Source organism: Petrocella sp. FN5 (assembly GCF_029210395.1).
Classification (GTDB): Bacteria; Bacillota; Clostridia; order Lachnospirales; family Vallitaleaceae; genus Petrocella.
Window position 1 is genome coordinate 1 of record NZ_JARGDP010000009.1, and the last position, 57,671, is coordinate 57,671.

Here is a 57,671-nt window from a genome sequence, read left to right on the forward strand (position 1 = left end):
CCCTAATCGATAAAAGCTTGCCAACAAACATAGAATTCGATATGATAGTAAATAGGATAAAAATCAGAATGGACAAGAAAAGGTGGATAATCAAATGGAGCAGACCATGGAAAATCTAATAATACCCAATGGCTATAAAACAGATTTGGATATTAAGGAAACAGAAAAAGCGATTAAACTAATTAAAGACTTTTTTGAAAGAGATTTAGCAAGAAAATTAAAACTGTCAAGGGTATCCGCACCCTTATTTGTTAGACCCGAAACAGGTATGAATGATAATCTAAATGGGGTGGAACGACCGGTTGCCTTTGAAGTAAAGGCGATAGGAGATAAAGAAGTGGAGATAGTCCATTCTCTTGCAAAGTGGAAGAGAATGGCGTTGAAGCGTTATAGATTTGAAGCGGGTGAAGGTTTATACACAGATATGAATGCGATACGCAGAGATGAGGAAACAGACAATTTGCATTCAATCTATGTGGATCAATGGGATTGGGAAAAAATCATCCATAAAGAAGATCGAAATGAATCTACCTTAAGAGATACCGTCAACAACATTTACAAAATATTCAAAGATACAGAAGCACTCATTGCTAGGCACTATCCGAGCATTGAAGAATTTTTGCCGGATGAAATAACGTTTATGACCACCCAAGAACTGGAAGACCTATTCCCTGACTTAACACCTAAGGAAAGAGAAGACAGGATTACCAAGGAAAAAAAGGCTGTATTTTTAATGCAAATTGGTCATACACTTAGTTCAGGAGAACGCCATGATGGTCGAGCTCCAGACTATGATGATTGGACGTTAAACGGAGATATTCTTTTTTGGTATCCCTTATTAGAACGTGCTTTTGAATTGTCTTCAATGGGTATTAGGGTGGATGAAGAAGCCCTTAATCGTCAACTCGAACTATCCGGTTGTGAAGACCGAAGAAAATACCCCTTCCATCAAGCACTGTTAAATAGCGAACTGCCATATACAATGGGTGGTGGTATAGGTCAATCAAGGCTTTGTATGTTTTTTTTACGAAAGGCCCATATTGGAGAGGTTCAATCCTCTATATGGCCGGACGCAATGCTTGAATTATGTGGGAGTAACAACATTATGTTACTATAAGAGCATCATATATTGGAGGTCAGTCATGGCATATCAACGCATTTATTTTAAGGACAAGATGCAAGAAGGGTTTTATGATCTTACAGAAGATGCAGGTCAGAATTTTCATGAAATGTTTGAGCCGGAGTTGACACCCAAAGAGATGTTAGCCCTTGGTGTCTTTGGTGGTAAATATATGACGGACTGTAAGGATGAATTTCCAAAATCATGGTTTGAAGGTGCAAAACTATCACCACAGAAGAAAGACATCCGTCTGAATTATTTCAAAGTAGATGCATCCTTACCCTTACAGGCATGGCAAGATAAAGGTTGGATTCATCCGGGAGACCCTAGGGGTTGGTTTCAATGGTATTGTAGATATTATCTTGGTAGACGCTTACCTGAAGAAGATCTAAGACAGATTAAGCGATGGAAAGCCATGAGACGCCATATCGGTGCCATTAGAAAAAATTGTCAGCCTCTAGACCTTAACTGTAGAAAAAAGCAAAGACAGGCCTTGTTGCACTGGGCATATGACAGCCGGAAGATATGACCCTATGTCATGACATAGTGAGGCGTTGTTGCATTGACACTTGTATTTTATAGGCTTAGACTGAAGTAAAGATACTGTAATCAATAAAGGAGGACAACCATGAATCTAGCCAAATACATTGACCACACGATATTAAAGCCGGACGCAAGACGGGATGAAGTCGAAAGAATATGTGAAGAAGCCAAAGAATACGGCTTTGCTTCTGTCTGTGTGAATTTAGTACATACTAAGTTTGTGAGTGAAGCATTAAAAGATAGTGAAGTTAAAACTTGTACAGTAGTAGGATTTCCCCTCGGTGCGGTATTACCTGAGGTAAAAGCATATGAAACAGAGAAAGCCCTTGAAAAAGGATCGGATGAGATTGACATGGTGATTAATATTGGTGCTTTGAAAGATCAAGATTATGAGCTGGTTGAAAGAGACATAAAAGCAGTGGTAACAGCTGCAAAAGGTGCACTTGTAAAGGTGATTTTTGAAACCTGTCTATTAACCTCAGATGAGATTGTAAAAGCTTGTGAACTATCTATGGCAGCAGGTGCAGATTTTGTTAAAACAAGTACCGGTTTTAGTTCGGGTGGTGCAAAGGTTGAAGATGTAGCATTGATGAAAAAGACCATCGGCAACGATGGAAAAGTGAAAGCATCTGGTGGTATTCGTGATTATGAGCAAGCGACTAAGATGATTGAAGCCGGTGCAGAACGCATAGGTGCATCTGCCGGCATCGCAATTGTCAAGCATGAAACAACCAAAGGAACAGGTTATTAAAGTATGTTAATAAAAACGGACATCTTTTATCAAAAGGGTGTCCGTTTTTTTATTTAAAAATAATCATGACCTTTTTTTACATCATTCCTAGATTGTATTATCATCTTGAAGAATGCGGCAGAGTGCATCCAATAGAAGATCATTATCTTCTTTACACAAGATACAAAACCTTAAAAATTTATTGGATAAGAATGGAAAACTTGAAGCATCGCGTATCATGAGATTCTTTTTGATGAGCTTTTCAAATACTTCAAAACTGTTATGTGCACTTAAAAGTTTTATTAATATGAAATTTGCGGTTGCAGGATAAACTTTAACCATGGGCCATTGACCTAAAACATTTAAAATTCGTTGGCGTTCAGTTGAGATCAAATGCCTGCTCTTATCGATATAAGCAAGGTCTTGAACCATAAGTTCTCCAGCATAGGCAGCCAAGGAGTTGATGGTCCAGGGATTTTTCAAATCATTAATTTTATGAATAAGGGCTTTGTTTCCACTGATACCGTATCCAAGTCTTAAGCCGGGAGCAGCATAGAATTTAGATACACCACGAATGATAAAAAGGTTCTGGTAAAAGGGTGTTAGTGATACAGCAGAGATTTCATTTACATCTTCAGCAAATTCTACATAGGTTTCATCAATAACAACATCTACATCTTGCTCTAGACAGAAATCCAATATTTCTCTCATTTCTTTTTTGAAAATGGACGTTGACGTAGGGTTGTTAGGGTTACAGATGACCAATAAGTCTGTTTGCTCAGATAGGTGTTGCTTTAGATTTTCAATGTTAATTCTAAAATCATCTTCCTCAAGAAGAGGAAAGTATCTGGATTTCCCATTGTTAATAAATATTTCTCGTTCATATTCAGAATAGGTAGGTCCAATGATTAAAGCATTCTGAGGGTGTAGTACTTTGATAAATAGAGATATTAATTCTGTGGAACCATTACCAACCAGAATATCTTCATAGGGAGCACCTATGTATTTCCCTAATGTTTTTCGAAGGTCTAAATAGTCTCGGTCAGGATAAGCTGCAATCAAATGAATTTGTCTTGCCAGTTCTTCTTGTATGGTGGCTGAGAGCCCTAAAGGGTTCACGTTACCACTGAAATTAATAATATCGGTTGGGATTAAATGGTAATGGGCGGCGATTTTTTCTAAATCACTACCATGAAAGTGCTGTTGGATGTTTGCCATGGAGATAACCTCCCTATAATTGTACATTAGATGCTTGGTTAGATTAATTATACACAGATATAAAAAGTTTGCAAGATATCTATTCGTTTCTATGCGTTGTTTGCTACCTTAAGGAATGATATAATAAGTATACCTTAAAACCACGCTCATGGATATATTGTAAGTGCAAGATCAAGGAGAATTTTATAATGGATTGTGATTTTGAAAAACGAATTGAGGCAGATTATGAGTTATTGTTACCAAGGCCGGTATACTCTGCCGAACATATAAATATAGCCATTGAAGAAGGTGAAGTATATGGTAGCAAAATCTTTATGGAAAACTTAGGTGAAGGTTATTTTTTTGCGTATGTAAAAGCATATGGAAAAGGTATACGTATAGAGCACCAACAGGTTGAAGGAAATAAAACAGATTTGGCTTATGAAGTAGATGCTAAGGCATATAAACTTGGCGAAGAAATTGATGGTTTTTTATTATTTACTTACCAGGGCGGGGAGAAGAAGATTACAATAAAGGGGAAAATCATTCAAACAACCACGCATTCGAATCAATGGATTGAACCCAATAATAAAAAATTAAAAGCTCAACTTCTACCTCAAAAAAAAACCTATCAGATTGTCATGAATAAAAAATCATATAGCACTCAGGAAAAGGCTAGAATTCTTATTTACAATCATGAAATATACCCCATAACTGTTAAAGTAATAAAGAAAGACAAAGACTTAATGGTTGAAGATGCCTTTATAGCAGTTGAAGAAATGAACCATCTAGATGTTCATTTGAAAACATCTTTTTTTTCCAAGCTAAGGTATGGTTATTACAAGAGGTATTTTCCGATTATTGAGAAACATGTAACATTGGAAATACATACAGAACTTGGATACGAACATATTGAATGTAAATTAACCTTTACCAAATTCAAGATTTTACAGGTTGACACGAAAATAACTTCCGAAACGGAGTTCAAACAATCTCTCATAGAGATTCATAAGCTATACAGATCTTATCTCTTGAATCATGAAAAGCATCTTATAAATAAAACGTTGGTTGTACTTAAGCAAGCCATAGCCTATCATATGACGGATATGAATCTTAAACTTTTTTATATTTTGTTATTAATTGATTTAGATGAGGTGGATGAAGTCAACAATCAGCTCATAGCACTTTCAAAATATAAGCATTATTATCAAGAGCTTGACTCGGAAAACTATAGTGAGTTGATGACTACACTCTATAGCTGGTTAAAGGGTGATGATGTAAGTGATATCGTAAAAAAATGGCCTATGACACCGATGAAGCAACTGTTTCGTATGCATCTTTTTAATCCGACGCGTCTTACTTTTCATGACTTTGAAAAGTTATACATAGAAGGCATTAGAAGCCCATTTCTTTATGCGGAAGCAACGGTTCTACTAAATGAAAAACCGATGGTTCCATTGGGATCATCAAAGTTCTATAGATCCTTGCTAAGATGGGCATTAACAAAAAATATGCTATCGGATAAATGGATTGACCTTATTGAGAACAGATATTATCAAGTCATTCAGACGGAAGTGTTAGACAGTAATCTATGTTATAGGTTATACACAATGCGATTTTCTACGAATCTAAAAAAATTGTTTTGTACAACGTTGATTCGTGAAAAAAGAATTGATTCAGAAGCGCATGCGATTTATGCTGCAGTATTAAAGGATAATATTTTTATAAAAGATTTAATGACATATTATATCAAATCTGCCTTTTATAATCGTTTAAACATTGAAGTTGAGAATCTGACTTTGATGACCGTATATCAGAATCTAACCCATGATGAAATGGCATATTGCTTAAAACAATATAGTCAGAAAGCACGTCCAAATGATAATTACTATGGTATGTATAGAAGGTTGTATTATGACTTTTTACCTACATGTATGCATGGGGATATGAACAAGGATGAGAGTGTGCTTATTCTAAAAGAAATAGAATATCTTTTAGAGAGACAACAATGGATTGAATTAAAAGCATTGATTTCCAATAATGGTCTAAAGCAATTGGTTATAATAGACGAAAAAATCATTAAAGATCTATTGGAACATGGTATTGATGGTCTGGATTTTATATGGCTAGAGCACCAATTAGAATTAAAGATAATAATCCGACTGATTTCAGATGAGCACTATAAAGTATATGTCAATTTATTATTAAACCAAGAGCGCTTTAAAGACCTTATGATGCTGGAACAGGAAGGTTTACTCAATCGTGATGACGGCCAAATTCTTATCGCTATCCTAAAGCGACTACGTGAAAAAAATTCAGAATATGCTCATGATTTAGCCTATAGAATGAACAAGGTGAAAATCAATCATCCTGTGGTTCTAAAAACCATTGCAGAAACATACGAAGACTGCTTAGGTCAAATGTTGGATTTTTTAGATCAAATGCAAGCAATAGGCGTTTCATCAAAAGCCTATATGGAGCGTGTCTTATATAAAGGCATGATAACGCGCTTGCATCATGAACGGGTGTATGAAGCTTATTTGAATTACAGAAAAATGTTTTATGATGAAATCGTATACGAAGCCTTAGATCGATATTATGCTGCACGTATCTTAATTGAAGAAACTTACGGCACTTACAGACTTATTAAAGTGTTTGAAGAAGATATTTACAATTGTAGACATTCCTTTCCGATTGGGTTGGCGCTACTTAAATTATACGATCACTATGGTAAAAAAAACGAGGTAATTTCTAATAATCTTATCAAAAACGCTGTAAAGAATGGTATAATATTTCCGTGGTTTGCCAATTTAGCCATTCCATATTTAGAAACAAGTCGATTTAGAAAAGGCACTTTTTTTTCTTATAATTGTAGATCAAAGATGGATGTGACCATGCATTATAGAGCAGACGGACAAGAGACATATCAGGTCCTTAAAATGAAGCATGTTGCTTTTGGTCTTTTTATCGGTTATATTATTACTTTTTACTTGGACCACGTAGACTATTATTTTGTTGAGTCTTCTAAGGACGGAAAAAAAGATATAACGGAAAGCCATCAGTTTGTTCAGTCTCAATTTCTTGAACCACAAAATGAATGGAATGGGTTCGATGTTATTAATACAATTAAGATGAGTCAAATTATGAAAGATGATGAAAGTTTGGATAAAATCGTGAGGCATCATATAGGGATTAGAAAAACCATCCGAGATACGATGGAAATACTGTGAGGGATAAAAAATGGGGACATTAACATTAGAATTTGAAAAAGGACTATTTTTAGGTATCGATTTTGGTACAACCAACACTGTGGTTAGCGTCTATGATTATGATGAAGACAATGTTTATACAATACCTATCGATGGCCAACTTATATTTCCAACCGCTATACAATTTGAAATGGATTTGGAAGTAGCCGGAAAACTCAACAGCATTTTTGGTATCCAAGCAAAAGAATCAGCCATTATCTATCCGGAAAGCACGGTTTTATCAGTGAAAAGGCTATTAGAAAAAGATCAACCTATAAAGGTGATAGTAGAAGAGACCACTTATGATTTCAAGCCGGAAGATATTGTAGCTCAGATACTAAGCTATATCAAGATCAAGGCAAATGATTATATCCATGAAGAGAAACATGTTAGTGGCGAATTTAGCGGTTGTGTTATTACGGTACCGGCCAACTCGACGGACAAGCAGAAAAATAAGATGCGTTATGCAGCTATGGTTGCGGGCTTTATGGAAGAAAACATATTTTTAAGGCTTGAACCGGCTGCAGCTGCCATAAGTTATGCACAAATAGCTACGAAAAATAGTCATGTTTTAGTTTATGATTTTGGAGGCGGAACATTTGATGCATGTCTTTTGAATTTAAGATCCATACAAGATGAAGAGCCGGAGATATCTATTACAAGCACACACGGAGACAATCATTTAGGTGGAGATGATTTAGATCGTTTAATGATGGATATGGTTTATGATGCTTTTTTAGAGACAACAGGGCATAAAATTAACTTATTTGATTTATCAAAAGAGGATGGTGTATCAAACCAACAGAAGAAAATGGCTTTAGTCCGTATAAAACAAGTAGCCAATCATGCAAAAGAACAGCTATCTAAGACAACTTCCACCAAAATAGTCCTAGCACCCTTGCTACAGGAACCGGAGTTGATTAACATCAGCCTTGAAATAAGCCGTGAGACTTATTACAATCATAGAAGAAAGCATCAGTTGGATGAAAGCCCAGAGGACTTCAAACAAATGGAAGGGTTTTCTCTTAAAGACTTAGTTGCAAGAACGATGAACTGTGTAGATGGATGCCTAGAAGCAGCAGGGCTTACACCTCAGGACGTGGATGAAGTGTTCCTTGTTGGGGGAAGTTCAGCCATTGTTGAGGTAGTAGAACAGATTACAAACAAGTTCGAGAAGGTACCATATAAAGCAATGATTAGTCCTGCTCTTAGTATTTCTCAAGGAGCGGCTTATTATTGCAATATGATTATGTTACCGTCTATTAAAGGCCCCAAAGTACTAGAAAAGACAGTTCATCCATTGGGATTAGAAATAGCCGGACGTCGTTTTATGGAGATTATTGCGGCAAACATGCCTATTCCTGAAGAAGGTCTTGAGATTGAAGGGGAAGAGTTACTTTACACCAACTATGATGATATTACCAGTATGGCCATTGTTGTCTATGAAGATACATTAGTCGATGGTGGGAAACGACTGAAATTTGTAACAGAAAAAGGTATGAAAAGGTTGGGAGCCACGACACTAAAGGGCATTCCCAAAGCGCCAAGAGGTGAAGAAAAGGTGAAGGTTGTTTTTAGAGTTAATCGAAATCATCTAATGACAGTTATAGCTACAAGTACAAGTACAACAGGTGTAGAAACTATTTTGGCTGTCGACCAATTATATTAATCATCGGAGGCAAACATGAATCGTATTGTAAAAGAAAATGAGATAGAAAAGATTGTACTTGAATATAGGGTCAAAATGCATGCAATTGAAGATTCAACTTGTAATCTTATTAAATGCCAGATTGAGAATATCTCATCAAGGATGCTCTTGGTAATAAATCAGAATCTAAAAAACAAAGATGAATCAAAAAGTTTTGAAAGTTTATATTATTTGATGAAAGACACCAAAAGCATATATGAAAAATGTATTCGTTTTATAGGCGATCATGAAATTCGATTAGAAAACAAGCAATTGGTGGACATCGTCACCGGGATTAAAGAAATGGCAGAAAATGCTGTATTTAATTTAGAAAATGGCAAGGACAATCCGATTGCCTATGAACGTATGGTAATCATAAGTGGTGGTATTCTTAAGATCAAAGAAGCCTACCGTAAGAAAATGGACATGCTTCATGAGACATGTGCAATTGATAGCCACATAACCAAAGTAGAACTGTTAGATTATATCCGAATTTATGTATTATCGTTTTTTGAAGCTATGGATGAACCGGTAAAAAAAATCATAAAAAATATTCTTGGTGATTTATGGGATAGTATAGAGAAAAATAAGTATATAGGGCTTTTAGTAGAGCAGAAAAAGGTTATGGAAGCCCTTATGATGGTTAAGGTGGATGACTTTAAAGGCGCGTTGAAGCGTCAAGAAGTGGATTTTCTTGAGGCACTAACGAGTATCATACAGGATGGTTATGAGCAGATTTTGATGAAAGAAGATCAGTTAAGCAGAACCTGCCAAATTGAAGAACATGAAATCGATTTGTTATCAGATGAGGGCATTAAGCAAGCAATAGAAAAAAACATGTCCATCTATAAAGACAATTTGAATACAATGTTAAAATATGTGGATGAGAACCATCAAAATAGTCATGAAGCTTTTATTCATTTGATGTACGATGAACTATACAAAACACATAGAAGCCTGTTGATGAAAATAAAAAAAGAATCCACAAACTATCAAATTCTAAGTTGTCATATACTGGAAATATTTGATCAATTAGTGGTCGGCCTCCAGAATCTGAACTTGAAATATAAAACAACAGAAGGTCAAAAAATTGGAGATGCCATTTGTGATACAATATATATGAAATACGATACGTTAAAGGAAAAAGATACAGAATATCAGCTGGTCAAGAAAGATGTCAGTATCATAGAGGACAAAAAGCTCCACGATATGAGGATGTTGATTGGAGAAAAAGCTGAAGGATTATTAGAAGAGGCTATAGATGGTTTGACGGAAGGTTTGTTAGATATTCAGACCCATTATCTAAAGGAAATGGCTCTAATTGAAGAAAAGGTTCATAAACAAAATATAGTCTATCTCAAAAACGACATATTGTTTGAACTAAGAACATATGAAGAGTTGATGCGCCATTCACTAAAAAAACTTATGGATTTGGAAGGTGACCATGTAAAGGCATTATCTTTACTGTTAATAGAAACTCAACGTGCTCTTATGAATGCACTGGATAGGGTACATATAAGAGTTATTGAACCCCATGAGCATAATCAATTTGATGGGAAAATACATGAGGCTATTTTAGCAGAATCATTAGAAGGGTTTGAAAAAGGGAGCATTATCAAGTGCCAGAGTGTTGGGTATCAATCAAAATCCGACGTTCTTCTTAGAGCCATGGTCATTGCAGCCAAATAGCAAGGAGGCAATTAATGAAGCGCATTAGAATTCATGAAAACCATTATTATGTTGGTGTTGATTTTGGGCATCATACAGTAAGCATGAGTGCGTTAGAACATCGGACAAAAAAACCGGTTATGTTGGATAGGACAGGTGGATATGGACAAATCTATGTCCCGGCCAAGATGGTATATTTAGTCAAGGAGGCGACATGGCTCATTGGTGAAGAGGCCGTAATGATGCATACAAGTCAAGATACGATATTTTTAAAGGACCTATTATCAGCCTTTTATGAGAGAAAAATATTTCATATAGAAAGTGTTAATTACGAGTCTGAAACTTTAATTGCCATTTATATCAGTGAACTGCTTAAGCATTTAGAAAACATTAATCCTAATAGTATGATTAAAGGCTTGACCATAACCTTACCGGATAGAGTTGATTATAGGGCACATTTAATATTGAAAGAAGCTGTAACCCTATACTTAGAAAAATCAAATAAAGGATTGAGTAAGTTACAGATCCATGTAATCTCTAACTCCGAAGCGATGCTCGCTTTCTTAGAAGGTTATAGTCTAATTGAAAGAAAACAATGCTACTTTATGGATTTCGGTCATGAAGCCTTTAGAGTCTATGATGTCCACCTAGGGAAAAATACAACCATCCGTCTCATCATTGAGTCAAAAGCCTTATCTGGTTATGCTATATTAGAAGAAATAGAAAAATTAATAAGTACAGCTTATTTAAATTATAATAATAGACAAAATTTGGATGAAGAAGAGATTAGACAGATTCAAGATATGTGTAAAACATATTATTCATATATTCTAAAAGCTTATCAAGGCAAGAATGATGTAAAAATAACCTACAAATTTGCACACCCACCTTTTCAGGCCAAGATATATGTATCTGAACTAACGAAGGCTTTTGAACCCATTGAGTCAGTATTTGAAAAACAGTTAGACAAGCTTAATACATTAGAGGATGATTATGAGGTTGTGGTCATGGGAAACGGATTCAGAAACCTATGGCCAAAGTATCACCTTCAGGAAAAAAGAATAAGTATCTTGGTTGAAGATTTGGACGCGGCATCAAAAGGGGCTTCATTATGGTCCTTAAAGCCTTATAGAAATCAAAAAGTGAATTATATTGGACGTTTAAAGAAAGACTATGGTGTTATGGTTCAAGAGGGTGAAGCAGAGCGTTTCTTGATAATTGCACAATCAGGTAGCCACTATGCTTCAGATTTTACACCGGTGGGGCTTATTATGGTTAAGGATAAAGACTTAAATCTTAAGGTATGCACAAAGGATGCTAAGGACAAAATTGAGGAAGTTACTGCTATGGAGTTAAAGCCTCAAAATAGTGAAGCAATATTTAGAGTCACATTAAAAATAGAATTTGATCATGAGATGCACTTGGTGCCGACGGTCTTTTATGACGAATTATAGACGAGGTGTTATATGAACTGGGAACATTACAAAGAACAGATAAAAATCAAGGGTGAATTAGAAGAAGATTGGTATATAATTGGTATCGACCTTGGCACAACAAACTCTGTTGCCAGTTATTGGAACAGTAGAACAGGTAAACCTGAGCCAATTGATGTTAGTAATGGATTCGGCAAGATACCGATGCCTTCAGTGGTTCAATACCGACAGGAAGAAGACCATGAAGGAGAATGGGTTATTGGTGAAGAAGCCCTTCAAACCTTCAGAATTTATCCTGAAACAACCATTATGTCCATAAAAAGGAAGATGGGTTCGAAAGATAAAATAAAGCTTAACAACCGAGATTATTTACCGGAAGAAATAGCAGCCATGATTTTGAAAGCACTGATTGACCATGTCAGAGGACTGAACCCTAAAATGATTTTGGCAGGTGTTGTGGTATCTGTGCCTTATGATTTTGATGACGCAGCAAAAAAGGCAACCATACGAGCTTGTCAACTGGCAGGTTTAAGTGACGGTCTTATTGGTTTAATGGAAGAACCGAAAGCCGGTACATTAGCTTATAACTTTAGGCATGATTTAAGCAAAGACGAAAACGTGATGGTGTTTGATTTTGGTGGCGGCACTTTGGATATAACCGTCTTTAATGTGGCCGAAAAAGAAGACGAAGCCATCCATCTTAAGGTTATAAGTGAAGGCGGTGAAGCCTATCATGGTGGTGACCATATTGATGCGTTGCTTTATCAACAGATGGTCAAATGGATGGAAGAAAAAACAGGACAGACAAGAGAGATGATGACGGTTGAAAGTGTAGCAGAGCTGACACAAAGAGCGAGGGAGACGAAGGAACGTCTTTCAGGTGTTATAAACTATAGAGTACCATATACTTTTTGTGTACCCCCCTTTGTACAAAACTTATCTAGAGACGCATTTGAAGATATTATTCGCCCTTTTATACAAAAGACAAAAGCATTGGTGCTTCAGACGTTAAAGGAAGGGTATAATGGACCTATTAGCCCAGATGAAATAAATAGAGTTATACTAGAAGGTGGATCATCCCAAATGCCATGGGTAAAAAGAATGCTTGGTGAAATATTTGATGACTCAGATAAGATATATGTATCTGAACAACCGGCCCTAGATATATCTATGGGGGCAACTTATTATGCCGCTATGAAGCTTGGTCTTCTAAAACATAGAGATTTACATACTTCAGATCGACAAGTTCATTTTGAAATACCGGTACCCCATGACATTGGTTTTGAGATAGATTATGAAGATAAAAAAGATTTCTATTCAATGATAAAAAGAGGTACCCCCTATGCATTAGCAAAAAAAACCATGAGATTCACCTTATCAGGCAATAATGATGAAGATATGACCAGCATAGACCTGAAAATTCTAGAAAGAATTAAGAAAGAGGATCAGCTGGAAAGTTGCAAACTTATTGGAGATGTCAGAATACTAGGTCTACCCAAACGCCCTAAAGGTAAAACCCGACTAGAAGTGACATTATCTATTGATGAAATGAGTGGCACAGTGAATGGTCAGGTTAAAGATATGGGTTACAGTGGTGAATACGTGGCAAGTGAATTTAACCGTAAGTTTTCTCCAAGCCGCAATGAGATGCAGATCATACAAGCAAACTAAAAGGAGCAGTGATATGGGATTTTTAGGAATAGATCTTGGTACGACAAATTCAGTTGCCGTTATATATGATGACAAAAAAGATGCCTTAAATATCGTCAAAATCGATGGTATAGAAGAGGTACTGGCCTCTGCGGTGTGTATCTTGGATGATGAGATTATTGTTGGGAATGAGGCGAAAAATAGTGCCATTATATACCCGGAAGAGACAATTCTATCAATAAAACGACAGATGGGAGAATCTTACACCATAAAAATTGGGGAAAGGAACTATCAACCGGAAGACATAAGTGCCATACTTTTAAAGCACTTAAAAGAAGCGGCCCAGTTGCAAAGTGGTGAAACTTATGATGAGGTAGTTATCACCCATCCGGCTTATTTTACTGACAGACAAATATATGCTACTAAGAAAGCAGGAGAACTGGCTGGATTTAAACAGGTACACTTATTGTCAGAACCTCTGGCATCGGCTATTGAATATGGTTATAAACAAGGTTATGCTCAAACATTATTAGTTTATGACTTAGGTGGAGGGACCTTTGATGCATGTGTACTGAAAGTAGTTAAAGATTTGAATGGCCATGAAACCTTTCAAGAGTTGGCGGATGTAGGAGATATGCATTTAGGTGGTGATGATTTTGATCAGATTCTTGTAGATTATATGGTCGAACAGTTTAGAGTGATGACGGATATTCGGATTCAGGACATTGAAGCGCGTGAATCTGCAAGGGTACTTCATAAGCTTAGGCAAGAAGCAGAGTTACTGAAGAAAAAATTATCCAGTACCAATAAAGCCAGCGTAAAGATTTACCCACTTATGGTACATGAAGGCATGCCTATGAATCTGTCACTAGAGGTGACGAAAGATGAATTTGAAGCACTTATACGACCGATGATCGATAAGAGTAAGGATATTATTAGTGAAGCTTTGAAAAGGGCGCAGCAAACGCCGGATGATATTTCCAAAGTCATACTTGTGGGTGGTTCTACCCTTGTACCGATGGTGAAAAGGATGGTAGCAGGTTTTATTAAAGAGCCATATCGAGCTACAGATCCAGCGAAAAGTGTTGCCATGGGTGCGGCAATGTATAATTATCTGATTCATTTGCCAAACAGCCAAGTAAAAGTTGGGCAGATTACAAGACAAAACTTTGGGACAGAAGCCATCACCAACATAGCTACGAATGAAAAATCATTAATCCCAATTATTCCTATGGGCAGCACCATTCCTATTGAAGTGACTGAAGAAGGTTTTAGTGCCACCTCTGGTGCTAGTACCCTTAGAGTGGACATATTTCAGTGGGAAGAAGGTCATGAAGAAGAAAAAAAATATACTGGCTCTTTAATGTTAGAAGGAATTAGCGAAGAAGCGCGTATTTCAGTAAGGTATACCATTAATAGTGACAATATATTTGAGGTTACAGTAAGAGATAAGAGCACCGAAAAGGAAATATCAGGCGAGTTTGACCGAAAGAAAACGATGCCTATATTGCCGGACGTAGAAAAACATACAAGTGGAGAGGGTGAAGGTCTTAATATTGTTTTTCTTATGGATACCACAGGCAGTATGGATACCTATATTGAAGGAGTAAAAGAAAAAGCCATCGCTTTTTCTAATATCCTAGAAGCAAAAAAAATAGATTATAATTTAGGCCTTATTGGTTTTGGGGATTTATTAGAAAAAGAAAAGCCAAAAGTCTACAAGTGGACAAAAGACATACATAAATTTCAAAAAAAAATAACAAAAATACCAAGAACATGTGGTGGAGACATACCCGAGTCTTCGATGGATGCACTAGAAACAGGGATAGACTTATTGAATAAACTAAAAGAGGGTAAAAATTACAAGAACATATTCATCTTGATTACCGATGCGCCACCTCATGTACCGACAATGCGTGGTAAGACAGTGGAAGACGTTGTGAATGCACTAATATCCCAAAAAATAACCACATATGTCGTAGCAAAAAAAGACTATAAAAGTCTTGAGGCATACGAACCCCTTACACGCACAGGAGGTCGTTATTACTCAATGCAGGATGATTTTATGGATATATTGGATGCAATAGCGTACGCCATAGCGGATTTAGTTAAAACAACTTAATGCGATATGAGAAAAACTAAAGGTTTGATAAAAGATGTATAAAAGTATAAGCCCCATTGGAGTGGAGCATGGTTTCGTCATTCATATGATTTCAAAAAACGTCTATAGTTTTGAGGGGTTTTGTTATTGGATGTATCATCATGTAGAAGCATTTACGGACATCATAGAAGATAGAAAATTCATCAATTGGTTAAAAAAAGACCTCGGTTTGACAAGACTTGCCAATGAAATAAAGTATCTGTATGAGAATAATCATAATATCGAAGAAATCATGGTAGGTATACTTAAGCTGTGTTCATATACTAAGATGTTTGATGATTATGACTTTTTAATGCGATTGAGAGACCACTTAGAGAGACCAAAGCATCTGCAGTACAAGCAAAAAGCAGATAGGTTCTTTAAGATGGGGTATTATAAGGATGCTTTAAAATGGTATAAATCAGCTCAAAAAATACACTTTAATCCCTTAGTAGAAAACAATATGGCAGTTGTTTATATGATTTTTGAAGAGTTTGAAATGGCAAAAAAATCTCTTGAAAAATCCCTTCAATCGAATGGACATATTACCACATATCTAAATAAAGTCAAATACCATACAATGCTAGGTCAATATCCTGAAGGGCTTGAGGTATTAGATGAGATTGTAAATACCTTTGAAGATCCATTGATTTGGTACTATTATGGTCAAATCTATGAGCAACTCAAGCAATACATGGAAGCCCTATCTGCATATGAACGTGCATACGAGTTATCCCATTCTTCTGATATCCTTAAAGATATGGTTAGGATAGATTTAGAACTTGGCAATTTTGACCGGGTAAATTGGAGGATAAAAGAACAATGTAGTGAAACATTGCTTAAGTTATATATTAAGGCTCAACGAGAGAAAAGATTAGAAAATTGGTCTGAGTATATTATGTTAATGGACGAAGTTGTACGGTTGTCAGAATACAATAAAAATTATGTTCTAGAACTGGCTCATTATTATAAGGATTGTCAACAGATTATAAAAGCCATAGGACTTATTAATATGATAAACAAAAAGGAACGGTACCATGAAGAAGTACTATATACCCAAGCAAGTATAATTAAGCAAACAGGCAATTATGAAGGTTTTGATAACCAAATCGATGAGATTATTAATCAGTGGAAAAAAGAAGTGCGTAGCAACACAATCGACTAAAGGAGAAAACATGGAAAAATTAAAAGTTTTGTATACACCTTTTTTGAAGCTGTTTGACCAAATCAGATTGTATATAAACAAAAAAAACCATATTGAAGAAAGTGTTGTTGGCGGTATTGATATTGATCTTGAACAACTATATGAAGATCCGGAAATAGCAAAAAAACTACAACAACGTTATATTAAAACAATAGAAGACATTGAAATGCTTAAAGAAAAATATAAAGCAGTCATCAATGAAATCACAGCCATGCAACGGATTGAACTAATGTCGAATAGAGGAAAAGCAGAACTTGAAAAACTTTGCAAAGTGTATTCGGAGACATTAGTGAAAAAAGGTGAGTTCAAGGATAAAATAAAAGGACAAGGCTATCGAACAGTTGATTATCTAGAGCAATATGAAGATCAAATGGACAAAATAATCGAAATGATGAAAGGGCATGAAAAAAATCAGAGCATGGTAAAACAAGATTTGGCCTACTTGGAATCTGAAAAAAGTGAACTGATTTATCAAAGCAATCGGTTAAAAAGTGCCTACAAATTTGTAAAAAATGCATTTATTGTTGTTGCCATTCTAACAGCTATAGCAGCTTTCATTCTATCCATCATTTATTTTATTAATAGAAGGCCGATTCTTCTTGAGGCAATGATAAGTATGGTCGTCATTATTGCAGCTACGGTATGGGTTTATGTATTTAGACGCTATTTGGTCTATGAATTAAGTAAGAATCAAAAAATGATGAAACGAACCGTCGAACTGACAAATAAGACGAAAATCAAATTCATCAATAATCAGAGTGTCATTGATTATCAATGTAAAAAATATAAAATCGACAGCAGTGAAATGTTAGAACTACGCTGGGAAAACTATAAAAACCATATGCATGCTGAAAGACAGTATAAGAATATTAGCAACAGCATAGCCGCAATGATGACGGATATTGAAGACCTATTAGAAAAAAACAATATTATAGAAGTGGACTTTATTTTGGACCACATGGATTATTTTGCCTCTGAGAAGGGTAGGAAAATACTATTAGAAAAGCACGTAGCAAAAAAAGATGAACTATACCATAATCTACAAAAAGCAGAAAGAGAAAGTGGTATGATGAACCTTGTTCTGACCAATTATAAAAGTCATGTCAGTCATGAAAACAATAAAGATAAGAAAAATTGACTTGACAAACACCAGAACCTATTATACGATTATTTCAATCGAAAACAATACATGCAATGAAAAAGAGGAGTATGTTGGATAGAGATCCCTTAGAGAAGAGAGTCCTAGGCTGAAAGACTCTTGGATAATCCCAACAGAAGGTAGCTTTAGAGCAGTTGTACTGAAAAAAGTAGGTACAAACGTTTGGTCACGTTATCGACCCATAAGTGCCTAGTTAAGCTAGGAATTAAGGTGGTACCACGGTCTGATCGTCCTTTGTTAAGAGACGATAGGCTTTTTTTTTGCACTTAGGTGTAGCGGCTAAGAAGGAGTGGGTAATGGAGATTTTTGGAATTATGTTAGCATCAGTTGGACTTATTCTATTGGTAAGCTCAAGATCAATATATAGAAGTGGTGTCAAAACAATAAAAAATTATGAAGACCAACCAAAAGACAATAAATCATATCTAATGCTTATTGGAAGTGGCATGCTCGTACTAAAAATCGTCGGTGGCCTAATGTTGCTACTAGGTGCCTTAATTCTAATCGCATCATTTATTTAGGAAACGGATGTCAATATATAGGCATAGATTATTGGAGGAATAAAAATGGCAAGAGAACTAGAAAAAACCTATGACCCCAAAAAAGTAGAAGAAAGAATCTATCAGGACTGGATGGATAAAAAGTATTTTCATGCAGAAGTCAATCCTCAAAAAGAACCGTTTACAATTGTGATACCACCACCGAATATTACCGGACAGTTACATATGGGTCATGCCCTAGATAATACGATACAGGATATTATCATCCGTTGGAAACGAATGCAAGGGTACGAAGCACTATGGCAGCCAGGAACGGATCACGCGGCTATTGCTACGGAAGTGAAGATTGTAAAAGCATTGGCGGAGCAAGGTATCGACAAAGATACACTAGGGCGTGAAGGCTTTATGGAGCACGCATGGAAATGGAAAGAAGAGTATGGTGGTATCATAGTATCACAGTTAAAAAAACTTGGAACTTCATGTGACTGGGAAAGAGAAAGATTTACTTTGGATGAAGGGTGTTCGGATGCTGTACTCGATGTGTTTGTTAAATACTATGAAAAAGGTTATATTTACAAAGGCGCTAAAATAATTAATTGGTGCCCTGTTTGTCAAACCACCATATCTGAAGCTGAAGTTGAGCATGAAGAAATGCAAGGTCATTTTTGGCATATAAAATATCCGATTGTAGGTGAAGACGGTTTTGTAGAAATAGCAACCACTCGACCGGAAACTTTACTTGGAGATACAGCGGTTGCGGTTCATCCGGATGATGAACGGTATGAGCATCTCATTGGTAAAAATGTCATGTTACCAATCGTAAACCGAGAGATTCCAATTATTGCAGATACTTATGTGGACAAAGACTTTGGAACGGGTTGTGTCAAGATTACACCGGCACATGATCCTAATGACTTTGAAGTGGGTGAACGGCATAATTTAGAGAAGCTTAATGTCATGCATGATGACGGCACCATCAATGAACAGGGTGGAAAATATTCAGGTATGAATCGTTATGAGGCCAGAAAAGCTATCGTTAAGGACTTAAAAGAGAAGGGCTATTTAATCAAAGTAGAGGATCATACCCACAATGTTGGGCTTCATGACCGATGTAATACAGTTGTTGAACCACTCATTAAGTCACAATGGTTTCTTAAAATGGATGAGCTATCAAAACCGGCTATAGAAGCTTATAGATCTGGTGAGTTAAAGTTTGTACCCGAACGCTATGGAAAAGTTTATATGAATTGGCTTGAGAACATACACGATTGGTGTATATCTAGACAACTGTGGTGGGGACATCGTATACCTGCTTATTATTGTGATGACTGTGGTGCAACGACCATAAGTAAAAAGCATCCAACGGTTTGTAGTCATTGTCAATCCAATCATATTCGACAAGATGAAGATAGCTTGGATACTTGGTTTAGTTCTGCACTCTGGCCATTTTCTACCTTAGGTTGGCCGGAAAAAACACCGGAGCTGGAATATTTTTATCCAACCAGTGTGCTTGTAACCGGTTATGATATTATTTTCTTTTGGGTTATTAGAATGGTGTTTTCAGGTCTTGAATTTACAGGGAAATTACCCTTTGATACGGTGGTTATGCATGGGTTAGTTAGAGATTCAGAAGGCCGGAAGATGAGTAAAAGTCTTGGAAATGGAATTGACCCTCTTGAAGTTATTGAATCCTATGGTGCAGATGCTTTAAGATTAACATTAATTTCCGGAAACGCACCGGGTAATGATATGCGCTATTATCAAGAACGTGTTGAAGCCAATAGAAATTTTGGTAATAAGATATGGAATGCGTCTAGGTTCATTATGATGAATTTAGATGAAAAGAAAGTAGAAACACCTTCAGTAGAAGACTTAACACCGGCGGACCGATGGATTTTATCTAAAGTCAATACATTGATCAAAGATGTAACGGAGACATTAGATAAGTATGATTTGGGAATAGCGGTTTCAAAGCTTTATGACTTTGTATGGGAAGAGTTTTGTGATTGGTACATAGAAATGGTTAAGCCTAGATTGTATAATGATGAAGATATCACCAAAAACAGCGCATTATGGACATTAAAGACAGTATTAATTGACTGCTTGAAGCTATTGCATCCATTTATGCCTTTTATAACAGAAGAGATCTTTTTAACCCTTCAAGATAAAGAGCCATCGATTATGATATCCAGTTGGCCTGTATTTAAGAAAGAATGGCATTTTGAGAAAGAAGAAACAGATATCAGTATGATAAAAGAAGCGGTTAGAGGTATTCGTAACTTAAGGGCAAACATGAATGTACCACCATCAAAGAAAGCCAAAGTTTTTGTGGTCTCTGAAGATCCAGCGGTTGTACAGACTTTTGAGGATGGACGTGTCTTTTTTGCAACCCTAGGTTATGCCAGTGAAGTTTTAATACAACATCATAAAATGGATATTGATGAGGACGCTGTATCCGTGATTATTCCAAATGCTACAATCTATATGCCTTTTAGTGAACTTGTGGATATTGAGAAAGAGATTGAACGTCTCGAAAATGAAGTCACTAAGCTAGAAAAGGAATTATCAAGAGTGGCAGGTAAACTAAGTAATAAAGGGTTTGTAGCTAAGGCACCTGAAAAAGTCATAACAGAGGAGCGAGAAAAGCAGTCAAAGTATGAGCAGATGTTAGCACAGACCAAAGAACGCCTTAAAAGTTTAAAGCAATAACTTGACAGAGCTAAAAAAATGCGTTATGATTATAAAAATTATATTCTAAAAAGACCTTGAAGAGGAGCAGTAGATATTCGGAAGCATCAGAGAGTTGTTGGTAGGTGCGAAACAACAGTGTATGGATATTGAACTAGCCTTGGAGTCACATGTTGAAGTAACAGTAGGCATTGTCGGGTTCGACCGTTATATCGATAAGGATATGTTAGTATCTTAATGAGTGCATTCTTTAAGAATGAATCAGAGTGGTAACGCGGAAGTCACCTTTCGTCTCTATACAAAAGAGACGAGAGGTTTTTTTATTCTCCAGGAAAGTCTATGCATTAACGATTATGGAAGTCTTTCCTGCCGGAACAATTTGCTTTGCAAAGCGAGGCGTAGCCACCTTTCTTCTTAATTAAGCGTGTATTTTCTGAAAAAATCTAAGAAAAGCTTAAACGCAGAAACAAAACAGGAGGGATTACCTATGAAAAAAAGTTATATGAAGTATAAAAAATACCCGACAATGGATTTGCATGACCGCACGTGGCCATCAAAAACAATGGAACAAGCACCAGTTTGGTGTAGTGTCGACCTTAGAGATGGTAACCAAGCACTACCCATACCTATGGGTATTGAAGCGAAATTAGAATTCTTCAACTTAATAAAAGCAATGGGATACAAGGAAATTGAAATCGGATTCCCTTCTGCTTCTGATACGGAATATAACTTTCTTAGAACACTGATTGAAGAAGGTTATATAACAGATGATATTAAAGTGCAGGTGTTGGTTCAAGCACGAGAACACTTGATAGCAAAAACATTTGAAGCCCTAAAAGGTGCAAAAAAGGCAATTGTACATGTTTATAACTCTACATCTACCCAACAAAGAGATGTAGTTTTTGGCAAAAGCAAAGATGAAATCAAAGCAATGGCCATACAAGGTGCAAAATGGTTGCAAATTTATGCAGCAAAATATCCGGAAACAGAGTTTACTTTTGAGTACTCACCGGAGAGTTTTACCGGAACAGAAATGGAGTATGCTTTAGAAGTGTCGAACGCGGTTATAGACGTCTGGCAGCCCACACCAGAAAATAAAATGATTCTTAATTTACCGGCAACGGTAGAAATGAGTACACCTAATGTTTATGCCGATCAGGTTGAATGGTTTAGCAGACAGATCAATCGTCGTGACAGCGTATTAATAAGTTTACACACCCATAATGATAGAGGAACAGGTATAGCAGCAACTGAGCTTGGTTTACTGGCAGGTGCTGATCGGGTGGAAGGCACCTTGTTTGGTAATGGAGAAAGAACAGGTAATGTTGACATACTAACTTTAGCCTTGAATCTTTTCACTCAGGGTGTGGATCCCGGCGTTAAAATAGATGAGGTTAACAAAGTAGTTGAAGTCTATGAGCGATGTACAGGAATGCGCGTGCATCAACGTCATCCATACGCAGGTGAATTGGTTTATACAGCATTCTCTGGGTCTCACCAAGATGCAATAAGAAAAGGATTAAAAGCCAACGAAAAAGATAGTAGGTTCTGGAACGTGCCTTATCTTCCTATTGATCCTGCAGACATAGGCCGCCAATATGAGCCGATTATCCGTATCAACAGTCAGTCCGGTAAAGGTGGTGTAGCTTATATTCTTGAAGAAGCCTTTGGCTACAAATTACCCAAAGGTATGCACCCTGAGATCAGTCTTCCGGTACAGAAGATGACAGATCAGACAGGTAAGGAATTAACAGCTTTAGAAATTAAAGAAATACTTTTTGATGAATTTATTAATGTGGAAGGTCACTTCCAATTAGAATCATTTAAAAGTACTTATCAAGAAGAAAATGATCAAGTGGTTATAATTGAAGCTAAGTTGATTCAAAAGGGAGAAGAAAAAACCATAAAAGGTCAAGGGAATGGTCCAATATCAGCTTTTATTCATGGATTGCAAAAAGAAGGTCATATGAATTATGAACTAATATCCTATGATGAACATGCAATTGGTATAGGTGAAAATGCTGAAGCAATCGCTTATATTCAGTTAAAGAATCATAAAGGTGTTTCAGCGTTTGGTCTCGGCATAGATCGAAATACCAGTAAAGCATCTATTAAAGCGATTATCAGCAGTATTAATAGATTGAATCGATAGCCTTAAGAAACCGGCTATGTTATACTGTAGAGGAAGAGGTTTATAAGTGCATTGAGTGGCCAGTTAACAGAAAGGACGATTAAATGGCGGGTAAATGCTGTGACAAGTGGAAAAAAAATAATAAGTATTGTAAAAACTGTCCTCTACGTATGACGTTAAAAGAGGAAAACATTCCAAAAGTTAAGAAAGTAAAAAGGCAAGAGAAAATAGATTCGATAGAGGCAGAAAAAAATAGTAAAGATAAAAAAGTAGAAAAGAAAAAGATTAAGAAGAAAAGTAAAAAGAACAAAAAAAGTAAAAAAAAATGAGCAAGAAAAAAGGTTGATTATACCCATCAACCTTTTTTGCTGTTTAGAAAAATCTTATTGTTGATCCATTATGTCCTTATAACTGTAAAGCGGTGCATTTAATGTTAGAATTTCATCGTTACGAATAATACCAACTTCAAGCGTGTCACCAACTTGAGCTTTTTCAAGAATATCAAAAAGAACTTGTACATTCTGGACTTTTTTACCATTAAGACTATAGATGATATCACCAGACTGGATTCCAGCTTCCTGGGCACCACTGAAAGGGATGACATCGGTAATATAAACTCCAAAACGCATGCCTGTACTGTTGTAGATGTCGGTAGTAATATCCATAACTTGAACACCTAGAAAAGCTCGGTCATCAGCTAATTGATAAGCGATATCCCCACCGGAACGACTTTCTAGAACTATATCGATGGTCTCTTTTGCTTGATTAATGGGAATGGCAAAACCAATTCCCTCAACACCGGTATCTACGTACTTAGCACTGTTAATACCAATAACTTCACCCCTGCCATTTAGTAGGGCACCACCACTGTTACCTGGGTTAATGGCTGCATCCGTTTGGATAAGATTAACATAAGAGGTGTTTCTGTTAATATATATTTCTCGGTTGAGAGCACTGATGATACCTGCGGTTACTGTAGAAGCGTATTCGGGACCCAAAGGATTACCGATGGCCACAGCCAACTCACCAATCTGAATGGTTTCTGAATCTCCAAAAGGCGCCAGAACAATCTGATCCATCTTACCTTTTAATAGTTTTGTATCAATTGAAAGCACGGCTAAGTCATTGTTTGAGTCATAACCTAATACTCGAGCTACAACTGTTGTACCTTCATGAAAAATAACTTCAATTTCATTTGAACCTTCTATAACATGATAATTGGTGACAATGAATAATTCTTCACCTTCCATTTTGAAGGTAATACCTGAACCTGTGCCACCATAAAACCCATTAGAGTTTCCAAAAATACCGCCGGGGGTTTGTTCGGAATAGCTGGATATGGTAACGATAGCAGGACTAACAGCACTGGCAATAGCAGAAATATCTGATGTAGCCTTATTGTCAGAAACTGTTGGCTGTATTTGCACGGTTGAAGGCTGATCAACCACGTTTTGAGTGGTTGTGTTAAGAATACCATTTGCCAATCGATCACCATAGATAAGTGCGGATAAGTAGCCGGCACCAAAAGTTAAGCCACTAACAAAAGTGAGTATAAGTATATAAGCTGTAAGCCTTACATACCACTTTCTTGTATGCTTATGATAACGTAAATGATTTGCTATTGTTTGCTCATGTTCAAAATGAGTTTGGTTGGATGTATTGTTGTCCATAAAATCACTCCTTAAATATTTTACCATTTTTCATTCTAGCCATACTATGATTATATAGGGGCAATATGGATTTAATGTGTAAAATAGATGTCAAAACACGGTCATAAAAATGAATAAATTGTAAACAATCAAATAATCATATCAAGGTAGAGGTGACGAATATGATATAATCAGAAAAATGGTTAAGGTGTCAAACATAGTTAATGAAAGATCTAGATGAATAGGAGCATTTTATATGACATTTGAAGATATTGTAGATGAAATAGTGAAAACACCAAGATTCAGAAAACAACCCGAATTTATTGTTATTAAGACTTTAATACAAAAAATCGGGTATATGAATAACATACCTGTTGTACATGTAGCCGGTACCAATGGTAAAGGTTCGGTTGTGATGATGATGGCTTCTATCTTTGAATCGGCAGGTTACAAAGTAGGCACTTTCACATCCCCACATTTAGTGGACATACGAGAACGCATTTGCATTAATCATCAAATGATGTCAAAAGAAGCATTTATAGAGATTTATGGGGTCCTTAATAAATTTATGAAAGAAATGGCACTTGAAGGGTATGAAGAGGCTTCTTTTTTTGAAATCATATTGGCCATGGCTTTAATGTACTTCAAAAAGGAAAAACCGGACATTTTATTGCTCGAAGCAGGGATCGGTGGACGCTTAGATACAACCAATGCACTTGAGAATAAAATATTGACTATAATTACGAATATCAGCATGGATCATACTCAAATACTTGGTGAAACCTTAGAGAAGATTGCATTTGAAAAATCCGGCATTATGCGACTAAACACACCGATTGTATTCTATAATAGTACAAAAGAGGTCAATGATATAATAAAGAAAGTGGCAAAAGAAAAACAGGCCCCATATTTTGAAGTTCTTCCATTTGACGCTAAAATCATAAAGCGAAATCAAGAAAGCATTGATTTTTCCTTGAGGAACAAGTATTATGAATATGAAACCTTACATATGAACACGAGTGGAGACTATCAGATTGAGAACGTAAAAATAGCAATCACCGCGATACATATTTTACAACAACATTTTAACCTATCTAAAGAACATATTAAAGAGGGTATTGGCAATTTCAAATGGTTAGGGCGCATGACTTATATTACACCGAGTATTTTATTAGAAGGCGCCCATAATAAGGAAGGCATCGAAGCTTTTGTAAAGCATATTGGTACAAATGAAGGGCATAAAGCTATTGATTTGGTTTTTATATGTATGAACGATAAGCAAGACGATGAGATGATAGAAGCACTATGTAATATAAAAAGGCTTAGATCCGTTTATATTCCAAGAAATAAATATATAAAAGCTCAGAATGAAGCGCGGCTCATGGAACGTTTTAAACAATATGGATTTGATCACGTGTATCCTATAGAAGAATTAAAGGACTTTATTTTAAGAAGAAAAGATAATAAAGGAGATCAACTTTTGTGTTGTGTGGGCTCTTTGTATCTTGTAGGTGATATTATAAAAATAATAGAGGAGGGCTAGAAGATGATTAATTTTGATGAAGAGATAAAAAAATACCAACCGTGTCTGGAGATTGAAGATGCTGAAGAAGTAATTAATGCCTATGATTCAAAGGACATATCCGATATTCTTAGTGAATTAATACTAGAGCTTAAAAACAGGCAATAAGAGGGGGTAAACAATGGCGAAAATATGTCCTAACTGTGGTGAGCTACTTGATACCCAAGGATTTTGTAAACATTGTCATGTGGCGATTGAAATTTATGAAAAAATTAGTATTGAATCAAAAAAACTATATAATTTGGGATTGAAAAAAGTTGAAATCCGAGATTTAAGTGGCGCGATTGACCTATTAAATAAAAGCATAAAATTTGATAAAAAGAATATCAACGCTAGAAACTTATTGGGCCTTGTTTATCTTGAAATAGGTGAACCAATTATGGCCTTTAAGCAATGGGTCGTTAGCAAGAACATGAAGCCAATAGATAATGAAGCAATAACCTATATGGACCAGATACAAAACAATCAGGTACATTTGGATAAGTTAAATAATGCTATTAAAAAATATAACCAGGCATTGGTATTTGTTAATCAAAACAGTATCGATTTAGCCATTATACAATTACGTGCGGTCATTGGTCTGAATCCGAACTTTACGAAAGCCTATTGTTTATTGGCTTTATGCCTTATCCATGAAAACCAAATGGATAAAGCTAAGCGTAAACTGCAGAAGGTTCTGACGATTGACCATAATCATTATACGGCTAAGAAGTACATGACATGGATTCAATCGGAAGGACATCCGGTTGAGGCATTTGAAGAAGAAAAGGAAAAAGAACCGGGCTATTTTGGACTGCCATCACTTGGTCATAGTGCAAAAGTATCCATGAACAACAGTATGTTTCAATTTGCAGCGGTATTAGTGGGTGTTGGGATTGGTTTAGCTGTTATGGCCTTTTTGATTGTACCAAGCATGGTGAATAGCCAAAAAAATAAAAACATAGAAGCGCTTAATCAGGTGAATGCCCTTGAAACCAATCAAAGTATTTTAGAAGAACAAGTTAAAAGTATGGAACAGAGTATTCAACAGGCAGATACCGAAATAGATACATTATCGACAAACTTAGAACAAAACCAAAACCAATTATTACAAAGTGAGAAATTGCTTATGGCTTTAAGTCTTTATGAAGATAATAACGCCGTTGAAGCAGCGCGCTTACTAGAAGAAGTTGACCCGAGTGCATTAAGTGAAAGTGCCTTGGCTACATATGAAAAACATGCAGTAAAAATATTTCCTGAAGTAGCCCTTAATGCATATAATCAAGGTTATAGAGATTATAGGAACGGTAGATTTGAAGAAGCGATAACGAATCTGAAACTGGCATATAGCTATGAGAAAGACGATTATTATTCGGATGAAGCATTGTATTATTTAGCAAGGAGCTATCAAAGATTAAATCAGAATGATTTGGCGATTAGTACCTATCAGAAGATGTTAGATACCTATCCAAATGCTAATTTTAGAAGTGACGCAACGTATTTTTTAAATGCTTTGACCAATAATTAGATTAGACCAATTGGTTAAATGAATTCTATGAAAAAACGGATAAGTGGGAATAAAATGCATGTGACATTAGAATTGAGTTTGGAGGCAATACTATGATTAGAGGTATTGGCGTTGCAGAAGGAGTTACCATAGGCAAAGCCTTTGTTAAGCGTGAAGTAGAGATGAAGGTTGTATATAGAAAAGTCGAGAACCCTCAACTCGAACTTGAACGTTTCAATACTGCTGTCGATAAGTGTCGAATTGAACTAGAAAGGCGTTATAATAAAACCCTAAATATTTTAGGACAAGAAGAGGCTGAAGTTTATAAAAGACATTTAAGTGTTTATGATGGCTCCATACTATTGGGTCAAGTTCGAAAAGAAATACAAGAGCAAAAAATCAATGCAGATTATATTCTTAATGAAGTCAAAAAAAAATATGCAGCGATGTTTGATAAGGTTGCTGATGATTTTTTGAAAAAAAAATCGGAATCTATAAAATATATTGCACAACAAATTATTAAAGATCTTATTGGTGAAGAAAACAAAAGCCTAAGTGATTTAACGGAACCGGTTATTATTTTTGCCAATGAATTGGATGGCAATGACATCGTTCATTTAGATAAGAATCGAGTGCTTGCCATAGTATGTGAACAAGGGGGTAAAACTTCTTATGGTGCACTTATATCCAATAATTTCAAAATACCAGCTGTTCTAGGAGCAAAAGGCATTATGTCCCTTGTAAAAGATGGCGATGAAGTTATAGTAGATGGACAAAAAGGTGAAGTATTCATTAATCCTGACAAGGAAATGATTGACTTCTATTTTAAAAAGGTGAATAAAGAAAAAGAACTGGAAGATATCTTTTTAAGTTTTACAAAACAAAAAACACTAACAGAAGATGGTCATCCTTTTGAGATTGCTACAGAAACTGAAAACAATAGCGCTTTATTAATGTCTAAAGAAAAAGGTGCTGAAAGTATAGGCTTATTCAAAACAGAATATATATTTCTAGGACAGACATCCATGCCGGATGAGTTGGTTCAACTAGAAGCCTATCGTGAAGCCGTTATGTTAGCTGAAAATACGACAATTATATTTCGAATGATGGACTGTTCATCTAACCATGATATGCCCTTTATATATTTTCATGAAGAAAGAAACCCTTTGCTAGGTTATAGATCCTTACGCATCACCCTTACAGAGCGAATACTCTTCATAACACAGATTAAAGCCTTACTTAGGGCCAGTGCATATGGAAAAATGAAAATACTATTACCTATGGTTACAAAGATGGAAGAACTACTAGATGCAAAGATGGCTATTGAGGAAGCCAAAGTCGAGTTGGATGCACGTCACGAGTTATATGACAACAACATAGAAATAGGTATGATGGTAGAAATACCTGCAGCAGCGATGATGATTGAAGTATTTGCAAGAGAAGTGGATTTTCTTGTTATAGGTTCATCGGAACTCATCCAACTCATGACAGCGGTTGATCGGTCAAATGAAGATCTGTATGAGCTTTTTGACATGTATCACCCAGGATTGCTCCGTACAATCCGACAAGTGGTTATTGGGGCACATAGAGAAGGCACATGGATTAGCATTGTTGGTGATATGGCGAACAATGAAATACTGCTCCCCTTTATGATTGCAATTGGTGTAGATCAGATATGCGTAAACCCAAGTATGGTTCCTAAAGTTAGGTGGTTAGCGAGTAAGACCAACAAAGCCATATGGGAAAATGAAATCGATTATTTGCTATCTTTAAGTTCCGGTAATGAAATTAAAGAGTATTTGGAAAAACGTTATTATGAAAATTATGTTTGGTCATAAAAAGCAAATCGAGGTAAAGCCTCTTTGTTCTTGACGAAATTTGTAAAGTATTATATAGTATATTTGAGTTAGGATATTGTTAAAAATTATGGTAGGATAAGATAAAGGCTATGATCGAAAGAGTAGTCGTATCAAGAATCACAGAGAGAATGGAATGAAGCTGAGAGTCCATTTGTTTTATTGATTGATGAAGTGCATTCGTGAGCTTTTCAAGTGAAGTAGTAGTAGCTTGATGCGGGTATCGACCGTTATATCGATATCAAGTGGAAGCAAAGCTTCAACAAGAGTGGAACCGCGGATGAACCGTCTCTTATTTTACTAAGAGGCGTTTTTTATTTATTAAGATAGGACAACTTTGGTTAAAGGGTCAAAAATAAGTTTCACTATATTCACAAACATTATGTAGTTTGATACCTAAACCAACTTTTTAATAAATAAAAAGTAGATTGAGGAGGTAATTTGATGAACATTATTAAGTATATAAAAGAAGAGATTGAGGTCATTAAAGATAGAGACCCAGCAATCAAAAAAACATCTGAGGTTTTTTTGTATCCTAGTTTTCATGCCATTTTGAGATACCGATTTTCTCACTGGCTGTTTCTGAGAAAATACTATTTTTTTGCCCGGTGGGTTTCTCAACGTGCAACTCGGAAAACAGGTATAGAGATTCATCCGGGTGCAGTTATTGGCTCGGGACTGTTCATTGATCACGGCCATGGGGTAGTTATAGGTGAAACGACGATTATTGGAAATAATGTGACCCTGTATCAAGGGGTAACACTTGGTGGTACGGGTAAAGAACACGGTAAGCGTCATCCAACCATTGGAGATAATGTTATGATCAGTGCAGGTGCAAAAGTGTTGGGATCATTTACGGTAGGGGAAGATTCAAAAATAGGTGCTGGTTCGGTTGTTTTAAGTGAGGTGCCTGCTAATTCGACTGTTGTAGGAATTCCAGGAAGAGTTGTTAAGAGAAACGACAAAAAAATAACTCATCCTCAAGAAACGTTGGATCAAATACATTTTCCTGATCCGGTTCGTCATGAGATATGCCGACTTCAGATTAGAATAGAAAACTTGGAAAAGGGTAAAGGCGGTCTAACCCTAGACGCTCTAAATGCCTTAGAAGAAGAAAGATGTAGAAACTGTCCAGATCATATGGAAGAAGAACTATGAGGTGATGCGTAATGAAGCTATATAACACACTAACACGAAAAAAAGAAACATTTGTGCCAGTTGAGCCTGGAAAAGTTAAGATGTATGTTTGTGGACCGACGGTGTACAATCATATTCATATTGGCAATGCCAGACCATTTATTGTTTTTGATGTTGTTAGACGCTATTTTGAATATAAAGGATTTGATGTGACCTATGTTCAGAATTATACGGATGTAGACGATAAGATTATTAATAAGGCCAAGGAAGAAGGATTAACTTCAGAAGCGGTTGCAGAAAAATACATTCAAGAGGTTGAGCATGATGCAAAAGGTCTAGGTATTCATAAAGCAACCCACACACCAAAAGCAACAGAAGAAGTGCCACATATGGTAGATATGATTCAAGTATTGCTGGATAAAAAGTTTGCTTATGAAGTAGGTGGTACAGTCTTTTTTGCAACTAGAAACTTCAAAGAATATGGCAAACTATCCAAGAAAAATCCAGATGATCTTGAAGCAGGTTCTCGGGTTGCGGTGGATGAAGCTAAAATCAATCCAATGGATTTTGTTTTGTGGAAGCCCAAAAAAGAAGGTGAACCATCCTGGCCATCACCATGGGGAGATGGAAGACCGGGTTGGCATCTAGAATGCTCAGTTATGGCAAAACGTTATCTTGGAGACACGATAGACATTCATTGTGGTGGTACGGATCTCATTTTCCCCCATCATGAAAATGAGATTGCCCAAAGTGAAGCAGCAAACGGCAAACCCTTTGCCAAGTACTGGCTTCATAATGGTTTTATTAATGTCGATAACAAAAAAATGTCCAAATCCTTAGGTAATTTTTTTACGGTCAGGGAGATTACGGAAGAGTTCCCTTATGAAGTGATACGATTTTTCATGTTAAGTGCCCATTATAGAAGTCCAATTAACTTTAGTCGTGAGTTGATGGAAGCAGCATCCAATAGTTTGCAACGTATTCAAACAGGAGCAAAAAATCTTATATATCTTCATGAACACAGTGCACTTGAAAGCATGACAGAAACAGAAAATACGGACTTAAAACGTTTAGAAAGCTTTAAAGATAAGTTCGAAAAAGCCATGGATGATGATTTCAATACAGCAGATGCCGTTTCTGCTATTTTCGAGTTGATTCGTTTTGCCAATACGCATGTCACCGTATCTTCGTCCAAAGCCTTTATTCAGAAAGTTTCTGATGCATTACAGGCCTTGTGTGATGTTATTGGTATTGACTTAGAAACAGAAGAGGACATATTGGATTCTGATATTGAAGCGCTGATTCAAAAACGCCAAGAAGCGAGAAAGAACAAAGATTTTGCTCTATCAGATAAAATAAGAGATGACTTAATGAAAAAAGGTATTATAATTGAAGATACAAGAGAAGGTGTAAAATTCAGAAGGGTATAGGGTGAATGTAGTGAATGATTTTCTAACATTTCTAGAAAAAGAGTTGTCCTTGGATGAAATGAAAGTCCATACATATTCACCACTGGCTTTAGCATATATAGGTGACTCCATTTATGACTTGATTATTCGAACCTATATCATTAGCAAAGGAAGTAAAGCAGTTGGTAAAATGCATAAGGAAGCCAGTATCTATGTTAATGCTAAGACTCAGGCTAAGATTTATCATACCATTAAAGATACATTAACAGACGAAGAGATGAGTGTGATGAAAAGAGGTAGAAACGCTAAGTCGGGTTCTAAACCGAAAAACACAGACTTGATTACATACAAACATGCAACAGGTTTTGAAACACTTATAGGCTATTTATATGTTACTAAACAGCTTGAGCGTCTTGTGGCACTTATAGCCACCGGGCTAAAGACAACCCAATTAACCCAATCAAACAATATTTCGGAAACCATAGAAAATGAGATGCCCTATATTGACTAGGCTATCCTAAAGCCGTTCAGAAAGAAGGATTAGATGAAACAGAATAATCAGAATAATAAAAGAAGAAATCAGGACAACCAAGAACCAGAAGAAATCAACGAATTAATCGTATTTGGGCGTAACGCTGTCATAGAGGGCATGAAATCAGGTAGAAGCGTGGATAAGCTTCTGATGATTGAGTCAGGTCATCAAGAAGGCAGTGCCCAAAAAATATTGGGATTAGCCAAAGATATGAATATTCTTGTACAATATGTTGCAAGAGAAAAACTAGATCAATTAAGCAACCAAGGCAAACATCAGGGTGTGTTGGCTTTTATGGCTGCTCATGATTATGTAGAATTGGAAGTCCTATTTGAAAAAGCTAAGAAAAGAGAAGAAGCGCCATTTTTTATTATTTTAGACGGTATTGAAGATCCACATAATCTGGGTGCAATCATTCGTACGGCTAATATTACAGGTGCTCATGGTATTATTATACCAAAAAATAGAGCGGTCTCATTAACAGCAACAGTAGCAAAAACTTCAGCCGGCGCCATTGAATATACACCGGTCTGCAAAGTGGTTAACCTTGTAAGAACCATTGAAGACCTTAAGAGTAAAGGAATCTGGGTAGCCGGATCGGATATGAAAGGCACAAGTATGTATGATGTGGATTTTAAGGGACCTATGGCGCTTGTTATTGGTAGCGAAGGCAAAGGTCTTAGCCGACTAGTAAAGGAAAAATGTGACTTCATTGCCAGTATACCTATGAAGGGCAATGTTGACTCTCTAAATGCCAGTGTTGCAGCAGGGGTTTTAATGTATGAGGCACTAAGACAAAGAAACACATAGGAAAATAGGGCTTAACAATGCTGTAGAAATCTGATATACTAAAATCCTAAAATTACTCCTAGAGAGGCGGTCCTAACTTGGCTAAAGAAGTACTTCTCGTCGATGGGTATAATATTATCCATGCATGGCCAGAACTTAAGATAATGGCGATGGAGGATCATCTTGACAATGCAAGAACACGTCTGCTAGAGATTCTAAGTGATTACCAAGGCTATAAAAAGAATGAAATCATAGTGGTTTTTGATGCTTATAAGGCGAAAAACACAGTCAGAAGTATTGATGCATATCATAACATTCATGTTATTTATACAAAAGAGCATGAGACAGCTGACCATTATATTGAAAAAGTAGCTACAGAGTATGCTAGAGATTATCAGATTAGAGTTGCGACTTCCGATGCCCTTGAGCAAACTATAATTATGGCAAGAGGCGCAGCGAGGATGTCAGCAAGAGAACTTCTAATTGATATTAAAGCGACCAAAAAAGAATACAAGTCGGATTATTTGGAAAAGCCTACTGGAACAACAAACCGACTAGAAGGTCATTTAAATAAAGAAACTTTAGAATGGATGGAAAAATTTCGTCGTCAAAGATAGGGGTTGTCTTAAATAGAACGAGTTATAGCATTTGAAGAATTAACCATTTATACAGATGAAGAAATCGTTGTACTTATTAGAGAAGGTCATGATTACGCATTGGACTATCTGATGAACAAATATAAAAAGCTGGTGGAAAAAAAATCAAAATCCTATTTTTTAATGGGGGCAGGCAGAGACGACTTAATACAAGAAGGCATGATTGGATTATTCAAAGCTATTAGAGACTATAGAAACGATACGGCATCATCCTTTTTCTCCTTTGCAGACCTTTGCATTACACGGCAAATCATCACCGCAGTAAAAGCAGCTACAAGGCAAAAACATATGCCTTTAAATTCCTATATTTCATTAAATAAACCTGTATTTGAAGAAGATAATGATAAAACGGTTCTAATGGATCTTATGCCTTCAAAGCAGATTGTCGACCCGGAAGAACTGATTATTGATAAAGAGAATATTCATATTATTGAAGATGAGTTGGCAGATAGACTAAGTGATTTTGAGAAAGATGTTTTGGAATATTATGTTGAAGGTATTGGTTATGTAGAAATAGCTGAGATTTTGGAAAAGCCGGTAAAATCTATAGACAATGCCCTTCAGCGCATTAAGAAAAAACTGGAAACCATAATGAAAGAAAAAAAATAAGAATTCTTATTGACAAGTGATAAGATATGGTTATAATAGAGAAAGTGGCCTAAATAAGAAGGCTGATTATAATCATATTCATGCTGGTATAGCTCAGTAGGTAGAGCGCATCCATGGTAAGGATGAGGTCACGAGTTCGAATCTCGTTACTAGCTTAAAAAGAATCTCATTTGGGGTTCTTTTTCTATTTCGACTCTAAGAAAGAGACGTACCACTTTTCAAACATTCCAATCGCGTGTATAATTAGAGCAGGTGATTTTATGGAGAGAATATACCCGGCTCAAGCAGCTGGGAACCTGGTAGATATGATGTTATAATAAAGACTAGGTATAACAAGGCTATATAAAAGTATTACCACCATAGGAAAAGAAAGTTATAAAAGTGACTAAAGTCATTAAAGAAATGACTTTAGACAATAGTATTGCCCCACGGAATATGGGATAATAGATTTGTGGAGAGATTGTAAAATAATTATCAATCTTGTGGGAGGCATTATGATCTATACAGAATTTATACTTTATGGTGCGATATTCTATGGCGTCCTGTTATTGCTGATTGTAATCAACAGCATGATACATATACTTAATATTGAAAAATACAATAGTAGAAAAAATCATTTGGCGGTTTTGTGGATTGGTAGTCCACGAACTCAATTACTAATGATTTTTATGATTATTACCAGTCTCATTACAATACATAACTATTATCAAGTGAAGAGTTTTAAGGATGTAATTGCCTCAGAGCATACGGCCAGTATTTTTTCGCTAAAGGTAAGTAAAGGTCAGCATGAAGCTTATTGGATTAAAGATCCGGTTGTCATTCACGATATTGTAACAACACTTGAGGAGACCATGTATATGCCCTCTTTTAAGGAATCAACCACCATTACAAAAAGTCCGACACTTGGTGGTGCTATCACTGTGGAGTTTTTAGCAATGGAGATGTTAGATTCTATAACCATAAGTAACAAAGGCATTATATATAATAATAGAACGGGACAAGCTTATGGTGTTTCGAGTCTGAATCTTTTTGAGTGTATACATAGTAGTGTTGATTTTGGTATACAAAGTGAAATCGAAAAAAAGAATAGATTATTTTAAGAATTGGTTAATAGTTTTAAAACTAAATGGTTGAGCTTAGAAAATTTTGTGTTGATCTTTTAACCAATACAGGAATCCAAAAGTAACAGTCGATGATAAATATCATGGATCGTTACTTTTTTCTTGTCCGTGATTTGACACTAGGGTCTTTCCTTGTTAGAATTGGAAAGACGTCTAAAGAGACTTCATGCTTTCCAATTCTTAACAGCTATAGTATAATAGGAATGCTACAGAGAATGATTACACTAAGAAAAAATCAACAATGGTTAAATAATAAATGGCTAAGGAGTCCGTCTATGAGTGAAAACAATGCATTGAATTTTGTTGACAGATTGGTATTTGAGGATAAAGAAAACAGAAAAATAGACAAAGTCGTTACCAGATTTCCCCCAGAGCCAAATGGCTACTTGCATATTGGGAGTGCTTATGCTATTAATATCAGCTATGGTATTGCAAAAAAATATGGTGGTCAATTTAATTTGAGATTTGATGATACCAATCCAATGAAAGAGGATATGGAATATGTTCATGCTATTATAGAAGATATGGAATGGCTTGGTTGCGATTATGGCAACGCGGCTTTCTTTGGTTCAGACTATTCAAAGCAAATCTATGATTATGCCATTGATCTAATAAAAAATGAAAAAGCCTATGTTTGTGATTTGAACATGGAAGAAATGCGTGCCTATCGTGGCACATTGACAGAACCAGGAAAGAATAGTCCCTATAGGGAGCGTTCAACGGAAGAGAACTTAAAGCTGTTTGAAGATATGCGACAGGGTTTGGTGGACGAAGGTGTGCGTGTCCTAAGGGCTAAAATAGACATGGAAAATCCAAATCTTATCCTTAGAGACCCGGTTATTTATCGTGTATTGAAGGAAAAACACTATAGAACCGGAAATGAATGGTGCATTTATCCTATGTATGATTTTGCCCATCCAATTCAAGACTATATTGAAGGGGTTACTCATTCCTTATGCTCAAATGAGTTCATTAATCATAGACCATTGTATGATTGGGTGCTAAGTGCCCTTGATTTGAAAGGCGTATTACCACGGCAAATTGAGTTTGGAAGATTAAACCTTACGGGTGTGGTGACATCGAAACGCTACCTGAAGCAATTGGTTGATAGTGGTATATTGGATGGTTGGGATGATCCTAGGTTACCTACTATTAAAGGTCTTAGGCGTCGTGGCGTCACAAAGGAAGCTATATTTGACTTCTTGAATGAAATTGGTGTGCCGAAAACATCAACAACTGTAGACTACAAAATGTTGGAACACTTTGTTCGACAAGACTTGAAAGAAAAAGTAAAATGTTTAATGATGGTACAAAATCCTTTAAAAGTTGTCATTACAAATCTTGAAGAAATGGAATATGTGGATGTTGATAATCATTTCTCTAATCCGGATTTTGGTTCACGAAAGTTGCCATTTACAAAAGAGCTTTTTATTGAAGGGGAAGATTTTTGTGAACAGCCGTCAAAGAAATTCAAGAGGTTATCTCCGGGAGAAGAAGTCAGGTTAAGGTCGGCATATTTCATAAAATGTAATGAAGTCATTAAAGATGATAAGGGCGAAGTAGTAGAACTTCGATGTACTTATGATCCTGCAACCAAAAGTGGGTCCGGCTTTAATGAAAGAAAGCCAAAGGGCACCATTCACTGGTTAAGTGCCTTAGATGCTACAAGATGTACGGTTAGAATTTATGAAGATTTATTTTTGGATGAACCAAGTGATGATAAGCTTATTGAATCTATTAATATGAGTTCAAAAAAAATATATGAAGATGCACTGGTTGAAAGCTCAATTAAAGATTTTATTAATCAAGGAGAAAAACGCTTTCAGTTTATTCGAAATGGGTATTATGTTGTTGACAAACATCTAACAACAAATGAGCAATTGGTTATGAATCAAATTGTTTCATTAAAGAGCAGTTTTTAATTTATCAAAAGTAAAAAGGTACAGTTTTGGAGCAACCATGAATAGATCAATAAGGAGTACACAATGGAGTCGATATTTTCAGATTTAGGAACCTTTGGATTAAATAGTAATCAACCCTTGGATTTTCATGGAAAAGCGAAAGATGAAAAACCGGTAAAAAAAGAAATACAGGCAAAGAAGACAAAACAGCTGGTATTTGATAGAAAAGTCAAATGTCCGGTTTGTGACCATGAATTCTTATCAAAAACGGTGAAATCAAGCATCAATAGGTTTGAGAGAACCAGCCTGACACTACGCCCCATTTATTCAAAAATCGATCCATTGATTTATGATGTTATTCAATGCAATTCATGTGGTTATGCAGCTTTAAATACTACCTATAACAAAATTTCCGAGCGTCAAATCAAGACCATAAAAGAACAAATATCATCCAAGTTCATACCTAAGGAAGAGCCTAAGGATTATGATTATAAAACGGCATTGATTAACAATAAGCTTGCTCTATATAATGCCATCGTTATGGGATCTAGAAGTGTCAACAAAGCTTATCTTTGTCTTAGAATTTCGTGGATTATTGACGGATACTTGGAAACAATTGAAGAAGACAAAAAAGAGTCATTAACGCTTGAGCGCCTTAATTTTATAAAAAATGCTTACACCGGTTTTCTTGAAGCTTATGAGACCATCAGCTTTCCAGTTTTTGGTATGAATCAACCGACGTACTATTACTTATTAGGTGTTTTGGCTTTTGAATTAGGCGACTATAGTCATTCAAAACGCTGGCTATCAAAAGTAATGGTCGGAGAAGATAGCCAACAGAGGTTAAAAGACAAAGCACGAGATGTTAAAGATTTGGTTAATCAAAAAATAAAAGAAGAAAAAGAAGGCCAGTCTAGTGAAGGAAAGCCATAAAAAGACCGATGAGAATCAGTTGAACAATGGCAAAAAAAGGAATACCGACATAAAATCTAGGCTTTTTGACTTTGTGGCGAAAGAGCTTCATGCCAAGTAAAGAGCCAAATGGTCCCAACATAGATAAGCTCAATAATTTTTTCTCGGAAATACGCCATTCATTATTTACGGCCTTTATTTTATCAATGCCGTAAAGCGCAAAGGTAAAGCAATTAATTACTGCAATGGTGATTAGTAGGAAGTTGTCAATCAAAGTGGTTGCTCCTCTCAGTAAATCTAAATTGATTATAGCGAATTCATATAAAAAAAGCAAACACTACGATATTATGAAAATGAGACTTACGGTGAAGTAATCACATTAAGTCTCATTTTTATTGTTTTATTGATATGGATAGTATGTTAAAATAATAGTAACAGGTAAAGATGCTTTAGTTAGGGGGGTAAGCTTTGAGTGATAAGAAGAAAAAAATATCAAAAAAGGTGTATTTAAAAAAACTTGAAGAACTTCAAGTGGAATTAGTAAAACTGCAAGAATGGGTAAAAGCAAAAGGACTTAGGGTTGTTGTAGTTTTTGAAGGCAGAGATGCCGCAGGAAAAGGTGGTGTCATTAAACGCATTACTGAGAAGCTTAATCCTCGTGTTTGTAGAGTAGTAGCCCTTGGGATACCTACTGAAAAAGAAAAGTCTCAATGGTATTTTCAAAGATATGTACCTCACCTTCCTGCAGCTGGAGAAATAGTACTTTTTGACCGTAGTTGGTATAATAGAGCCGGAGTGGAGCGTGTCATGGGCTTTTGTACAGAAGAAGAATATCAGGAGTTCTTAAGAAGTGCCCCTGAATATGAAAAAATGTTAGTGCGCTCAGGTATTATATTAATTAAATACTGGTTTTCAGTCAGTGATGATGAACAGGAAAATAGATTCCAAGATCGCATCAATGACCCTACAAAACGGTGGAAGATTAGTCCTATGGATGTAGAATCCAGGAAGTTTTGGGTGGAGTATTCTAGGGCAAAAGATACGATGTTTGCTTATACAGACATTAAGCAGGCACCTTGGTATGTGGTAGATGCAGATATTAAAAAACATGCACGTATCAATTGTATATCGCATTTATTAAGCAAAATTGAATATCAAGATTTGACGCCAGAAAAAATCAAGTTACCGGAAAGACAAAAAGAGACCAATTACATACGACCACCATTTGAGGAACAGACATTGGTGCCGGATGTTGCCAAAACTTTAATTAAAGACAAATCATAAAGTTATATATTAGAAAAGTGGCTTTGCCACTTTTTTTCTTTACCATATTGTTTTGGCGCCTTAACCATACCATAACTTAAAAAACAACAAAAAAACCTTGTCAAGGGGTACTGAAATCATTATAATAATGGAAATTGAACAATTAATAAATGAATGTGTTAAAATGACTTTAATCAAACGTTCAAGTTTATGAGGAAATGAGGAATAAAAAATGAGTTTTAATTTTGTACAGGAAATACCTTCATCAAATGAAATTATAGAATTGTTACCTTTGTCTGAAAAGGGGCATAAAATAAAAACTGAAAGGGACCGAATCATTAAAAATATATTCGAAGGAAAAGATTCACGTTTCATTTTAATTATAGGCCCTTGTTCAGCGGACAATGAAACAGCTGTTATTGATTATGTAAAACGTTTAAGCCATATTCAAAAAGAGGTAGAAGACAAGATTGTCATCATTCCGAGGATATATACCAACAAGCCCAGAACCACAGGAGAGGGTTATAAAGGCATGGTCCATCAACCGGATGCCAATAAGGAATCTAATATGGTAGAAGGCATTAAAGCCATCAGGAAACTGCATATTAGAGCTATAGAAGAAGCAGGTTTATCTTGTGCAGATGAGATGCTGTATCCGGACAATTATGCCTATCTTGAAGACTTATTAAGCTATGTTGCTATAGGTGCTAGATCAGTAGAAAATCAACAACACCGTTTGACCATTAGCGGACTGGAAATTCCGTCAGGCATGAAGAACCCAACCAGCGGTGATTTATCGGTCATGTTAAACGCCATTAAAGCAGGTCAGATAGAGCATACCTTTATTTATAGAGGATGGGAAGTAGCAACATCTGGGAATCCCCTTACCCATTCTATCATGCGTGGTTATGTTGACCAATATGGCAGAAGTTTTCCTAACTATCATTATGAGGATATTCGTCATCTGATCAAGTTGTATGAAGAAAGAGAGCTACAACATCCTAGTGTGATTATAGACTTAAATCATGCCAATTCGAACAAACACTACGAAGAACAACCACGTATTGCTTATGAAGTCATAAGGAATCGCCACTATGATGCTGACTTTAAGAAGTACGTCAAAGGTTTGATGATAGAAAGCTATATTGAAGAAGGCGCTCAAGGAATAGATGGGGGCGTTTATGGTAAATCTATAACAGATCCTTGCCTAGGTTGGGAAGCTTCTGAAGCACTGATTAGAGAAATTGCTAGGAAGTTATAGATGCTATAATAAAGAACGGGCTGATTCAAACTAAGTAGCAAAACCTTTATTATTTTGGTTCTGAGTCAAAAAGATTTTGAAGCTCGTGGGCAGACAATTTATTGATAAATGTTTCGCCGGGCTTAATCACATGTTCAATTAGATTTTGCTTTTTTTGCTGCAAGGTAAATATTTTTTCTTCTATGGTACCGGCGGTGATTAATTTGTAAACCTGAACACATTTTTTTTGACCGATACGATAGACACGGTCTGTTGCTTGATTTTCAACAGCTGGATTCCACCAAGGGTCAACATGAATGACAACATCAGCGCCGGTCAGGTTAAGGCCGGTTCCGCCGGCTTTAAGAGAAATCAAGAAAACACTATGGAAGCCTGTATTAAAATCATGGACCATCTCCTGTCTTTTATTAGGCGGCACAGAGCCATCAAGATAATAGGATTCGATTTTATGCTTATCCAATAAGGTCTGAATCATACCTAACATAGATGTGAACTGAGAAAAAATCAACATACGATGGCCACTTTCAATACTATCCATAACCAATTCTAGAAGTAGGTCCATTTTAGAAGACCCATGAGTATACTGATCGATGAACAAGGATGGATGGCAACAAATCTGGCGTAACCGCATGAGAATTGACAGGATTTTCATATTTTTTTGGCCACCGGATAAATACTTAAAGCTTTCCATTTCCATTTTTGCTTTTTCAATATAAGCCATATATATTTTTTTCTGATGTTTATTTAGTTCGATGGTGACCTTTGTTTCAATTTTGGGTGGTAGCTCTTTCAAAACATCTTGTTTGATTCTTCTAAGGATGAAAGGCGCAATCATTTGATTAAGCTGTTTTAAACAATGATGATTATTATCTTTAGTGATAGGACGTTCATAGGTTTTAGCAAAGTAACTGGCGCTGCCTAGAAAGCCGGGCAAAATAAAATCAAAAATAGACCACAACTCAGTCAGAGTATTTTCTATAGGTGTACCTGTTAAAGCAAAACGGTGTAAGGCGTTTATGTGTTTGACGGCAATAGCGTTTTGAGATTTTGGGTTTTTGATATGTTGTGCCTCATCAATAATACAAAACATGAAAGTTTGTTTATAATGGTGTAAGTCTCTTTTAAGTGCTCCATAGGAGGTGATGATGATGACATCATTACAAAGACTTTCGATTTGCTCAATGCGTTCATTTTTGCTTCCGGAGACGACAATGGTTTTTTGGTTAGGGGCAAATTTACGAACTTCTTCTTCCCAATTATAGAGTAATGATGTTGGTGCGATAACAAGTGAAGGTAAGCTGGCAACATGACTTGTCATAAGGGTTATGGCCTGTAATGTTTTGCCAAGTCCCATATCATCCGCTAAAATACCACCTAATCCATAAGAAGTGAGAGCACTAAGCCAACGATATCCGGTTTTTTGGTAATCTCTTAGTATGGCATCAAGAGGCTTTGGCACCTCAATAAAATAGTTTTCAGGATTTTGAATAGCGTTTAATAGCTTTTTATAGGCCTGATTATAATGAACTGTTTGCGTGCTGCTCATAAGGTGATCTAAGAAGAAGGCATGATGTCCGGGTAGGCTTAAAGTGCTACTTCCTTGATTTGAATTTATAATGGGATAGTGGCTGTCAAGAACACTCATTTGGTGAGCTAAGGCATCCTGTATTTTGAAAAAACTACCATCGGATAATTTAAAGTATCGCTTTTTTTCGACAATGGCTTTTAAAAGTATGAAGATTTCGTCTTGACTTATACCTTCCATTTCAAAACTTAGATCCAGTAGATTAGAGCTACCCTTGTAGGCGATAGAAGCGCTAAGCTGTTTCTCAGACTTTAAGTAGGTATCTTTAAAAGAATCGGAATAATAAAGCGTTCCAAGTTTTTGAAGTTTTGGTAGAATTTGGTCGATGAAATAAAATTGGTCATCTTCGGAAGCATAGGTTAAGAATCCTTGAGAATCTATTGCGTGAGGGGTATCTTTTAGTAACTGCAAAATACGTTGCTCAATATTCAACTGTCTAAAAACAATCTGGTCACCTAAGTCAGGATCGATTTCAGGATAAAGACCAAACTCATGAGGACCATAGATGAAGTAGGCCCTAAGCTTAAGTTGGTCATGATTTTTATCCAAATAGATTTTTGATTCCAAAGGGTAACGCAATATTTTTTGAGCAATAGTGGGTTCAAGGGTTACATAACCTACCATTTCAAGAACAGGCAGGATTTGATTCATAACATTATGTAGATGGTCATATTGAATATCTAAGGACTTATCACTGAAGTATGTATAAAAAAGTTTAAAAGCATCGGCTTTAATGGCGGATAAAGAACTGATTTGATTGTTATAAAAGGCGAATGAATAGTCTTCTGTTAAGGGGAAGTAGATATCATAAGCATTTACAGAGATGATATAATGACCTGCATCATCAGTCAAATAAAGATCAATTTCTAAATGGTCTATGATGTCCTGGTCTTTAAAAAGCATACCATCATAATCTAAGTGAAATGACTTATTCTTTAGAAGTTCCAATAAACGTTTTAAATAGGTATCTGGTAATATTTGATAAGACGCCTTAATTGGTGTGGATACCAAGCTCTGACGTTTTGGTAATAAGAAGAGTCTTGTTTTATAAAAATCATATAGTAAAGCGATAAGCTTGTAGTCTTCATCTGTAAACCCAAAAGACTCCGAATCGTAGGTTAAGGTTTTTGATAGCTCATAGGTATGTTTCTCCATTACCGCATAAACGAAAGACTCAATATTTTTAACCACGTAGGTTTGATAGAGCCCTACTTTAAGTGAGATGGCAGATTGAAGAGTTTTGTGATAAGCATCTTTTGGGTGTAAAGTGACTTCTAGATTTAGCAGTGTAAGCTGGTTTGAGGTTGTAGGCTGAAACAATACTTGTTCAAAGGACTGGAACATTTTCAAGGTTTGATTCTGAGTAAGATCAAGAGTCAAAGACTCTTTTTTATATAGGATGTATAATAAGGCCGCTAGGGTGTGAATACAAGGTTGAACATCATAACAAGTGCACCTAGCATTTTTGAAGGTGCCTGTATCGGAATAAAAAGATAAATACAGTTCGAATTGTTCATCTTTTAAATCTTTTAAGAGGATATGAAAGCCATTTTTTGAACTGGCTTCAATACTGAGTATATTATTTTTCTGATGGATCATAAAGCCGGACTTGAATTTCCGATCATTACCAGCATAGGTCTTAATCCATTGTAAAGTGAGTTGAATCATGTTGGCACCTGCTTCTTTAGAGTATGAACTCATTAATCTTGATTACAATGTTGATGAAATCCTCTATAATTAAATCATAGGATGTGTTTTATAAGCGCACTGTTTTAAACATATCTTACTTTGAAAGGAAACGATATGATAGTAAGAGTCGATGGTGATGCTTGCCCGGTACGGGCATCCATCTTACAAATTACAAATAAATACGAGGTCGAAACCGTTATATATACAGATGTTAATCATGAGCTTTCCTATGAAACAGCCCGCGTCATTACGGTTGATCAAGGCATTGATTCAGTAGATCTAGCCATTGTTAGGGATATGAAAGTTGGTGATGTTGTGATTACCAACGATTATGGATTAGCATCTTTGGTATTAGGCAAAAAAGGGTATGCCATGGATGCAAATGGTAGGGCGTTTACGTTGAACAATATTGATCAGCTTTTGTTTGAAAGACATATGCACAAATCACTAAGAATGATGAAAAAAAAGCACAAAGGTCCTAAAAAAAGAGACCGACAAGCGGATGTTCTATTTAGTAAAAACTTTGAAGCATTGGTCATACAGCTTAAGGCTTAAAGTCAGAAATTTTTTGAATGCTTCTGCTTACAGCATCTTTTGATTGCTTCCAAGGTTCCTTTTCATATCTGTAATCAAATTTGGAAATGAACCATTCAAGGTCGCCAATAACGCGGTCGAAGTTGGATTGTTGGATAGCAATGAGGTTTGTTTTAAAGGCTTGGAAGTCTTTATCCTTTAGGACATATTCGCCTCTATCATATAAATGACCAAAATGCCTGATACAAAAGCCTTTAGATACCATAAATAAATCTCGAAAAGATGTATCCTTTTTCCATAGATAAAAAAAAGTATCCAGATAATGGTCTAAAAAGTCTTCAACCCGGTCACAAATGTAGCATTGATGTACCATTTTTTCGGTGAAGTCTTTAACAGGGCTTAGCACTGTACGTTTACCTATATGAAAACTTTTGGATTTATAAGGTTTCATTACAGCTGCTTCAAGATCTTGACGTACCTTCTTCATATGTGTTTCCAGAATCAAAGCCATGCCCAAACGATTTTTTTCATTAAAGAGCTTGGCATAATGGTTGGCACAAAAACCGGATGCGTTGGTATGATGTCTTATGTCAACATCCATATAGGATGGACCTAAGACAAAGTCGATGCTATCCTTTTCAAGAGATTCATACAGATGACAAAAAGGACACTCACAATCGGTCTTGAATGCGTCTATGATAGGTATTGTATAGATTTCTTCTTTTGACATAAAAACTTCCTTTATCTAAACAGAATAGATGTTGACAAGTTGAATTTGAGGTATAATAAATAGACAAAGCTATTATATCAGTATAACATAGCGGTAAAGAAGTTGCATCCATTTCCGTGTTTTGAATCGAGGTGGGTAAATGATTGAGGTATTAGTAAGTGATAGTTTTTTAATCAGTCAAATATTGGAATGTGGTCAATGTTTTAGATACAAACATATTGAAAATAATATATATGATGTTATTGCTTTTGATCAACGTCTTAGAATCAATCAAGTTGGTAAGCATGTTTATATGGACTGCTCCAATGAAGAGTACAATCGCTTATGGGTGAGATATTTTGATATGAACAGAAACTATGATCAGATTCAATCTATTTTAGTTAAACTAGACCCTGTACTAAAAAAAGCAATCATGGAAAAAAGAGGGCTTAGAATATTAAGACAAGCACCTTTTGAGATGTTGCTTACATTTATCCTATCTCAAAACAAAGCCATTCCCCAGATTAAAATTCTAGTAGAACGTTTGTGTGAGCGTTATGGTCAAACTGTGACAGATCAATATGGGTCGTATTATACCTTTCCTACAGCAGAGGTGCTTGCAGATGTAACGGTGGAAGAATGGCGAAAGTTAAAAGTTGGCTTTAGAGCACCTTATTTATATGATGCGATACAAAAGGTTGTGCAAAATACTATAGATTTTGCAGCGATTGAAGAAATGCCAGATAGCATGGCCAGAGATAAGCTAATGGAGATTAGTGGTGTTGGACAAAAAGTAGCGGACTGTATTTTGTTGTTTGCTTTTGGAAGAATTGAAGTATTTCCATTGGATGTTTGGGTGAGACGTATGATGACACATGCATACTTTAATGATCAAAGTGTATCAGATCAGATTGTTCTTGAGTTTGCAGACAGATATTTTAAAGGCTTAGGAGGCTTGGCGCAACAATATCTTTTTTACTATGGAAGAGATCACCAAATCGGAAAATAAACTTTATAATATGGAACTGAAGTGTTAAATTTTTGCTTGCATATCATGAATTTTTTTGGTAATATAAGAACAGGAATTAGCACTCTCCATTACAGAGTGCTGATAAGAAAATACTATTTATGAAAGAGGAGGAATATCATGAATTTAAAACCATTGAATGATCGTGTTGTTTTAAAACAACTTAAAGCTGAAGAGAAGACCAAGTCCGGTATTGTGTTGCCGGGTCAAGCACAGGAAAAGCCTCAAGAAGCTGAAGTTGTAGCCGTTGGCCCAGGTGGCAATGTAGATGGTAAAGAAGTAACCATGCAGGTTGTAGTTGGGGATAAAGTCATTTACTCGAAGTATGCGGGAACAGAAGTCAAACTAGATGGTACAGAGTATATTATTGTTAAACAAAACGATATACTTGCAGTTGTGGAATAAAGGAGGTTCATCATGGCAAAAGAGATTAAATTTGGAGCAGAAGCTAGAGCAGCACTGGAATCAGGTGTGAATCAATTAGCAGATACAGTAAGAGTAACCTTAGGACCTAAAGGTAGAAACGTCGTTTTAGATAAAAAATTCGGAGCACCACTCATCACCAATGATGGTGTGACAATAGCAAAAGAAATAGAGTTAAAAGATCCTTTTGAAAATATGGGTGCACAGTTGGTTAAGGAAGTAGCAACAAAAACCAATGATGTAGCTGGTGACGGAACAACAACAGCGACTGTTCTTGCTCAAGCAATGATTGTTGAAGGTGTTAAAAACATTGCTGCAGGAGCTAACCCAATCATCTTAAGACGTGGCATGAAGGCTGCGACTGAAGAAGCGGTTAGAGCTATCGTTGAAATGAGTCAAACACTAAAGGGTAGAGAACAAATAGCAGAGGTTGCAGCGATATCTGCCGGTGATGAAGCCATAGGAGATTTGATAGCCGAGGCAATGGAAAGAGCTTCCAAAGATGGCGTCATTACCATTGAGGAATCCAAAAGTATGGATACAGAATTAGAAGTTGTTGAGGGGATGCAATTTGATCGAGGCTATTTGTCACCATATATGGCTACAGATATGGATAAAATGGAAGCCTTGCTTGAGCAGCCTTATATCCTGATTACGGACAAAAAGATTTCTAATATTCAAGAGATTTTGCCCATCCTTGAGCAAATTGTTCAAGCAGGCGCAAAACTATTAATCATAGCAGAAGATGTTGAAGGAGAAGCATTAGCGACACTTGTTGTGAACAAATTAAGGGGTACCTTTAACTGTGTAGCAGTAAAAGCACCTGGATTTGGTGATCGACGTAAAGCCATGCTACAAGACATCGCCATATTAACAGGTGGTACAGTTGTTTCAGAAGAACTGGGCCTTGACTTAAAAGAAGCGACTATGGAGATGCTTGGTAAAGCGAAATCTGTTAAAATCATGAAAGAAAACACCATAATTGTAGATGGCGCTGGTAGTAAAGACGACATCCACAGTCGTGTGGCACAAATCAAGAATCAGATAGAAGATACCACATCAGACTTTGATCGTGAAAAACTTCAAGAAAGATTGGCAAAATTATCTGGTGGTGTAGCGGTAATCAAAGTGGGTGCTGCAACGGAAACTGAAATGCAAGAGAAGAAGTTGCGTATGGAAGATGCTTTAGCAGCAACCCGTGCAGCGGCTGAAGAAGGTATCGTAGCAGGCGGTGGTGCAGCATATATCCATATTACTAAAAGAATTGAATCCATAGTGGACGGTCTAGAAGGTGATGAAAAAACGGGGGCCAAAATTATACTAAAAGCCTTAGAATCTCCTCTGCGCCAGATTGTAGTGAATGCTGGACTTGAAGGTTCTGTCGTTGTTAATAGGGTGAAAGAATCCGATATGGGTATAGGCTTTAATGCTTTAACAGAAACATATGTTGATATGGTGGAAGCAGGCATAATTGATCCGACAAAGGTGACAAGATCAGCCTTGCAAAATGCCACATCGGTAGCATCGACATTACTGACTACAGAGTCTGTTGTAGCAGATATAGAAGAAGAAAATCCAATGCCAATGGGTGGTGGTGCACCTGGTATGGGAATGATGTAAAAGTGACATCGTCACATTAATGATTATAAAATGAATAAGGGAGACTACGGTCTCCTTTATTTGATTGAAAAGATTTACACATAAGCAATAAAAGTAGATTGGCCATACAAAATATTAAATAGGAATAAGGTTGTTTCTAAAAGGTCTATCCTATATAATGTAATTGACTCAATTTCTCAAAGGCAATCAAGTGTCGCACTATTTCGGAGGCCATAATGAAGGTAAATGATATTTTTAATGAGCAACTTGTAGAACGAAAACAGAACATGACAGATAATCTTAAGAGGATTACCATCCTAGCAGGGGGCGTTATTGTTTTAGCTGTAGCATTTTTAACCCCCGGACTAAGAAACTTGATATACATTATAGCCATAGGTGTCATTTTGTGTGTAGTCTTTTTATTTAGACGTTTTAATGTAGAGTATGAATATATCTTTACCAACGGCGAATTGGATATTGATCAGATTATCAATAAAAACAGACGAAAAAGGTTGTTGTCTGTCCATGTGGATAATTTTATCATCATGGTCCCAATTTCTAACAAAGATTATGGGAAAGATGTTGAAAAATATTCGAAGCTTTATGACGTAAGTAGTGGGGTACTTCAAGAAAATACTTATGCTGCTATTTTTGATAAAGATTCAAAAAAAATCAAGCTGATTTTTGAACCAAACGAGAAAATATTTGATGCAATTCGTGCTTATATTCCAAGAAAAATTAAAAAATAGATAGAAAAGATTGGCAAGGTGGTTGGTCATATGCGAAGAGTTGGAGTCGAGAAATTAAAAAAGGATATGATCTTGGCAAAGCCCATATATACTAATAATGGGGTCATATTACTAAAGGAAGGAACATTATTAACCGAAAAATTCATAAATAAGATTCATGATATTGATGTAGATTACATTTATATTAAAGATGAATTGTCAGAAGGTATTGAGATTGAAGCACTTATTAGTGAAGAGACTGTTCAATCCACAAAAAGGGCTCTAGAAGATAGCATGGAGAAAATGCGCAAAGGATATTTTAGTGCCAGCCAAAGTATTGTAGAAAAAGTGGATGCTGTCATTTCAGAGGTGGTTGCCAATCCCCATGTGATGGTGAGTCTTCAAGAGATACGTAACAGAGATGCGTATTTACATATGCATTCTATTAATGTGTGTGTGATTTCCCTACTAATTGGGAAAAAATTAAATTACAATGATGCCCAGTTAAAGCATTTAGCACTTGGCGCTATTCTTCATGATGTGGGGAAAACACAGATTAAATATGATGTCATTCGATATAGGGAAGATTATGTTGACAAAGAATATAAGATTTATAAAGAGCATGTAAGGTTAGGTTATGAAATGATTAAGTCTATACCAAAATCTTCTTTGTTAGCCGCAAACATTGCTTTGACCCATCATGAACATTATGATGGAACGGGCTTCCCTCTTGGAAAAAAGAACACATCGATTCATGAGTTTTCAAGAATTGTTGCCGTAGCTAATGAATATGACAATCTACTCTATAATCTACCAAGAGATACACATATGCGACATTATGAGATTGTTGAAATGATCGTATCAAGAGCCTATACATGGTTTGACCCTGAAATCATAAAAATATTTAGAAAATCTATATCTCCATACCCTGTTTCAACAGGCGTGGTGTTAAATGATGGTCGTATTGGTATTGTAGCAAGATTGAATGAGGACTTTCCTACGAGGCCGGTCATACGCATCATTGATGAAACATCAATGGCAGTCGTAGGTGAAGTGGATCTTTCAGTAAACCTAAATACGCTTATTGTAGATGAAAAAGAGATTGACAAATAGGCTTATGTTTGTTAGAATCTCGAATTAATAACTTACTAGGAAAGTATAACAGAGAATATAGATACAACAACGTGCTAATGATGAAAGAGAGGCCTTAATTCATGCAAAAGATTCTTAAAGAGGGAATAACCTTTGATGACGTGTTACTGGTTCCAGCCCATTCGAAAGTCTTACCTAATGAAGTGAACTTAAGTACACAACTTACTAAAAAAATAGAACTTAGCATACCTTTAATGAGTGCAGGTATGGATACAGTAACAGAATCAAGAATGGCAATCGCTATGGCAAGACAAGGTGGTATTGGCGTTATACACAAGAACATGTCAATCGCTGAGCAGGCAGATCAAGTTGACCGAGTGAAGCGATCTGAAAATGGGGTCATAACCAATCCTTTTTCTTTGACACCGGAGCATTATGTTTATGAAGCCAACGCCTTAATGGCAAAATACAGGATATCAGGCGTTCCAATTATTGAAGTCGGATCGAAAAAGTTGGTTGGAATCTTAACCAACCGGGATTTAAGATTTGAAACAAATTTTGATCAAAAAATCAAGCATGTTATGACCAGTGAGAATCTGATTGTTGCACCTGAAGGTACAACATTAGACGAAGCAAAAAAAATATTGGGTAAACATAGAATTGAAAAACTTCCAATTGTGGATAGAGAAGGTAACCTTTCAGGTTTGATTACCATTAAAGATATTGAAAAGGCTATTTTATATCCGGACTCAACGAAGGATGATCAAGGGCGATTGAGGGTTGGAGCCGCGGTAGGTATTACAAAAGACATGATGGATCGAGTTGCAGCTTTGGTAGAAACAAAAGTAGATGTTGTGGTTTTAGACACAGCTCATGGTCATTCGGCCGGTGTTTTAAACGCAGTCAAGCAAATAAAGGCAACTTATCCTGATTTACAGATTATAGCCGGGAATGTAGCAACTAAGGAAGCGACCCTTGCGCTCATTGAAGCAGGAGCAGATGCTGTAAAAGTAGGTATAGGACCGGGTTCAATATGTACAACGCGGGTTGTGGCTGGCGTTGGTGTACCTCAGGTTACAGCTATAAGCGATTGCGCAGAAGGCGCAAAACCTTATGGAGTTCCAATTATCGCAGATGGGGGTATTAAGTACTCAGGTGATTTAGTCAAAGCCATTGCAGCGGGTGGGTCCGTATGTATGCTTGGTAGTCTTTTTGCAGGATGCGAAGAGAGTCCTGGAGATACGGAATTATTTCAAGGTAGAAAATACAAAGTTTATAGAGGTATGGGTTCTTTGGCAGCTATGGAAAAAGGTAGTAAAGACCGATACTTTCAAGGGGACAATGGAGATACCAAAAAACTGGTACCAGAAGGTGTAGAAGGACGTGTGGCATACAAAGGTCCGGCCGAAGATACGGTATATCAATTAATGGGCGGTTTAAGAGCGGGTATGGGTTATTGTGGTACATCCTCAATTAGAGATTTGATTGAAGAAGGTCAGTTTATAAAGATTACGGCAGCGTCATTAAGAGAATCTCATCCTCATGATATTCAGATTACAAAAGAAGCACCAAATTATAGTGTTGAAAATTAAAAAATCCTTAAAAACAAGGATATAAAGTTGAAATGGCAATCATAGTTGAGAAACTTAGGTTGCTATTTTCTTTTATTTAGCGTCAATTAAAGTACATAGCAACACCATGGTTTGTTGCAATTACATGGCGGAAAGATTATACTAAGGTTAGTAAATCATGGAAAAGGAGCAAATAAAATGAGTATGAGTATACCAACACCACATATTGAGGTGAAAGACAAAGGGGTTATCGCAGATACCGTTTTGATGCCAGGTGATCCATTAAGAGCAAAATTCATTGCAGAAAAATTCTTAGAAAATGTTGAACAATTTAACAGTGTAAGAGGCATGTTAGGTTACACAGGTACCTACAAAGGCAGAAAAATATCTGTAATGGGTTCAGGAATGGGGATGCCAAGTATAGGCATCTATTCATATGAGCTGTATGCCTTTTATGATGTGAAACGCATTATAAGAATTGGTTCATGTGGTGCATACACAGAGGATTTAGACGTTTATGATGTTCTATTGGTCGATGAAGCGTGGTCAGAGTCTAGCTATGCCAAAACGCAAAGTGGCTATGAGCAAGATACAACCTTTGCTACGCCAAAACTTAATGATAAGCTTGCTAATATAGCAAAAGTACTGGATATTCCCATAAAAAGAGGTAAAATTCATTCTTCAGACGTTTTTTATAGAGAAGATTTTAATGTCTATAAACATATACGAGATCAATACGGTTGTATGGCTGTTGAAATGGAATCTTTCGCTTTATTTGCTAATGCGAGTATTTTGGGTAAAGAAGCATCTTGTATTTTAACGGTCAGTGATTCCTTGGTAAAAGGGGATGTCACCACATCCGAAGAGCGACAAAATTCTTTTGTTAAAATGATGGAAATAGCATTAGAGATGGCAGAATAGTAAAAATCCTACCAATTATGTTGGTAGGATTTTTTTGTTCAAAATCCTATTCATCAAAAAAATATATAGCTTTACATACAAAACACTTTAATAAAACAAGTTCAAATGGTATAATGTTAGGAAATATAAGCAGGGAGTTGTTGGAAATGGATATAATAGATAAGCGAATATTACATATTTTACATAAGAATGCAAGGATAACCGCCTCAGAAATTAGCAATCAGATTAATCTATCTGTATCAGCGGTTGGTGATCGTCTTAAAAAGTTAGAAGCATCGGGCATGATAGAGAACTATACCACAATCTTAAACGCAACAATGCTTGGAAAATCTTTAACAGCTATTATTATGGTCGCCCTAGAGCGTCCTAAATATGCTGAAGTTTTTGAGACTTTTGTTAATAATGAAAAAGATATATTAGACTGTTATTATCTAGCTGGTGACTATGACTATGCGCTTAAAATAGTGACAAAAGATACGGCGACCTTGGAGACTTTGATTGGTAGAATTAAAAACGTAGAAGGCTTGTTAAAAACTAAGACGACCATTGTTTTATCTACAACCAAAGATGTTCATTCAGTTTTACCGGAATTATAGGCGATACAGATTTTTGTCAAAGCAAAAATAATTATCGCGAACAATAGAATAATTCTTAACCCACTTTTTATTAAAGGGAGGTGCGATATGTCATACGTACAGCTCATATATAACCCAAATTCAGGACAAAAGCTTTTCTCTGTGCATATAGATACTTTTTTAGCCTGTTTTCAAGAAAAAGGCTTTGAAGTAAGAGTACACCGTACATCCATTGAGGATAACTTAGAAAAAATACTCAATATAAACAAACTTAAAGATTGTGTTGCCTTGATTGTTGCCGGAGGAGATGGTACAGTCAACGGCGTGGTTCAAGTTATGATGGAACAAAAAATAGATATACCTCTAGGGGTTATACCTGTAGGTACAGCGAATGATTTTGCGAAACATCTAGGTATGTCGACAGATATAGCCAAAGCTATCGAGATGCTTTCAAAGATGCAAATCTCTCAAGTGGATGTAGGAAAGGTCAATAATCGCTATTTTGTAAATGTGTGTTGTGGTGGCCTTTTTACCAATATATCTCAAAACATTGATGTGGAGTTAAAAAATACCATTGGTAAACTTGCCTATTACATTAAAGGTGTCCAACAATTGCCGGGATTTAAGAAACTTAGGTTTAAAATTCAACATGATCAGGGTGAAATTGATGATTTGTTTTATTTGTTTTTAGTGTTGAATGGATCTAGTGCCGGTGGTTTTTCGAAACTTGGACAAAATGCTAATATCAGTGATGGGCTTATGGATTTTGTGGGTATTAAGGCATGTCCATTAGCTGATATGCCTGGCCTTTTTGGTAAAATACTAATTGGAGATCATTTAAAAGATAAAAATGTAATCAGTTTTCAAAGCAAACATATCTCGATTGAATGTTTAGAAGGTGTTGAGGGCTTTGAAGAATCGGATATAGACGGTGAAGCAGGACCACATTTTCCTTTAGTCATAGAGGTCATGCATAAACGTTTAAATGTAATCAAGTAAATCAAATAGAAGGAAAGAGGATATGTATGTTAAAAATGAATATCACTGAATTTAGAGATGAAATAAAAACAGAAATGTTAGGTTATGAAGAAATAACAGAAGCATTGGTTGAAAAATGGTTTGAGAATTTTGAAGCTTTTATAGACGCAAAAAGACCAAGTGGTCTATTAGAATACAAAGGTTCTCAAGTGGAAGTGATGCTTAAGGATGAAACAGACTTATTTATGATGGTGGACCGTTATCTAGCGGCTATTGTCAACGAGGATTTGGACAATTATTTCACAGACTGGACTTTTTAAGGAGATAGACATGAAAGGTATCGTAATGAAGCTATTATTTGCTCTATGGATTATAATGGTTTTTTCCTCATGCTCAACTAAGGTTGACCAAGAAGATGTCCAAGCCGATGAAATAGATGCGCAAAGTCAAATACTAGACAATCAGAACTTAGGCATAACAACAGAACCAACAACAGAACCAGATGAGGGAACAGATAGTCAAGAAGAAGATCTTACTCAAGTGCCAATAGATTATAAATCCTTAGGTGTCAATGAAATAGGTGATATCATGGTTGTCATGTATCATGGTATTATGGACAACCCCCCATACCATCGAAGTAAGGAAGATTTTATACGTGATTTGCAATATTTTTATGATAACAACTACTATCTGATTTCAATGAAAGAATACCTAAGTCAACAGATTGATGCACCGCTTGGTAAAACACCGATTGTGTTAACCTTTGATGATGGCTTAGCGTCAACTTTTGCTCTTATAGAAAATGAAGTGGATCCGGAGTCGGCTATTGGTATCCTCGAAGAATTCGTACAAGAACACAATGATTTTGGAAAAGCTGCAACTTTGTTCATACATGCTACCAATCAAAACTTTAAAGGAGATGGTGATGCCTTACAACGTTTGGAATGGTTGATAGAGAATGGCTATGAGATTGGAAATCACTCAGCAACCCATGCGGATTTAAGCAAGTTATCCAAAGACGCACTTATAAAAGAAATCGGACAAGTCGACTATTTTCTAAAAGCATTAATACCGGATTATAATATGTTGGCCATAACCTATCCATATGGTAAACGCCCTGAAGCATCATTAATTCAGTACCTATCTCATGGTCAATATGAAGATGTAGAGTTTGGTTACGAGGTTGGATTTAGGGAAGGACCCAGCAGCAAGATGGTACCGCCAAGTCATATAAAATTTGATCCCTATAATGCACCGAGAGTAAGAGGGTCAGAAGGGGACGTTCAAGACTTATGGTGGTTTCTTGATTATTATGAAAAAAATGCTGACGAGCGATATATTTCAGATGGCAATGCGAATACGATTGTAGTGCCAAAAGAAAAAGTTGACTTGGTAAATAATGACAAAGTTATGGACATGGAATTGATTGTTTACGAATAAGAAAAAGTTGAAAGAAAGTACTTTAGTGATTTGAAAGCACTTTCTTTTTTGTTTTCTTTTCATGTGTTAAAATAAATATAAGAACCCATTCAAAGACCATATAGGAGTCCAAAAAAATATGAATATGGAAATGAATATGGAAATGAATCAAAAAATCATAATGACCCCACAGTTAGAATATTCTTTGAAGATTCTAAAGCTTAGCTATGAGGAACTGGTTGATTTTTTACATGAAGAAATGCTATCAAATCCAATTCTAGAATATAAAGAACCAAAAGAAACCAAGTTGAAAATAAATAAAGAAGAACGAGAGCTTAATCTTCAAAGCTATAGTTCGTATTCAAGGGAAGAAGATGATGGATATACCAACGGCATACCGGATATGAAATCTTATAAAACCGACCTTGTAAGTCACTTGAAATTACAGTTACATATACTGGATTTACCTGAGACGGTGATGAAAATCGGAGAATTTCTGATAGAAAGTCTAGATAATAAAGGCTATTTGAAAATTGATATCAAGGATGTAGCTAAAATGCTTCATACAAAAGAAGAAGAAGTTAATCAGGTATGCCAAATAATTCAACAATTTGACCCACCGGGTATCTGTGCCAGAAATCTGAAAGAATGCTTGAAGTTACAATTAATGAATCGAAAAAATGTAAAAAAAGGGTTGATAGAATTAATAGATTGTCATCTTGAGGCGATAGGCGACAATGCATTGCCTAAGATTTCAAAAAGTATGGCTATGCCTATAAACGAAGTACAGGCGTTAATTGAAGAAGTACGGAAGCTAAACCCTAAGCCTGGAAGCTATTTTCAAACAGATATGATTCATTATATTCGTCCGGATGTCATTATTTCCAAACAAGACGAGCGTTATAGTATTGATATATGTAAAGACAAGATACCAAAAATAATAGTTAATCCCTATTATTTGGATCTACTTAAAGAAGGCGATAAAAAATTAGGTGATGCTTATCCTTATATTCAGAATAAGGTTAACAGTGCCAATTGGCTTATGCGTTGTATAGATCAAAGAATGGAAACCTTAGAAAAAGTGACAAAAGCCATATTCATGCATCAAATAGATTTTTTTGATAAGGGTAGAGCCTATCTTAAACCAATGAATCAGAGAGAAATAGCTGACGCTTTAAACCTGCATGAATCAACCATCAGTCGTACGGTAAATGGAAAATATTTATTGTGTCAATGGGGTATGTTCGAGTTGAAATATTTTTTTTCCAGTAAGGGTATTAAACAAGAAGTGGGAGAAGATGCTTCATCGGCCATGGCAAAATTTGCCATACAAGGTATTGTAGATGGTGAAGATAAACATAATCCTTATAGTGATTCAAAAATATGCACCTTATTGCAGAATGAGGGGATAGGCATATCCAGAAGAACAGTAGCCAAATATCGAGAGCAGTTAGGTATACCATCCGGAAAAGTAAGAAAACATTATATATAAAATGGGTAATAATTACCAATAAAGAAAAAAATGTTAAAAAATGACAACTTTTAGGCTGTATCAAGAAG

The 57,671-nt window shown here is 36.1% G+C and carries 48 protein-coding genes, 1 tRNA gene and 3 other annotated features; of the genes, 44 read left to right on the forward strand and 5 right to left on the reverse strand.

The window, feature by feature from the left end; translation table 11 throughout:
* Positions 1-106 precede the first annotated feature (106 nt).
* The 3 genes from asnA to deoC all read left to right on the forward strand — a co-directional run bounded on the left by asnA (position 107) and on the right by deoC (position 2,414).
* Positions 107-1,117, forward strand: coding sequence for an aspartate--ammonia ligase (gene asnA / locus P0N36_RS04165; RefSeq protein ID WP_334305348.1), 1,011 nt, complete (start codon positions 107-109; stop codon positions 1,115-1,117).
* A 25-nt stretch (positions 1,118-1,142) separates the two neighbouring features.
* Positions 1,143-1,649, forward strand: coding sequence for a hypothetical protein (locus P0N36_RS04170; protein WP_275841578.1), 507 nt, complete (start codon positions 1,143-1,145; stop codon positions 1,647-1,649).
* Positions 1,650-1,748: 99 nt separating this feature from the next.
* Entirely contained in the window at positions 1,749-2,414 is a 666-nt protein-coding gene (gene deoC, locus P0N36_RS04175; RefSeq protein ID WP_275841579.1) for a deoxyribose-phosphate aldolase, read from the forward strand.
* An 87-nt stretch (positions 2,415-2,501) separates the two neighbouring features.
* Here the strand turns inward: deoC and P0N36_RS04180 are convergent, their stop codons facing one another.
* Positions 2,502-3,611 carry a pyridoxal phosphate-dependent aminotransferase gene (locus tag P0N36_RS04180; protein WP_275841580.1) on the reverse strand — a complete coding sequence of 370 codons (1,110 nt, stop codon included), beginning with the start codon at positions 3,609-3,611 and terminating at the stop codon, positions 2,502-2,504.
* 188 nt (positions 3,612-3,799) lie between these two features.
* On the opposite strand from P0N36_RS04180, the gene P0N36_RS04185 reads away from it, so the two are divergent.
* The 12 genes from P0N36_RS04185 to P0N36_RS04240 all read left to right on the forward strand — a co-directional run bounded on the left by P0N36_RS04185 (position 3,800) and on the right by P0N36_RS04240 (position 23,427).
* Entirely contained in the window at positions 3,800-6,820 is a 3,021-nt protein-coding gene (locus P0N36_RS04185; protein WP_275841581.1) for a DUF5717 family protein, read from the forward strand.
* A gap of 10 nt (positions 6,821-6,830) precedes the next feature.
* Positions 6,831-8,507, forward strand: a complete 1,677-nt coding sequence (locus tag P0N36_RS04190) for an Hsp70 family protein (RefSeq protein ID WP_275841582.1) — start codon at positions 6,831-6,833, stop codon at positions 8,505-8,507.
* A 15-nt stretch (positions 8,508-8,522) separates the two neighbouring features.
* On the forward strand, positions 8,523-10,214 hold the full coding sequence (gene grpE / locus P0N36_RS04195) for a nucleotide exchange factor GrpE (protein ID WP_275841583.1): 1,692 nt from the start codon (positions 8,523-8,525) through the stop codon (positions 10,212-10,214).
* Positions 10,215-10,228: 14 nt separating this feature from the next.
* Complete coding sequence (locus P0N36_RS04200; RefSeq protein ID WP_275841584.1) at positions 10,229-11,647, forward strand: hypothetical protein; 1,419 nt, start codon at positions 10,229-10,231, stop codon at positions 11,645-11,647.
* A 12-nt stretch (positions 11,648-11,659) separates the two neighbouring features.
* On the forward strand, positions 11,660-13,297 hold the full coding sequence (locus tag P0N36_RS04205; protein WP_275841585.1) for an Hsp70 family protein: 1,638 nt from the start codon (positions 11,660-11,662) through the stop codon (positions 13,295-13,297).
* A gap of 13 nt (positions 13,298-13,310) precedes the next feature.
* Positions 13,311-15,398: an Hsp70 family protein gene (locus tag P0N36_RS04210; RefSeq protein ID WP_275841586.1), complete on the forward strand. Its 2,088-nt coding sequence runs from the start codon at positions 13,311-13,313 to the stop codon at positions 15,396-15,398.
* A gap of 130 nt (positions 15,399-15,528) precedes the next feature.
* On the forward strand, positions 15,529-16,581 hold the full coding sequence (locus tag P0N36_RS04215; protein WP_275841587.1) for a tetratricopeptide repeat protein: 1,053 nt from the start codon (positions 15,529-15,531) through the stop codon (positions 16,579-16,581).
* Between the two features lie 10 nt (positions 16,582-16,591).
* Positions 16,592-17,758 carry a hypothetical protein gene (locus P0N36_RS04220; protein ID WP_275841588.1) on the forward strand — a complete coding sequence of 389 codons (1,167 nt, stop codon included), beginning with the start codon at positions 16,592-16,594 and terminating at the stop codon, positions 17,756-17,758.
* A gap of 47 nt (positions 17,759-17,805) precedes the next feature.
* Positions 17,806-18,017, forward strand: a binding site (T-box leader).
* Between the two features lie 58 nt (positions 18,018-18,075).
* Complete coding sequence (locus tag P0N36_RS04225; protein WP_275841589.1) at positions 18,076-18,300, forward strand: hypothetical protein; 225 nt, start codon at positions 18,076-18,078, stop codon at positions 18,298-18,300.
* Between the two features lie 45 nt (positions 18,301-18,345).
* Positions 18,346-20,988 carry a valine--tRNA ligase gene (locus P0N36_RS04230; protein WP_275841590.1) on the forward strand — a complete coding sequence of 881 codons (2,643 nt, stop codon included), beginning with the start codon at positions 18,346-18,348 and terminating at the stop codon, positions 20,986-20,988.
* Between the two features lie 47 nt (positions 20,989-21,035).
* Positions 21,036-21,266 (forward strand) — a binding site (T-box leader).
* Between the two features lie 188 nt (positions 21,267-21,454).
* Positions 21,455-23,119, forward strand: a complete 1,665-nt coding sequence (gene leuA / locus P0N36_RS04235; protein WP_275841591.1) for a 2-isopropylmalate synthase — start codon at positions 21,455-21,457, stop codon at positions 23,117-23,119.
* An 83-nt stretch (positions 23,120-23,202) separates the two neighbouring features.
* Positions 23,203-23,427: a hypothetical protein gene (locus P0N36_RS04240; protein WP_275841592.1), complete on the forward strand. Its 225-nt coding sequence runs from the start codon at positions 23,203-23,205 to the stop codon at positions 23,425-23,427.
* A gap of 54 nt (positions 23,428-23,481) precedes the next feature.
* Here P0N36_RS04240 and P0N36_RS04245 read toward each other — a convergent pair whose 3' ends face one another.
* Positions 23,482-24,768, reverse strand: a complete 1,287-nt coding sequence (locus P0N36_RS04245; RefSeq protein ID WP_275841593.1) for a S1C family serine protease — start codon at positions 24,766-24,768, stop codon at positions 23,482-23,484.
* 235 nt (positions 24,769-25,003) lie between these two features.
* On the opposite strand from P0N36_RS04245, the gene P0N36_RS04250 reads away from it, so the two are divergent.
* The 14 genes from P0N36_RS04250 (at position 25,004) to P0N36_RS04315 (ending at position 38,758) form a co-directional block, all read left to right on the forward strand.
* Positions 25,004-26,290, forward strand: a complete 1,287-nt coding sequence (locus tag P0N36_RS04250; protein WP_275841594.1) for a bifunctional folylpolyglutamate synthase/dihydrofolate synthase — start codon at positions 25,004-25,006, stop codon at positions 26,288-26,290.
* Between the two features lie 3 nt (positions 26,291-26,293).
* Positions 26,294-26,437 (forward strand): hypothetical protein, encoded by a 144-nt coding sequence (locus P0N36_RS04255; protein WP_275841595.1) that lies wholly within the window; start codon positions 26,294-26,296, stop codon positions 26,435-26,437.
* Between the two features lie 13 nt (positions 26,438-26,450).
* Positions 26,451-27,836, forward strand: coding sequence for a tetratricopeptide repeat protein (locus tag P0N36_RS04260; protein ID WP_275841596.1), 1,386 nt, complete (start codon positions 26,451-26,453; stop codon positions 27,834-27,836).
* Between the two features lie 92 nt (positions 27,837-27,928).
* Positions 27,929-29,653 (forward strand): phosphoenolpyruvate--protein phosphotransferase, encoded by a 1,725-nt coding sequence (ptsP, locus tag P0N36_RS04265; protein WP_275841597.1) that lies wholly within the window; start codon positions 27,929-27,931, stop codon positions 29,651-29,653.
* Between the two features lie 101 nt (positions 29,654-29,754).
* Positions 29,755-29,967 (forward strand) — a binding site (T-box leader).
* Between the two features lie 148 nt (positions 29,968-30,115).
* The gene (gene cysE, locus P0N36_RS04270; protein ID WP_275841598.1) at positions 30,116-30,829 is read left to right on the forward strand and encodes a serine O-acetyltransferase; all 714 of its coding nucleotides are present in this window, start codon (positions 30,116-30,118) and stop codon (positions 30,827-30,829) included.
* Positions 30,830-30,840: 11 nt separating this feature from the next.
* Complete coding sequence (gene cysS, locus P0N36_RS04275; protein ID WP_275841599.1) at positions 30,841-32,238, forward strand: cysteine--tRNA ligase; 1,398 nt, start codon at positions 30,841-30,843, stop codon at positions 32,236-32,238.
* Position 32,239: 1 nt separating this feature from the next.
* The gene (locus tag P0N36_RS04280) at positions 32,240-32,728 is read left to right on the forward strand and encodes a Mini-ribonuclease 3 (protein WP_275841600.1); all 489 of its coding nucleotides are present in this window, start codon (positions 32,240-32,242) and stop codon (positions 32,726-32,728) included.
* A 33-nt stretch (positions 32,729-32,761) separates the two neighbouring features.
* The gene (gene rlmB, locus P0N36_RS04285) at positions 32,762-33,559 is read left to right on the forward strand and encodes a 23S rRNA (guanosine(2251)-2'-O)-methyltransferase RlmB (RefSeq protein ID WP_275841601.1); all 798 of its coding nucleotides are present in this window, start codon (positions 32,762-32,764) and stop codon (positions 33,557-33,559) included.
* A gap of 77 nt (positions 33,560-33,636) precedes the next feature.
* Positions 33,637-34,155, forward strand: a complete 519-nt coding sequence (locus P0N36_RS04290; RefSeq protein WP_275841602.1) for an NYN domain-containing protein — start codon at positions 33,637-33,639, stop codon at positions 34,153-34,155.
* A 24-nt stretch (positions 34,156-34,179) separates the two neighbouring features.
* Positions 34,180-34,803 carry an RNA polymerase sporulation sigma factor SigH gene (gene sigH, locus P0N36_RS04295; protein WP_330683949.1) on the forward strand — a complete coding sequence of 208 codons (624 nt, stop codon included), beginning with the start codon at positions 34,180-34,182 and terminating at the stop codon, positions 34,801-34,803.
* A gap of 82 nt (positions 34,804-34,885) precedes the next feature.
* Positions 34,886-34,958 (forward strand) — tRNA-Thr (locus tag P0N36_RS04300).
* 339 nt (positions 34,959-35,297) lie between these two features.
* A complete protein-coding gene (locus P0N36_RS04305) occupies positions 35,298-35,903 on the forward strand; it encodes a hypothetical protein (protein ID WP_275841603.1) in 606 nt (201 codons plus the stop codon).
* Between the two features lie 296 nt (positions 35,904-36,199).
* Positions 36,200-37,846, forward strand: a complete 1,647-nt coding sequence (locus P0N36_RS04310) for a glutamine--tRNA ligase/YqeY domain fusion protein (protein WP_275841604.1) — start codon at positions 36,200-36,202, stop codon at positions 37,844-37,846.
* A gap of 63 nt (positions 37,847-37,909) precedes the next feature.
* Positions 37,910-38,758, forward strand: a complete 849-nt coding sequence (locus P0N36_RS04315; protein WP_275841605.1) for a DUF2225 domain-containing protein — start codon at positions 37,910-37,912, stop codon at positions 38,756-38,758.
* On the opposite strand, the gene P0N36_RS04320 is transcribed toward P0N36_RS04315, so the two are convergent.
* Positions 38,739-39,011, reverse strand: a complete 273-nt coding sequence (locus P0N36_RS04320; protein ID WP_275841606.1) for a DUF1294 domain-containing protein — start codon at positions 39,009-39,011, stop codon at positions 38,739-38,741. The genes P0N36_RS04315 and P0N36_RS04320 overlap by 20 nt on opposite strands.
* 194 nt (positions 39,012-39,205) lie before the next feature.
* On the opposite strand from P0N36_RS04320, the gene ppk2 reads away from it, so the two are divergent.
* Together ppk2 and P0N36_RS04330 are read left to right on the forward strand one after the other, a co-directional pair.
* Entirely contained in the window at positions 39,206-40,021 is an 816-nt protein-coding gene (gene ppk2, locus P0N36_RS04325) for a polyphosphate kinase 2 (protein WP_275841607.1), read from the forward strand.
* Between the two features lie 211 nt (positions 40,022-40,232).
* The gene (locus tag P0N36_RS04330; RefSeq protein WP_275841608.1) at positions 40,233-41,261 is read left to right on the forward strand and encodes a 3-deoxy-7-phosphoheptulonate synthase; all 1,029 of its coding nucleotides are present in this window, start codon (positions 40,233-40,235) and stop codon (positions 41,259-41,261) included.
* A 49-nt stretch (positions 41,262-41,310) separates the two neighbouring features.
* Here P0N36_RS04330 and P0N36_RS04335 read toward each other — a convergent pair whose 3' ends face one another.
* The gene (locus tag P0N36_RS04335) at positions 41,311-44,514 is read right to left on the reverse strand and encodes a DEAD/DEAH box helicase (protein ID WP_275841609.1); all 3,204 of its coding nucleotides are present in this window, start codon (positions 44,512-44,514) and stop codon (positions 41,311-41,313) included.
* A 135-nt stretch (positions 44,515-44,649) separates the two neighbouring features.
* Between P0N36_RS04335 and P0N36_RS04340 the strand changes: the two genes are divergently transcribed.
* On the forward strand, positions 44,650-45,090 hold the full coding sequence (locus tag P0N36_RS04340) for a DUF188 domain-containing protein (protein WP_275841610.1): 441 nt from the start codon (positions 44,650-44,652) through the stop codon (positions 45,088-45,090).
* Here P0N36_RS04340 and P0N36_RS04345 read toward each other — a convergent pair.
* The gene (locus tag P0N36_RS04345; RefSeq protein ID WP_275841611.1) at positions 45,080-45,799 is read right to left on the reverse strand and encodes a DUF6062 family protein; all 720 of its coding nucleotides are present in this window, start codon (positions 45,797-45,799) and stop codon (positions 45,080-45,082) included. The genes P0N36_RS04340 and P0N36_RS04345 overlap by 11 nt on opposite strands.
* Positions 45,800-45,938: 139 nt before the next feature.
* Between P0N36_RS04345 and P0N36_RS04350 the strand changes: the two genes are divergently transcribed.
* The 12 genes from P0N36_RS04350 to rpoN all read left to right on the forward strand — a co-directional run bounded on the left by P0N36_RS04350 (position 45,939) and on the right by rpoN (position 57,603).
* Positions 45,939-46,787 (forward strand): DNA-3-methyladenine glycosylase family protein, encoded by an 849-nt coding sequence (locus tag P0N36_RS04350; protein ID WP_275841612.1) that lies wholly within the window; start codon positions 45,939-45,941, stop codon positions 46,785-46,787.
* A 138-nt stretch (positions 46,788-46,925) separates the two neighbouring features.
* Positions 46,926-47,210 (forward strand): co-chaperone GroES, encoded by a 285-nt coding sequence (gene groES, locus P0N36_RS04355; RefSeq protein WP_275841613.1) that lies wholly within the window; start codon positions 46,926-46,928, stop codon positions 47,208-47,210.
* A 12-nt stretch (positions 47,211-47,222) separates the two neighbouring features.
* Positions 47,223-48,848, forward strand: coding sequence for a chaperonin GroEL (gene groL, locus P0N36_RS04360; protein WP_275841614.1), 1,626 nt, complete (start codon positions 47,223-47,225; stop codon positions 48,846-48,848).
* Between the two features lie 215 nt (positions 48,849-49,063).
* Complete coding sequence (locus tag P0N36_RS04365; RefSeq protein WP_275841615.1) at positions 49,064-49,576, forward strand: DUF6106 family protein; 513 nt, start codon at positions 49,064-49,066, stop codon at positions 49,574-49,576.
* Between the two features lie 30 nt (positions 49,577-49,606).
* A complete protein-coding gene (locus P0N36_RS04370) occupies positions 49,607-50,668 on the forward strand; it encodes an HD-GYP domain-containing protein (RefSeq protein WP_275841616.1) in 1,062 nt (353 codons plus the stop codon).
* Between the two features lie 101 nt (positions 50,669-50,769).
* On the forward strand, positions 50,770-52,239 hold the full coding sequence (gene guaB / locus P0N36_RS04375; protein WP_275841617.1) for an IMP dehydrogenase: 1,470 nt from the start codon (positions 50,770-50,772) through the stop codon (positions 52,237-52,239).
* A gap of 177 nt (positions 52,240-52,416) precedes the next feature.
* The gene (deoD, locus tag P0N36_RS04380; RefSeq protein WP_330683948.1) at positions 52,417-53,139 is read left to right on the forward strand and encodes a purine-nucleoside phosphorylase; all 723 of its coding nucleotides are present in this window, start codon (positions 52,417-52,419) and stop codon (positions 53,137-53,139) included.
* A gap of 146 nt (positions 53,140-53,285) precedes the next feature.
* Positions 53,286-53,735, forward strand: coding sequence for an Lrp/AsnC family transcriptional regulator (locus tag P0N36_RS04385; protein WP_275841618.1), 450 nt, complete (start codon positions 53,286-53,288; stop codon positions 53,733-53,735).
* A gap of 87 nt (positions 53,736-53,822) precedes the next feature.
* Entirely contained in the window at positions 53,823-54,713 is an 891-nt protein-coding gene (locus P0N36_RS04390) for a YegS/Rv2252/BmrU family lipid kinase (RefSeq protein WP_275841619.1), read from the forward strand.
* A 26-nt stretch (positions 54,714-54,739) separates the two neighbouring features.
* Positions 54,740-55,012 (forward strand): hypothetical protein, encoded by a 273-nt coding sequence (locus tag P0N36_RS04395; RefSeq protein ID WP_275841620.1) that lies wholly within the window; start codon positions 54,740-54,742, stop codon positions 55,010-55,012.
* 10 nt (positions 55,013-55,022) lie between these two features.
* Complete coding sequence (locus P0N36_RS04400) at positions 55,023-56,132, forward strand: polysaccharide deacetylase family protein (RefSeq protein WP_275841621.1); 1,110 nt, start codon at positions 55,023-55,025, stop codon at positions 56,130-56,132.
* Between the two features lie 118 nt (positions 56,133-56,250).
* Positions 56,251-57,603 (forward strand): RNA polymerase factor sigma-54, encoded by a 1,353-nt coding sequence (gene rpoN / locus P0N36_RS04405; protein WP_275841622.1) that lies wholly within the window; start codon positions 56,251-56,253, stop codon positions 57,601-57,603.
* The last annotated feature ends 68 nt before the right edge of the window (positions 57,604-57,671 follow it).

Excerpts from the sequence above, each read along its gene's own strand:
- asnA (WP_334305348.1), top strand. The coding sequence starts at position 107 with ATGGAAAATCTAATAATACCCAATGGCTATAAAACAGATTTGGATATT.
- P0N36_RS04170 (WP_275841578.1), top strand. The coding sequence starts at position 1,143 with ATGGCATATCAACGCATTTATTTTAAGGACAAGATGCAAGAAGGGTTT.
- deoC (WP_275841579.1), top strand. The coding sequence starts at position 1,749 with ATGAATCTAGCCAAATACATTGACCACACGATATTAAAGCCGGACGCA.
- P0N36_RS04180 (WP_275841580.1), bottom strand. The coding sequence starts at position 3,611 with ATGGCAAACATCCAACAGCACTTTCATGGTAGTGATTTAGAAAAAATC.
- P0N36_RS04185 (WP_275841581.1), top strand. The coding sequence starts at position 3,800 with ATGGATTGTGATTTTGAAAAACGAATTGAGGCAGATTATGAGTTATTG.
- P0N36_RS04190 (WP_275841582.1), top strand. The coding sequence starts at position 6,831 with ATGGGGACATTAACATTAGAATTTGAAAAAGGACTATTTTTAGGTATC.
- grpE (WP_275841583.1), top strand. The coding sequence starts at position 8,523 with ATGAATCGTATTGTAAAAGAAAATGAGATAGAAAAGATTGTACTTGAA.
- P0N36_RS04200 (WP_275841584.1), top strand. The coding sequence starts at position 10,229 with ATGAAGCGCATTAGAATTCATGAAAACCATTATTATGTTGGTGTTGAT.
- P0N36_RS04205 (WP_275841585.1), top strand. The coding sequence starts at position 11,660 with ATGAACTGGGAACATTACAAAGAACAGATAAAAATCAAGGGTGAATTA.
- P0N36_RS04210 (WP_275841586.1), top strand. The coding sequence starts at position 13,311 with ATGGGATTTTTAGGAATAGATCTTGGTACGACAAATTCAGTTGCCGTT.
- P0N36_RS04215 (WP_275841587.1), top strand. The coding sequence starts at position 15,529 with ATGTATCATCATGTAGAAGCATTTACGGACATCATAGAAGATAGAAAA.
- P0N36_RS04220 (WP_275841588.1), top strand. The coding sequence starts at position 16,592 with ATGGAAAAATTAAAAGTTTTGTATACACCTTTTTTGAAGCTGTTTGAC.
- P0N36_RS04225 (WP_275841589.1), top strand. The coding sequence starts at position 18,076 with ATGGAGATTTTTGGAATTATGTTAGCATCAGTTGGACTTATTCTATTG.
- P0N36_RS04230 (WP_275841590.1), top strand. The coding sequence starts at position 18,346 with ATGGCAAGAGAACTAGAAAAAACCTATGACCCCAAAAAAGTAGAAGAA.
- leuA (WP_275841591.1), top strand. The coding sequence starts at position 21,455 with ATGAAAAAAAGTTATATGAAGTATAAAAAATACCCGACAATGGATTTG.
- P0N36_RS04240 (WP_275841592.1), top strand. The coding sequence starts at position 23,203 with ATGGCGGGTAAATGCTGTGACAAGTGGAAAAAAAATAATAAGTATTGT.
- P0N36_RS04245 (WP_275841593.1), bottom strand. The coding sequence starts at position 24,768 with ATGGACAACAATACATCCAACCAAACTCATTTTGAACATGAGCAAACA.
- P0N36_RS04250 (WP_275841594.1), top strand. The coding sequence starts at position 25,004 with ATGACATTTGAAGATATTGTAGATGAAATAGTGAAAACACCAAGATTC.
- P0N36_RS04255 (WP_275841595.1), top strand. The coding sequence starts at position 26,294 with ATGATTAATTTTGATGAAGAGATAAAAAAATACCAACCGTGTCTGGAG.
- P0N36_RS04260 (WP_275841596.1), top strand. The coding sequence starts at position 26,451 with ATGGCGAAAATATGTCCTAACTGTGGTGAGCTACTTGATACCCAAGGA.
- ptsP (WP_275841597.1), top strand. The coding sequence starts at position 27,929 with ATGATTAGAGGTATTGGCGTTGCAGAAGGAGTTACCATAGGCAAAGCC.
- cysE (WP_275841598.1), top strand. The coding sequence starts at position 30,116 with ATGAACATTATTAAGTATATAAAAGAAGAGATTGAGGTCATTAAAGAT.
- cysS (WP_275841599.1), top strand. The coding sequence starts at position 30,841 with ATGAAGCTATATAACACACTAACACGAAAAAAAGAAACATTTGTGCCA.
- rlmB (WP_275841601.1), top strand. The coding sequence starts at position 32,762 with ATGAAACAGAATAATCAGAATAATAAAAGAAGAAATCAGGACAACCAA.
- P0N36_RS04305 (WP_275841603.1), top strand. The coding sequence starts at position 35,298 with ATGATCTATACAGAATTTATACTTTATGGTGCGATATTCTATGGCGTC.
- P0N36_RS04310 (WP_275841604.1), top strand. The coding sequence starts at position 36,200 with ATGAGTGAAAACAATGCATTGAATTTTGTTGACAGATTGGTATTTGAG.
- P0N36_RS04315 (WP_275841605.1), top strand. The coding sequence starts at position 37,910 with ATGGAGTCGATATTTTCAGATTTAGGAACCTTTGGATTAAATAGTAAT.
- P0N36_RS04330 (WP_275841608.1), top strand. The coding sequence starts at position 40,233 with ATGAGTTTTAATTTTGTACAGGAAATACCTTCATCAAATGAAATTATA.
- P0N36_RS04335 (WP_275841609.1), bottom strand. The coding sequence starts at position 44,514 with ATGATTCAACTCACTTTACAATGGATTAAGACCTATGCTGGTAATGAT.
- P0N36_RS04340 (WP_275841610.1), top strand. The coding sequence starts at position 44,650 with ATGATAGTAAGAGTCGATGGTGATGCTTGCCCGGTACGGGCATCCATC.
- P0N36_RS04345 (WP_275841611.1), bottom strand. The coding sequence starts at position 45,799 with ATGTCAAAAGAAGAAATCTATACAATACCTATCATAGACGCATTCAAG.
- P0N36_RS04350 (WP_275841612.1), top strand. The coding sequence starts at position 45,939 with ATGATTGAGGTATTAGTAAGTGATAGTTTTTTAATCAGTCAAATATTG.
- groES (WP_275841613.1), top strand. The coding sequence starts at position 46,926 with ATGAATTTAAAACCATTGAATGATCGTGTTGTTTTAAAACAACTTAAA.
- groL (WP_275841614.1), top strand. The coding sequence starts at position 47,223 with ATGGCAAAAGAGATTAAATTTGGAGCAGAAGCTAGAGCAGCACTGGAA.
- P0N36_RS04365 (WP_275841615.1), top strand. The coding sequence starts at position 49,064 with ATGAAGGTAAATGATATTTTTAATGAGCAACTTGTAGAACGAAAACAG.
- P0N36_RS04370 (WP_275841616.1), top strand. The coding sequence starts at position 49,607 with ATGCGAAGAGTTGGAGTCGAGAAATTAAAAAAGGATATGATCTTGGCA.
- guaB (WP_275841617.1), top strand. The coding sequence starts at position 50,770 with ATGCAAAAGATTCTTAAAGAGGGAATAACCTTTGATGACGTGTTACTG.
- deoD (WP_330683948.1), top strand. The coding sequence starts at position 52,417 with ATGAGTATGAGTATACCAACACCACATATTGAGGTGAAAGACAAAGGG.
- P0N36_RS04385 (WP_275841618.1), top strand. The coding sequence starts at position 53,286 with ATGGATATAATAGATAAGCGAATATTACATATTTTACATAAGAATGCA.
- P0N36_RS04390 (WP_275841619.1), top strand. The coding sequence starts at position 53,823 with ATGTCATACGTACAGCTCATATATAACCCAAATTCAGGACAAAAGCTT.
- P0N36_RS04395 (WP_275841620.1), top strand. The coding sequence starts at position 54,740 with ATGTTAAAAATGAATATCACTGAATTTAGAGATGAAATAAAAACAGAA.
- P0N36_RS04400 (WP_275841621.1), top strand. The coding sequence starts at position 55,023 with ATGAAAGGTATCGTAATGAAGCTATTATTTGCTCTATGGATTATAATG.
- rpoN (WP_275841622.1), top strand. The coding sequence starts at position 56,251 with ATGAATATGGAAATGAATATGGAAATGAATCAAAAAATCATAATGACC.